Here is a 53,325-nt window from a genome sequence, read left to right as displayed (position 1 = left end):
GCCGCAGCGACTTCATCCTCACCACGGTCGGCGAGGAGCTCGGCCTGGCCGGGGTGATGGCCGTGCTGCTCCTCTACGCGCTGCTCGTGCAGCGGGGCCTGCGGATGGCGCTGGCCGCCCGCGACCCGTTCGGCAAGCTGCTGGCGGTGGGGCTGGCCTCGGCGCTGGCCCTGCAGGTCTTCGTGGTCGCGGGGGGCGTCACGGGCCTGATCCCCCTGACGGGCAAGGCGCTGCCGTTCCTGGCGAAGGGCGGCTCGTCCCTGCTGGCCAACTGGATCATGATCGCGCTGCTCCTGCGCATCAGCGACAGCGCGGAGCGCCAGCGCGAGGCGGACACCCTGGGGCCGGCCGAGATCACGATCACCCCGGGGGCGGCGGGGGCGGGCGCCGCGACGGCGGGTGCGCGGGCGGGCTGACGGCGGACGGACCGACAGCGGGCCGGCGCGCGGCGCCGACGCCCCGGGGGCGGCCACGGCACGGCCACGGGCCACGCGGGCACGGTCGCGGCACGGCCACGGGCCACGCGGACACGGCGACGGCTAGAGGTAGTCCTCCAGGCGCCCTATCCGGTAGCCCTGTTCCTGTATCCGCTGGAGCATCCGCGTCGTCATCTGGGTCTCCGTGGCGCCCTTGAGCTCCGACGGGCCCCGGAAGTGCGCCAGGACGATGTCCCCCGGCTTGAGGGCGGAGCCCTCGGCGTACTGGAAGTTGTTGATCTGCATCGAGACCCGCCACAGCACCACGTCGCTGACCCCGCACTCCGCGGCGGCCCGGAGGGTGTCGTCGTTGTAGTTGCCGAAGGGCGGGCGGAAGAGCGTCGGGCGCGTGCCGAAGCGTTTCTCCAGATGCTCCTGCTGGCCGCATATCTCCTTCTTCTGCGCCGCGAAGGGCAGGGTCCGCAGGTTCGGGTGCGTCAGCGTGTGGTTGTTGACCGTGCTCGCCGAGCCGTTGTCGCGGAGCTGCTCGAAGTGCCCGTAGTCCGCCGAGGCCACGCTGTGGGTGAGGAACATCGAGATCGGCAGCTTCAGGTCGGCCGCCATCTTCAGGAACTCGGGGTCCTTCTCCGCGCCGTCGTCGAAGGTCAGGAAGACGACCTTGTCGTCCGGCGCGACGGGTATCCGGTCCACCACGGCCGCCCTGCCCGGGGCGGCCTGCGGACGCCCGGGCTTCCGGGCGGGCTTGGGCGCGTAGGCGACGGGGGCCGTCAGGCCCCACTTCCGGTACGCCTCGTCCGAGGGGTTCCCCGGCCCCGAGGGCGACCCCGAGGGGGTCGCCGACGGGGTGCCGGAGGGCCCGGCGGCCGGGGCCTCCTGCGTCGCCTTGCGACCCAGCCGTTCGATCGGGTCCACGCTGTCCCCGCACCCCGTCAGGGACAGCGCGAGCGCGCCGGCCGCCAGCGTTCCGGCTACCAACCGGCGCGCGTGCTTCACAGATAGTCCTCCAGGCGGGCCACGGAGTACCCCTTGTCCGTGACGGTCTTCATGACATGACGGATCATGTCAGGCATGGTTCCCTTCCAGTCCTCCCGCCCCCGGAAGTGCGTGAGGATGATGTCGCCCGGGTGCAGGTCGCGGTCCCACTCCCGGTAGTCCATCCGGTTCGTGAACGCCTCGGCGTTCCACAGCGGGACGGCCTTGATGCCGCAGGACTTCGCCGCGCGCAGCGTGTCCTGGTTGTAGTTCCCGTACGGCGGCCGGAAGAGCGTCGGCCGCTTGCCGAACTGCTTCTGCATCATGTCCTGCTGGCCGCAGATCTCCTGGCGCTGCTTCTCGTACGACAGCGCCGGCATGTAGCGGTGGTTGAGGGTGTGGTTGTTGAGGGTGACGCCCGCGGCCTGCATCTGCTTGAAGTAGGGGTAGTTGTCGTTCACGACGTAGTCGCTGAGGAACGCCGTGTACGGGATCTTCAGCTCCTGCATCATCTTCAGGAACTCGGGATCCTTCTCCGCGCCGTCGTCGATCGTCAGGAAGACGACCTTGTCCTCGGTGGGCACGGTGGTGAAGACCGGCGGGTACTCCTCCTGGTCCTCGACCTCGAAGCCGTCGCGCGTGGTGATCTCGGGCTTCTCCTTCGGCGCAGCCGGCGCCGTGAGCGGCGGCTTGACCAGCCCCCACTTCTTCGCCGCGGCGATGCGCGCCTGCTGGGCCGCCTTCGCCTTCTCCGCGGCGCTGAGGGCGCCGGCCGCGCCCGCCTCCGTGCCCTTGCCCGCCTTGGGCTTCACCGGTGCCTCGGAGCCGGAGGAGCACGCCGTCCCGAGGGCGGCGACCAGCAGGGCGGCCACGGCCACCCCGAACCGGCCGCGCGGACCCGCCGCGTACCGGTGACCGTGTAGCGTCTTATCTTCCTTTTGTCCGACTAGCTGCATAGTTGCGCATCCTGGCACCGGACACGCACCCTCCCGGGAAGACACCGCGAGCGGAATCCCACCTTCCACCGGGTGGCCCACACCGCCCGCGCGTCGGGCGGGCGCCGGTGCGGGAACCCCCGGGCTCCGTCGGATCCCCGCGCGACCGGTCAGGAACGGAGAAGCGAAATCCGCCGCCGCCTCGTAGCGTCGGAGGCATGGACATCAAGCTCGCGCAGTGCTTCATCGCGGTGGACGACCACGACCGCGCGCTCACCTTCTACCGGGACGTCCTCGGCCTGGAGGTGCGGGGCGACGTCGGGTACGCCGGGATGCGGTGGGTGACCGTCGGCTCATCCGCGCAGCCGGGTGTGGAGATCGTCCTCGAACCGCCGCTCGCCGACCCGGGCGCCTCCCCCGACGACCGGCAGGCCATGGCGGAACTGCTGGCCAAGGGCCTGCTGCGGGGCGTGATCTTCTCCACCGAGGACTGCGACGCCACCTTCGAGCGCATCCGGGCCGCCGGCGGCGAGGTGGTGCAGGAGCCGTTCGACCAGCCGTACGGCGTGCGCGACTGCGCGTTCCGCGACCCGGCGGGCAACATGCTCCGCTTCACCCAGGCACGCAAGCCGTAGTGCCCCGCCGGCACCGCCCGCCGGCACCGCAGCCCGCGCGCCCGGCAGTCGGCGCGCGGTCGGCCCCCGCCCCGCAGTGAGGGAGAGACAGGACAGGATGAGCAAGGCCAAGAGGTCGGACCCGCGGTCGCCCGCCCCGCACCCCGCCGACGGACACGACCTGATCCGCGTGCACGGCGCGCGCGTGAACAACCTCAAGGACGTCAGCGTCGAGATCCCCAAGCGCCGTCTGACGGTGTTCACCGGCGTCTCCGGCTCCGGCAAGAGTTCCCTGGTGTTCGGCACGATCGCCGCGGAATCGCAGCGGATGGTCAACGAGACGTACAGCGCCTTCGCGCAGGGCTTCATGCCGACGCCCGCGCGGCCCGAGGTGGACGTGCTCGAAGGCCTGACGACGGCGATCATCGTCGACCAGCAGCGGCTGGGCGCCGACACCCGCTCCACCGTGGGCACCGCCACCGACACCAACGCGATGCTGCGCATCCTCTTCAGCCGGCTCGGCACGCCGCACATCGGCTCGCCCAACACCTTCTCCTTCAACGTCGCCTCGGTCCGGGCCAGCGGCGCGGTCACGGTCGACCGCGGCGCCGCCAGCCGCACCGTGAAGCAGACCTTCACCCGCACCGGCGGCATGTGCACGCGGTGCGAGGGCCGCGGCACGGTCTCCGACATCGACCTCACCCAGCTCTACGACGACTCCAAGTCGATCGCCGAGGGCGCGTTCACCATCCCCGGCTGGAAGTCGGACAGCTGGTGGACCGTGCGGACCTACGCCGAGTCGGGCTTCCTCGACCCGGAGAAGCCGATCCGCAGGTTCACCAAGAGGGAGATGCAGGACTTCCTGTACCGGGAGCCGACCAAGGTCAAGGTCGAGGGCGTGAATCTCACCTACGAGGGGCTGATCCCGAAGATCCAGAAGTCCTTCCTCTCCAAGGACCGGGAGGCGATGCAGCCGCACGTCCGGGCGTTCGTGGACCGCGCGGTCACCTTCACCGCCTGCCCCGACTGCGACGGCACCCGGCTCAGCGAGGCGGCCCGGTCGTCGCGGATCGCCGGGATCAGCATCGCCGACGCCTGCGCGATGCAGATCAGCGACCTCGCCGCGTGGATCCGCGGCGTCGAGGAGCCCTCGGTGGCGCCGCTGCTCGCCACGCTGCGGCAGACCCTCGACTCGTTCGTGGAGATCGGTCTGGGTTACCTTTCCCTCGACCGGCCGTCGGGCACGCTGTCGGGCGGGGAGGCGCAGCGCGTCAAGATGATCCGCCACCTCGGTTCCCCGCTCACCGACACCACGTACGTCTTCGACGAGCCGACCGTCGGCCTGCACCCGCACGACATCCAGCGGATGAACGACCTCCTGCTGCGCCTGCGGGACAAGGGCAACACGGTGCTCGTCGTCGAGCACAAGCCGGAGACGATCGTCATCGCGGACCACGTCGTCGACCTCGGCCCCGGCGCCGGCACGGCCGGTGGCACCGTCTGCTTCGAGGGCGGCGTCGAGGAGCTGCGCGGCAGCGACACCGTCACCGGCCGCCATTTCGCCGACCGGGCCACCCTCAAGAAGACGGTGCGCGAGTCCACCGGCACGCTGGAGATCCGCGGCGCGAGCACCCACAACCTGCGGGACGTCGACGTCGACATCCCGCTCGGGGTCCTCGTGGTCGTCACGGGCGTCGCCGGCTCCGGCAAGAGCTCGCTCGTGCACGGGTCGCTGCCCCGGCGGTCCGGGGATGCGGGCGAGGGCGTGGTGGCGGTCGGCCAGGAACCGATCCGCGGCTCGCGGCGGAGCAACCCGGCGACGTACACCGGGCTGCTCGACCCGATCCGCAAGGCGTTCGCCAGGGCCAACGGGGTGAAGCCCGCGCTGTTCAGCGCCAACTCCGAGGGCGCCTGCCCCGGTTGCAACGGCGCCGGCGTGCTCTACACCGACCTGGGGATGATGGCCGGAGTCGCCACCACCTGCCTGGAGTGCGACGGGAAGCGGTTCGAGGCCTCGGTCCTGGAGTACCGCTTCGGCGGCCGCGACATCAGCGAGGTGCTCGCCATGCCGGTGAGCGAGGCGGAGGAGTTCTTCGGCTCCGGGGAGGCGCGCACCCCCGCCGCGCACGCGATCCTGCGCCGTCTCGCCGACGTCGGGCTGGGCTACCTCAGCCTCGGCCAGCCGCTCACCACCCTGTCCGGCGGCGAGCGCCAGCGCCTCAAGCTGGCCACGCACATGGCGGAGAAGGGCGGCGTGTACGTCCTCGACGAGCCGACCGCCGGGCTGCACCTCGCCGACGTCGAGCAGCTGCTCGGCCTGCTCGACCGGCTCGTCGACTCCGGGAAGTCGGTCATCGTCGTCGAGCACCACCAGGCCGTCATGGCGCACGCCGACTGGATCGTCGACCTCGGTCCCGGCGCCGGCCACGAGGGCGGCCGGATCGTCTTCGAGGGCACCCCCGCCGACCTGGTCGCCGACCGCTCCACCCTCACCGGGCAGCACCTCGCGGCGTACGTGGACGCCTGACCGGCGGCGCGCGGGCCGCCGCGCGGGCCGCCGCGCGCCCCCCGCCCCCGCGAGCCCGCCCCCGCCCGGGGGGCCGGGGGCGGGACGTCGCCGACAATGGACCCGTGACCCCCGAAGACTTCGCCGCCCTCCTCACCCCCGAGGGCACCGCCCTCCTCGCCTCGCTCCGTGACCACGACCCCGCCCAGGAGCTGGCGCTCGCCACCCGGCTGCGCCGCGAGCACCCCGCCGGCCTGGTCTCCGCCGCGCTGGGGCAGGCCCGACTGCGGCAGCGCGCGGTGGCGAAGTTCGGCGAGGAGGACGCCTACCGGATGTTCTTCACCCCCGGCGGCGGCGAGATGGCCACCCGCGCCTCGGTGGCCTCGTACCGCGCCGAGCGGCTCGCCGCACTCGGCGTGCGCGGCGTGGCCGACCTGTGCTGCGGCATCGGCGGGGACGCCCTGGCCCTGGCACGGCTCGGCATCCGGGTGCTGGCGGTGGACCGCGACCCGCTGACCGTGGCCGTGGCGCGGGCCAACGCCGCGGCGCTGGGCCTGGCGGACCTGATCGAGGTCCGGGAGGCGGACGTGACGGACGTGGACGTGTCCGCGTACGACGCCGTGTTCATCGACCCGGCCCGGCGCGGGGGACGCGGCCGCGTCTTCGACCCCGAGTCCTACTCGCCGCCCCTGTCGTGGGCCGTGGAGACGGCCCGTGCGGCGCGGTACGCCGCCGTCAAGATCGCCCCCGGCATCCCGCACGAGGCGGTGCCCGCCGAGGCCGAGGCCGAGTGGGTCTCCGACCACGGGGACGTCAAGGAGGCCGTGCTGTGGTTCGGCACCGCGCCCGGCACGATCCGCGCCACCCTGCTGCCGGGCCCGCGCGCGCTGTGCACCTCCGCCCCGCTCCCCGACCCGGAGGCCGGGCCGGTCGGCCGGTGGCTCTACGAGCCCGACGGCGCCGTCATCCGCGCCCACCTCGTCGCCGAGGTCGCCGAGCAGCTGGACGGCCGGCTGATCGACCCGACCATCGCCTACGTCACCGCCGACGAGCTGCGGGCGACCCCGTACGCGACGGCGTACGAGATCACCGACGTGCTGCCGTTCGGCCTCAAGAAGCTGAAGGCGCTGCTGCGCGAGCGCGGGGTCGGCGTCCTGACCGTGAAGAAGCGCGGTTCCGCCATCGAGCCCGAGGAACTGCGCCGGAAGGTCAAGCCGCAGGGGCCGAACTCCGCGACCGTCTTCCTGACCCGGGTCGCAGGGGCCCCGTCGATGCTGATCGGCTCCCCCGCCCCGGTCCCGGCGGCCCGCCCCGCGCGCTGACCCGCGGCCGGGACGCCCCGCACCGGCTGCTCAGCCCCCGCCGACCTCGACGGACTCGAACCGCCAGCGGTGCACCGCCCGCGTGATCAGGTCGGCCGCGGGCTCCGGCAGTTCGGGCAGCTCCGCCGCGACGCCCTCGTCCGCTTCCCACCAGGTGATCACGAGCACCCGGTCCTGCGGCGCCCGGAACACCTCGCGGCGCACCGGCTCCCGGGCCAGGACCTGCGAACGGGCCCACTCCAGCAGCTCGTTGCCCCGGCCGTCGGCGGCCCGGGCCTCCCACATCAGCGCGACGGTGCTCATGAGTACAGGTTGTCCTTGCTCAGCTCGTGCACGTGATCGTGGGAGTGCGCGTGCCCGTGGCCGTGGTCGTGCCCGTGGTCGTGGCCGTGCCCGTGGCCGGTCCCGTGGTCGTGGCCGGTCCCCGTGCCCGGCACGTGCGGGTCGGTCACGGGCAGCGAGGAGTCCGCCGACAGGTCCCAGTCCGAGGGCGCCCGGTTGCGCTTGACCATCTCCGCGCCCAGGGCCGCGACCATCGCCCCGTTGTCCGTGCACAGCCCTGGCCGCGGCACCCGCAGGACGATCCCCGCCGCGTCGCACCGCTCCTGGGCGAGCGCGCGCAGCCGCGAGTTCGCCGCCACCCCGCCGCCGATCATCAGGTGGTCGACGCCCTCGTCCTTGCAGGCCCGGACGGCCTTGCGGGTCAGCACGTCCACGACGGCCTCCTGGAAGGACGCCGCCACGTCGCGCACCGGCACGTCCTCGCCAGCCTTCCGCTTCGCCTCGATCCAGCGGGCGACGGCCGTCTTGAGCCCCGAGAAGGAGAAGTCGTACGCCGCGTCGCGCGGCCCGGTCAGCCCGCGCGGGAAGGTGATCGCCTCCGGGTCGCCCTCGCGCGCGAGCCGGTCGATGACCGGACCGCCGGGGAAGCCCAGCTGGAGCACGCGCGCGATCTTGTCGAAGGCCTCGCCGGCCGCGTCGTCGATGGTCGCGCCCAGCGGCCGTACGTCGGAGGTGATGTCGGGGGCCAGCAGCAGCGAGGAGTGTCCGCCGGACACCAGGAGCGCCATGGTCGGCTCCGGCAGCGGCCCGTGCTCCAGCTGGTCCACGCAGATGTGCGAGGCGAGGTGGTTGACCCCGTACAGCGGCTTGCCGAGGGCGTACGCGTACGCCTTGGCCGCCGAGACGCCCACCAGCAGCGCCCCCGCGAGTCCGGGGCCCGCCGTGACCGCGATCCCGTCGAGGTCGCGCGCGCTGACCCCGGCCTCCTTCAGGGCGCGCTCGATGGTCGGGACCATGGCCTCCAGGTGGGCGCGGGAGGCGACCTCGGGCACGACGCCGCCGAAGCGGGCGTGCTCGTCGACGCTGGAGGCGATGGCGTCCGCGAGCAGGGTCGTGCCGCGGACGACGCCGACGCCGGTCTCGTCGCAAGAGGTCTCGATTCCGAGGACGAGCGGTTCGTCAGCCATTGCTCTCACTGCTCTCAGTTCGTACGTGTGCGGGGTCGGTCAGTCGCATGACGAGCGCGTCGACGTTGCCGGGCTGGTAGTAGCCGCGGCGGAAGCCGATGGGCTCGAAGCCGAAGCGTTCGTAGAGCTTCTGGGCGCGGGTGTTGTCCACCCGAACCTCCAGCAGCACCTCGGCGCACTCGAACGCGGTGGCGGCGCGCAGCAGTTCGGCCAGCAACCGGGCGCCGAGCCCGGTGCCCCACTGGTCGCGGGCCGCCGCGATGGTCTGTACGTCGGCCAGGTCGCCGGCGGCGGCCAGCCCGGCGTAGCCCACCAGGCGGCCCCGTCCGTCCTCGGCGACGAGGTAGCGGCGCGTGGCCCGCGGTCCGCGCGCGTGGGCCAGCTCGGACCAGAACATGCCGGCCGACCAGGCGTCCTCGGGAAAGAGCTCGTGCTCCAGCTCCAGCACGGGCCCGATGTCCCACCAGCGCATGTCGCGCAGGACGGCGTCGGAGGCGGGGGCGGTGGCCGTCACTGGGGGGTGACCACCTTGTAGTTCTTGGGTACCTGCGCGTCGGGCCGGCGCAGGTAGAGGGGGGTGGGCGGCAGGAACGCCTCCCCGGCGGCCAGGCGCCGCGCGGCCAGGGCCGCGAGGGCGGCGGCCGACTGGTGCTCGGGGGCGCGCGCGTCCGGGAAGACCTCGGGGTACAGCAGCGCGCCCTGGCCGACCGCGGGGCGGCCCGCGACCTGCTCGGCGATGTCCGCGGGGCGGTCCACGGCGGGCTCGCCGACGCGCGTGAGGGGGTCCTCGTACCGGGCCCAGTAGACCTCCTTGCGCCGCGCGTCGGTGGCGACGGTGAAGGGGCCCTCGATCCCGGCGGCGCCGGCGGCGTACGCGAGGCCGTCCAGCGTGCACAGGCCGTGCACCGGCACGCCGAGGACGGCGGCGAAGGTGGAGGCGGTGACCAGCCCGACGCGCAGCCCGGTGTACGGGCCGGGGCCGACGCCGACGACGATGCCGGTGACGGCGTCGAGCGTGCGGCCGGCCTCGGCGAGCACCTTGTCCACGGAGGGCAGCAGCAGCTCCCCGTGGCGGCGGGCGTCGACCTGGTGGGACTCGGCGAGGACGGACTCGCCGTCGTGCAGGGCGACGGTGACGGCGGGCGTGGCGGTATCTACAGCGAGCAAGAGCACGCGAACAGCCTACGACTCCCGGGCCCCGGCCCTTCGCGGCCGGTCGCGGAGCGGCCCGGCTGCTACCTTTCGACCGAGGTACCCAACGGGTCAGGCGCGAGAGGTGGAGCAAGGTGGCACGCAGCAGCTCGGGAATCGTGGCCGGGCTCACCGCCGCGGCGATCGCCGCGGTCGGCTTCCTCGGCTACCAGGCCTCGGCGTCGGCGCCCCCGCGCGTCCCGCAGGCCGCCCCGCAGGTCCCGGCCCCCGCCGCGAGCCAGCCCGCCGCGAAGCAGGACCCCTCGAAGCCGGCCGCCGTGCCCGAGGGCTCCGGCACCGGCGTGCGGGTCGTGTACTCGGTGGGGCAGAAGCGGGTGTGGCTGGTCGGCGACCCGGCGCAGCCCCCGAAGACGTTCACGGTGGTCCCCAGTACGGTGCACCCGGCGGTCGGCACCTACGCGGTCGGTTCCCGCTCGGGCGCCGTCACCGGCTCGGACGGGGTCCCGATCGAGCACGTGGTGCGGTTTGCGACCGCCGAGGGCGTCGCGCTCGGCTTCAGCGCCCGCGTGGACGGCGCGACCCCGGCCCCGGACCCCGCCAAGAAGACCGGCGGCATCCGCATGACCCGCGCCGACGGCGACGCGATGTGGGCCTTCGCGACGATCAACTCCAAGGTGGTCGTCGTCCCCTGACCCGGTCGCGTGACCCGGGCGCGCGACGCGCCCGCCCGCCGATTCACCCCAACGTGCTACTCAGGCCGCTTCGGACTCCGGAGCGGCCTGTTCGCGTACGGCGGCCTCCGGCGCGGACGCGTCGGGCGCGTGCCACCGTGCGGGGGGCGTCGAGACGGCGGCGGCGGCCGCCCCGGCGGCGAGCAGCGCCCGCATGGACACGGCCGACGGGCGGGGGTGGCGCTGTGCTCCTGCTGGTGCCGGCATGGTGCCTCCTGTGGCCCGGGAACGCCGAACTTAGGCATACCTAAGAAACTCTCGGTACCATGTCACCACGAGTGCCGCCACCAGCGCAATATCTTCCCGACGCGTTGTCGGGACGTGTGCCCCGACCGCCTCCCGCCCGTCGGCCCGGCCGTTACTCCGACAGGGCCCCCGCCAGGGCTTCCAGCCCGGCGCCACCGTTCCAGCGGGCACCGATCCCGCGGACCGAGACCTGCCGCACGTCGTCCAGGACCTCCTCGTGGCCGACGGCCCGCTCGATCACCACGTGCAGCCGGTCGTCCGACAGCTCCTCGACCTTGCCGTCGCCCCACTCCACGACCACCACGGACTCGGGCAGCGAGACGTCGAGGTCCAGGTCCTCCATCTCGTCCAGCCCGCCGCCCAAACGGTAGGCGTCCACGTGCACGAGCGCCGGGCCGTCGCCCAGCGGCGGGTGCACCCGGGCGATCACGAAGGTCGGCGAGGTCACGGCCCCGCGCACGCCCAGGCCCTCGCCGAGGCCGCGGGTCAGGGTCGTCTTGCCGGCGCCCAGCTCCCCGGTCAGCAGCACGAGGTCGCCGGGGCGCAGCAGCCCCGCGATCCTGAGGCCCAGCTCGCGCATGGCGTCCGGGGAGTCGACGGTGATCAGGGTTTCGGCGCGGACGCCGGCCTCAGCTGCCGGGGCCGGGCCTCGCGGCGCTTCCAGCGGTACTTCTTCCATGCCCGCCAACGTTAGCCGCTGCCGGGGCCGGGACCGCGCCGGTGCGGGCCAGCAGCTCGGTGAGCAGCCGGGTCACCGTCTCCGGCTGCTCCAGCATCATCAGGTGACCGGCGGACTCCAGGACCACCAGCTCGGCGCCCGGCAGCGCCTCCTTGATGGCCTCGCTGTGCGCGAGCGGGGTGATCATGTCCCGGTCCCCCGCGATGACGGTCACCGGGATGTCCGCGAACCGCTGGAGGGCCACGGTCTTGTCGTGGGTCTGGAAGGCCGGGTAGAACTCCGCGACCACGTCGATCGGGGTGGCCTCGATGAGGCGCTCGGCGAAGCGCGCGACGCCCGGATCGACGTCGCGGGTGCCGAACGAGTACATCTTGATCATGCCCGCGAAGAGGTCGGCGGTGGCCCGCCGGCCCTTCTCCACCAGCTCCACCTGCGAGCCGAGGGCCTTGAGCACGCCCGGCAGGAACCGGCGCACCGCGCCCAGGCCGACCGCGGGGAGCCCGTACGTCACCTCGCCGAGGCGTCCGCTGGACGTGCCGACCAGAGCCACGCCGACGATGCGCTCGCGCACCAGGCCGGGGAACAGCTCGGCCAGTCCCATGATGGTCATGCCGCCCATCGAGTGGCCGACGAGGATCAGCGGGCCCTCGGGGGCGGCGGCGTCGATGACGGCCTTCAGGTCCCGGCCCAGCTGCTCGATGGTCACCGGCTCGCCGTCCGCCTGGGCGAGGCCGCGCGCGCTGCGGCCGTGGCTGCGCTGGTCCCAGTAGACGGCGCGGACCACCCCGCGCAGCGCGGCGCGCTGGAAGTGCCAGGAGTCCTGGCCGAGGCAGTAGCCGTGGCAGAACACGACGGTGGCCGGGGGCGCCGGCTTGCGGCGCAGCCGGCGCTTGACGGGCGCGTCGGCGGGCACCTCGTCGACCTCGTAGTAGAGCGCGGTGCCGTCCTCGGCGCGGCAGGTGCCCTCGGTACCGCGCAGGGAGCCGTAGTCGCCGGCCGCGTCGAGGGCCAGGCGCGCCTTCATGCGCATGCCGCGCCCGACGGTGATCCGCTCGACGGCGACACCGGCCGCCGCGCCCGCCGCCATCACGCCGATGGCGGCTCCGGCCCAGCCGGCCTTGCGCCAGTTCTCGCTCACGCCGCCGCCCTCACTCGGCCTCAGCCGCCCAGGTACACCCGGGGCACGCGCCCCCCGATACGGGTGACGATCTCATACGCGATGGTGTCCGCGGCCTGCGCCCAGTCCTCGGCGGTGGGTTCGCCCCGCTCCGCGTCGCCGAAGATCACGGCCTCGTCGCCGACGCGGGCCGTGTCGCCACCGAGGTCGACCACGAACTGGTCCATGGCGACGCGCCCGGCGACGCGGCGGACGGTGCCGCCGACGAGCACCGGCCCGCGGCCGGAGGCGTGCCGCGGGATGCCGTCGGCGTAGCCCGCCGGGATCAGGGCGAGGGTGGACTCGGCATCCGTGACGTAGTGGTGGCCGTAGCTCACGCCGTGCCCGGCGGGGACCGTCTTGACCAGCGCGAGCGAGGCCCTGAGCGTCATCGCCGGCCGCAGGCCGAGCTGGGCCGCGGTGCCGAGCTCGGGGGCGGGCGACACGCCGTAGACGGCGACCCCGCAGCGCACCAGGTCGAAATGGGACTCGGGGAGGGTGAGCGTGGCCGGCGAGTTGGCGATGTGCCGCACCTCGGGGTCCACGCCCTCCTTCTCGGCGTACGCGAGCATGTCGCGGAAGGCGGTGAGCTGGAGCTGGATGGAGGGGTGGCCCGGCTCGTCGGCGCAGGCGAAGTGCGACCAGACGCCGGTGATCCGGACGGTCCCCTCGGCCTGCGCGGCCACGGCGGCGCCGACCAGTTCCGCCCAGTCCGCGGGCTGGCAGCCGTTGCGGCCGAGGCCGGTGTCGGCCTTGAGCTGGACGCGCGCGGTGCGCCCGGCCGCGCGCGCGGCGGCGCGCACCTCGTCCAGGGCCCACATCCCGCTCACGGACACGTCGACGTCGGCCTCGACGGCCGCGCGCCAGGGCCCCCCGGGGGTCCACAGCCAGCACATGATCCGCCCCTGGATCCCGGCGGCGCGCAACGCGAGCGCCTCCTCGGGGGTGGCGGTCCCGATCCAGGTGGCGCCGGCCTCCCGGGCGGCCCGGGCACACTCCAGGGCTCCGTGACCGTAGGCGTTCGCCTTGACCACGGCCATCAACTCGGCCCGCGGCGCCCGCTCGCGCAGGGCGCGCACGTTCTCCCGTACGGCATCAAGGTCGATCTCGGCGTACACGCGCGTCGGTGTCTCGTTCATCGCCCACAGTCTCTCAGACCCCGGTTACGCGCCGCAGAACCCCGCCGGGCAGGCTCCCCGCACCCGAGACCCGGGCCGGGGCCCCATCCAGCCCCGCCGGCGATTGAGGCGCGGGGTCCGGGGCGGAGCCCCGATGCCCGGCCGCAGGGCACCGGCCCCGCCCCGGCACCGGCACCGCCCCCGCCGGGGCGTCACGGCGTGCGGACGTCCCGCCACGCGCCCGGCAGGGCCGCCGCCACCTCCTGCGCGAGCACCGGCGCCCCGGACGCGGCCCGCCGCCCGGCGAGCCCGTGCAGGTACGCCGCCACCGCCCCCGCGTCCGCCCCGGACAGGCCGCCCGCCAGCAGCGCACCGGCCAGCCCGGACAGCACGTCCCCGCTCCCGGCGGTGGCCAGCCACGCGGTCCCGGTCGGGTTGACCCGTACGGGCACCGCGCCCCCGCCGCAGGCGACCAGCGTCGTGGAGCCCTTCAGCAGCGCCGCCACCCCGTACAACTCCGCCAGCGCCCGTACCGACCCCAGCCGCTCCGCCTCCACCGACTCCCGCGACACCCCCAGCAGGGCCGCCGCCTCCCCCGCGTGCGGGGTCAGCAGGGTCGGGGCCGACCGGGCCCGCAGCACCTCCGCTTCCAGCCCCCGCAGCCCGTCCGCGTCGACCAGTACCGGCACGTCCTCGGCGAGCAGCCCCGCGACCTCGCCCGCGCGCCCCTCCCCCAGCCCCGGCCCGACCACCCAGGCCTGCACCCGGCCGCGCCCGATCAGCGTCTCCGGATACCGCGCGAGCACCGCGGCCGCGGCCGCCTGCGGGCCGACGTACCGCACCGCGCCCGCACCGCCGCGCAGCGCCCCGGCCACGGCCAGCACCGCGGCGCCCGGGTACTGCGCGGACCCGGCGACGATGCCGACCACGCCCCGCCGGTACTTGTCGCTCGACGCCCCCGGCTCCGGCAGCAGCGCCGCGACGTCGGCGTGCTGCAGGGCCTCGGCGTCCGGCTCGTCCAGCGCCAGCCCGATGTCCACCAGGTGCACGGCGCCCGCCCGCGAGGCCCCCGGGTCGATGAGCAGTCCCGGCTTGTACGCCCCGAACGTCACCGTCACGTCGGCGGTCACCGCCGGCCCCGCCACCTCCCCGGTGTCCGCGTCCACCCCGCTCGGCAGGTCCACGGCGACCACCGGCACCCCCGGCGGGACCTGCTCCGCCAGCGCCGCGGCCGCAGGCCGCAGCCCGCCCCGCCCGCCGATCCCGAGCAGCCCGTCCAGGACCAGGTCCACCCGCGCGGGGACGGCGTCCGCCACCCGGCCGCCGGCGGCCCGCAGTGCCGCGAGCCCGCCCGCGTGGATCCGCTGCGGATCCATCGGCACCGCCGTCACCCCGGCTCCGCGCCGGGCCAGGCGGGCGCCGGCGTACAGCGCGTCGCCCCCGTTGTCGCCCGGCCCCACCAGCAGCACGACGCGAGACCCGTAGACCCGCCCCGGCCGCCGCGTAAGCAGCCCCGCGCAGACGGCGGCCAGCCCGGCCGCCGCCCGCTGCATCAGGGCGCCCTCGGGCAGCCGGGCCATCAGCTCCCGCTCGGCGGCCCGTACGGTTTCCACGCTGTAAGCAGTACGCATGGCTCCCAGCCTGCCCGACCGGCGCGCGCACTACCCCTCGGCCGAGCCCCCCGGCTCCTGCCCCTCGGCGATCACCACGGCGGAGGCTACCCCCGCGTCGTGGCTCAGCGAGATGTGCCAGGACGTCACGCCCAGCGCCAGCGCCCGCGCCTCGACCGTCCCGGACACCCGCAGCCGCGGCCGCCCGGACTCCTCCACGTACACCTCGGCGTCGGTCCACAGCATCCCGCCGGGCGCACCGAGCGCCTTGGCGAGCGCCTCCTTGGCCGCGAACCGGGCGGCGAGCGAGGCGGTTCCGCGCCGCTCGCCGCTCGGCAGGGTCAGCTCGGCGTCGACGAAGAGCCGCCGCGCCAGGTTCGGCGTCCGCTCCAGCGCCGCGCCGAACCGGTCGATCTCCGCGACGTCGATCCCCACACCGATGATCACAACGACTACCCCACTGCCCGCTACTCCACCGTCACCGACTTGGCGAGGTTACGCGGCTGGTCCACCTCGTTGCCCCGCGCGGTCGCCAGCTCGCAGGCGAAGACCTGCAGCGGCACCGTCGCCACCAGCGGCTGGAGCAGGGTCGGCGTCGCGGGGATCCGGATCAGGTGGTCGGCGTACGGGACGACCGCCTCGTCGCCCTCCTCAGCGATCACGATGGTCCGCGCCCCGCGGGCCCGGATCTCCTGGATGTTCGACACGATCTTGTCGTGGAGCACCGAGCGGCCCTTCGGCGACGGCACGACCACGACCACCGGCAGGTCCTCCTCGATCAGCGCGATCGGCCCGTGCTTCAGCTCGCCCGCCGCGAAGCCCTCGGCGTGCATGTACGCCAGCTCCTTGAGCTTGAGCGCGCCCTCCAGCGCCACCGGATAGCCGACGTGCCGGCCCAGGAACAGCACCGTGTTCTTGTCCGCCAGGGAGCGCGCGAGCTCCCGTACGGGCTCCATCGTCTCCAGCACGGTGTCCACGGCGGCGGCGATGTCCGACAGCTCCCGGACGACCGTCTCGATCTCGTCGCCCCACTTCGTACCGCGCACCTGCCCGAGGTACAGCGCGACGAGGTAGCAGGCGACCAGCTGGGTCAGGAACGCCTTGGTGGAGGCGACGGCCACCTCCGGACCGGCGTGCGTGTACAGCACGGCGTCCGACTCGCGCGGGATCGTGGAACCGTTCGTGTTGCAGACGGCCAGCACCTTGGCTCCCTGCTCGCGCGCGTGCCGCAGCGCCATCAGGGTGTCCATGGTCTCGCCGGACTGCGAGATCGCGATGACCAGCGTCCGCTGGTCCAGGATCGGATCGCGGTAGCGGAACTCGCTCGCCAGCTCCGTCTCGCACGGGATGCGGGTCCAGTGCTCGATGGCCAGCTTCGCGATCATGCCCGCGTGGTAGGCCGTGCCGCACGCCACGATCACGACCTTGTCGACCTCCCGGAGCACCGAGACGGGGATGCGCACCTCGTCCAGGGTCAGCGAGCCGTTCGCGTCGATCCGGCCCAGCAGGGTGTCGGCGACGGCCTTCGGCTGCTCGGCGATCTCCTTGAGCATGAAGTAGTCGTAGCCACCCTTCTCGGCCGCCGAGGCGTCCCAGTCCACGTGGTACGCCCGCACCGACGCAGCCGAGCCGTCGAAGTTGGTCACCGTGACGCCGTCGCGGCGGAGCTCGACGACCTGGTCCTGCCCCAGCTCGATCGCGGCCCGGGTGTGGGCGATGAACGCGGCGACGTCCGAGGCGAGGAAGTTCTCCCCCTCTCCGACACCCACCACCAGGGGCGAGTTGCGGCGCGCGCCGACCACCACGTCCGGCTCGTCGGCGTGCACCGCGACGAGCGTGAAGGCGCCCTCCAGGCGCCGGCACACCCGCCGCATCGCCTCGGGGAGGTCCCCGGCGGCCGCGAAGTGCTCGGCGAGCAGGTGCGCCACCACCTCGGTATCCGTCTCGGAGTCCAGACGGTGCCCGCGCTCGGCCAGCTCGGCGCGGAGCGCGGCGAAGTTCTCGATGATGCCGTTGTGCACGACGGCCACGCGCCCCGTGTTGTCGAGGTGCGGGTGGGCGTTGACGTCGGTGGGCCCGCCGTGGGTCGCCCACCGGGTGTGCCCCAGTCCCGTGGATCCGGCCGGCAGCGGGTGCCCGACCAGCTCCTTCTCCAGGTTGACCAGCTTTCCGGCCTTCTTGACGGAGGCCAGTCCACCGTCGGCGAGGACGGCGATCCCCGCCGAGTCGTAGCCGCGGTACTCCAGCCGCTTGAGTCCGGCGATGACCACATCGAGCGCCGACTGCGCTCCCACGTAACCCACAATTCCGCACATAGGCGGCAGGGTACGCCCTGGCCGGCCCTCTGCCCGGTACCTGAACCAGACGAAACCGGCCCCGGCGCGCGCACCGGGGCCGGTCGGCCCCGCCCCCGCGGGGGCGGGGCTCCACCGGCCTCGCACCGGTACCGGAGCCCCTGCCGTCCCGGCCCGCCCGGGCCACCGGTACCGCTACGTGACCGACCGCATAACCCACAACTGCCCCCCACCCCCGACAATGGCGGTGTGATCACTTCGCCGCCACGAAGCAGCACGCCGGAGAACGCAATGGAGCGCACCGGCCAGGACGGGTCCCACCCGCGCCCGGCCCACCGCCGCGGCCCGGACACCTCGCCGTACGTCGACCTGACCCGGGCCGAGTGGAGCGCCCTGCGCGAGCGGACCCCGCTCCCGCTCACCGCCGACGAGGTCGAGCGGCTGCGCGGACTCGGCGACGTCATCGACCTCGACGAGGTGCGCGACGTCTACCTCCCGCTCTCCCGCCTGCTCAACCTGTACGTCGGCGCCACCAGCAATCTCCGCGGCACCCTGAACACCTTCCTCGGCGACGCGGGCAACGGGCACGGCGCCCAGCAGGGCACCCCGTTCGTCATAGGGGTCGCCGGGTCCGTCGCCGTCGGCAAGTCCACCGTGGCCCGCCTGCTCCAGGCCCTCCTCGCCCGCTGGCCCGAGCACCCGCGCGTGGAGCTGGTCACCACGGACGGGTTCCTGTACCCGATGAAGGAGCTCCAGCGCCGCGGCCTCACCTCCCGCAAGGGCTTCCCGGAGTCCTACGACCGCCGCGCGCTCACCCGCTTCGTCGCCGACATCAAGGCCGGCAAGGACGAGGTCCGGGCCCCCGTCTACTCGCACCTGATCTACGACATCGTCCCGGGCGAGGAGCTCGTCGTACGCCGCCCGGACATCCTCATCGTCGAGGGCCTGAACGTCCTCCAGCCGGCCCTCCCCGGCAAGGACGGCCGCACCCGCGTCGGCCTCGCCGACTACTTCGACTTCAGCGTGTACGTCGACGCGCGGCCCGAGGACATCGAGCGCTGGTACCTGAACCGCTTCCGGAAGCTGCGCGCGACCGCCTTCCAGAACCCGTTCTCCTACTTCCGCAAGTACACCCAGGTCTCCGAGGAGGAGGCCGTGGAGTACGCGCAGACGATGTGGCGGACCATCAACAAGCCCAACCTGCTGGAGAACGTGGCCCCCACCCGCGGCCGCGCCACCCTGGTCGTCCGCAAGGGCCCCGACCACAAGGTGCAGAAGCTGAGCCTGCGCAAACTCTGAGCACTAGGGTGCGGGAATGCTGCATCTCCGCCTGATCGTGCCGCCCGACCGTACCGAGGCGGTGGTCGCGGTCATCGAGAAGACGGTCGGCACCACCCACCTCGTCGTCCTGCGCGGGGCCGCCCGGGTGCCGCACGGCGACCTCGTCCTGTGCGACGTGGCGCGCGAGGCCGCGGACGAACTGCTGGAGGAGCTGCGGGCCCTCGGGATCGCCGAGGACGGCTCGATCGCCGTCGAGAACATCGACCTCTCGCTGTCCAGGCGGGCCGACGCGGCCGAGGAGGAGGCGCCGGGCGAGCCAGCGGATGCCGTCCTGTGGGAACACTTGAGCGAATCCACGCACGAGGAGTCCACCCTCAGCATCACCTACGTCGCGTTCATGATCATCGCGACGATGATCGCCGCCTGTGGCGTGGTCCTCGACAACGCCGTGCTGATCGTGGGCGCCATGGCCGTCGGCCCCGAGTTCGGCCCGCTCGCCGGCGTGTGCACCGCCCTGGTGCAGCGCGCGCCCCGGCTGGCGGCGCGCTCCCTCCTCGCCCTGTTGATCGGCTTCGCGGCCGCGATCGCCGTCACCACCCTGTTCAGCCTGGCGATGGACGCGCTGGGCCAGTTCGACAGGGGCATGCTGGAGGACCCGCGGCCGAACACCAGCTTCATCTGGCAACCGGACCCGTTCTCGTTCATCGTGGCGCTGCTCGCCGGGGTCGCCGGAATGCTGTCGCTGACCTCGTCCAAGTCCGGGGCCCTCGTCGGCGTGGCGATCTCCGTGACGACCGTCCCGGCGGCCGCCAACGCCGCCGTGGCCCTGAGCTACGGCGACGTCGGCCAGATGTGGGGATCGGCGGAACAGCTGCTGCTGAACCTGGGCGGCATCATCGTGGCGGGCGTCCTGACCCTGCTGACGCAGAAGGCCCTGTGGCGCACCCAGCGGGGCCGCTGGATACGCGGCGCGAAGACCTGAGGACCCCTTCGTACGCCTGCGGCCCCGCACCCGATCCGGGTGCGGGGCCGCAGGCGTACGAAGGTCGGCGGGGTCAGCCCAGCGCCGACTTCACGACGTCGGCGAGCCGGCCGGCGACCGCGCGGGCCTGCTCGATGTCGGCGGCCTCGACCATCACCCGTACGAGCGGCTCCGTCCCGGACGGACGCAGCAGCACCCGGCCGGTCGAGCCCAGCTCGCGCTCGGCGTCGACGACGGCCGCGGCCAGCTCGGCGGAGGTCGTCACCCGGGACCGGTCCACGTCGGGAACGTTGATCAGCACCTGCGGCAGCCGGGTCATGACACCCGCCAGCTCGGCGAGGGACCTGCCCGTGTCCGCGATCCGCGCCGCCAGCAGCAGGCCGGTCAGCGTGCCGTCGCCCGTCGTCGCGTGGTCGAGGACGATCACGTGGCCGGACTGCTCGCCGCCCAGCGCGTAGCCGTGCTGCTTCATCGACTCCAGCACGTACCGGTCGCCGACCCCGGTCTGCACGACCTGGATGCCCTCGGCCTCCATGGCCAGCTTGAAGCCGAGGTTCGACATCACGGTGCCGACGACGGTGTTCTCGCGCAGCTGGCCGGACTCCCGCATGGCCAGGGCCAGGACCGCGAGGATCTGGTCGCCGTCGACCTCCGCACCGGTGCCGTCGACGGCCAGGCAGCGGTCCGCGTCGCCGTCGTGCGCGATGCCGAGGTCGGCGCCGTGCTCGACCACGGCGGCCTTGAGCAGCCCGAGGTGCGTGGAGCCGCAGCCGTCGTTGATGTTCAGGCCGTCGGGCTCGGCGCCGATCGTGACGATCTCCGCCCCCGCCCGGGTGAAGGCCTCGGGCGAGACGTAGGCGGCGGCGCCGTGCGCCTCGTCCAGGACGACCTTGAGGCCGTCGAGACGGTTCGGGAGGACTCCGATGAGGTGGGCGACGTACTTGTCGAAGCCCTCCGTGGAGTCGGAGACCCGTCCCACGCCGGAGCCGGTGGGCCGGTCCCAGGGCGCGCCGGTGCGGTGCTCCTCGTAGACGGACTCGATCCGGTCCTCCAGCTCGTCGGCGAGCTTGTGGCCGCCGCGCGCGAAGAACTTGATCCCGTTGTCGGGCATGGCGTTGTGGCTGGCGGAGAGCATCACGCCGAGGTCGGCACCCAGCGCACCGGTGAGATACGCCACCGCCGGGGTGGGCAGCACACCGACGCGCAGGACGTCCACGCCCGCGCTCGCGAGGCCGGCGACGACCGCGGCCTCCAGGAACTCGCCGGAGGCCCGGGGGTCACGGCCGACCACGGCGGTAGCCCGGTGGCCTTCGAAGGTGCCCGCCTCGGCCAGTACATGGGCAGCCGCCACGGAGAGGCCGAGCGCTAGCTCAGCCGTCAGATCCGCGTTGGCGACGCCGCGTACACCGTCCGTCCCGAAGAGTCGTCCCACTGTTGTCCTCCCGAGTTTCTGCTTCGCTTGTGACCGCATGTGACAGATATTTGCCGCTTGTGGCGGTAAACGAACCGCCCCGGCAGCACAGAGAGTGCTGCCGGGGCGGTTTCGCTGCAGAACAGCTGGCGCAGATTAACGCTTGCTGTACTGCGGGGCCTTACGGGCCTTCTTGAGACCGGCCTTCTTGCGCTCGACCGCACGGTCGTCGCGGGAGAGGAAGCCGGCCTTCTTCAGCGCGGCGCGGTTGTTGTCCACGTCCGCCTCGTTCAGCGCACGGGCCACACCCAGGCGCAGGGCGCCGGCCTGGCCGGAGACGCCGCCACCCGAGATGCGGGCGATGACGTCGTAGCGGTTGTCCAGCTCGAGCAGCTTGAACGGCTCGTTGACTTCCTGCTGGTGCACCTTGTTGGGGAAGTAGTCCTCAAGGGTACGACCGTTGATCTTCCACTTGCCGGTGCCCGGAACGATCCGGACGCGGGCGATGGCGTTCTTGCGACGGCCCAGGCCGGCGGCCGGCTGGGGGTCGCCGAAGCGGCCGGCAAGGGACTCGGAGGTGTAGTCGCCCTCGGCGACGACCTCAGACTCGCTGGTGTACTCCTCGACGTTGCCCTCGAACTCGTCGACGGGGGTCGTCTCGGCGGTGGTCTCGGCCACGATGCTCCTCAGAATTTTCTACGTCTTAGGGGGTGGCCGGAACTACTGCGCGACCTGGGTGATCTCGAACGGCACCGGCTGCTGGGCAGCGTGGGGGTGCTGGTCGCCCGAGTAGACCTTCAGCTTCGACAGCATCTGACGGCCCAGGGTGTTCTTGGGGAGCATGCCCTTGATGGCCTTCTCGACGGCCTTCTCCGGGTTGTTCGCCAGAAGGTCGTCGTAGCGCACCGAGCGGAGACCGCCCGGGTAGCCGGAGTGGCGGTACGCCATCTTCTGGGTCGCCTTGTTGCCGGACAGGTGAACCTTGTCGGCGTTGACGACGATGACGAAGTCGCCCATGTCCATGTGGGGGGCGTAGGTCGGCTTGTGCTTACCCCGCAGGAGGGCAGCGACCTGGGTCGCCAGACGGCCGAGGACAACGTCCTGGGCGTCGATGACGAGCCACTGGCGCGAGATGTCGCCGGGCTTGGGGCTGAACGTACGCACGCGTATGCCTTCGCTTCTTCAGTGGTGGTATCCCAGGGGCGCGAAGCCCCAACGGGAAGGTCCTGACAGGGTCACCACGGACGATCACGACAGCCCTCGTTCACATCGGGGACGCAACCCGTGTGAACCGCTGGTCATCGGTCCGGTGGACCGCGCGCAAGGCCCTTTCACGTGAGAATGAGCAAGCCAATACGCATAACAAACCAGCAGGATACCCAAGCAGACCCGTACGGGTCAAAACGCGGTCCGCGATGCCGGTTCTGCTGACGTCGCGGCGCACTCCGGTTCGGTCCTGGGTGGGGACCCCGCAGTTGTTACCGGGTCTAGAGTAACCCGCCCGGAGCGCAGCCCACGACGCGCCAGCAGGATCGCGAGTCCGCACAGGGTGGCGCAGTCCTTGAACGCGCGCCGTTTGGCGTCCAGCTCCGACGGCCACGGGATGCCCGCCGTCTGGGGAGCCAGGGCCACCCAGAACCAGGGCGAGCGCGGCATCGAGCCGGGCCGCACCGCCGACGCCAGCAGCAGCGGGAGCACCACCAGCAGGTAGTGGTCGAAGGACGGCCGCGAGACCAGGAACGCGGCGAGCATCACCATGCAGGCCGTCTCCGCCAGCCGCAGCTCACCGCCGTCCGCGTCGTCGTCCACCCGGCGCCAGCGCACCCGGGCCGCCCACAGCCCCGCAGCGGCCCCCGCGAAGGCGACCAGCACCGCCACCGGCTCCGGCACGCCCAGGCGCGGCAGCACCGCGATCGGCGAGGCGTCCCAGGGCAGGGCGTACGCGTCCTGCCCCTTGAGCAGGAACGGCAGGGTCTTGGTGAAGAACAGCGACGGACTCGGCATCAGCAGCGCACCCGCCAGCGAGAGCCCCAGCGGCACCAGTACGGCCGCGGCCAGTCCCCGCCATTGCCGGGCCAGCAGGAACAGCAGGCCGATCGGCACCAGCATCGGCTTGCAGGCGATCGCCAGCCCGACGACCAGCCCGGCCGCGCCCCAGTGCCGCCGGTGCGCGAGCAGCAGCGCCGCCGGCAGGGCGGCCGCCGAGATCGCGGTCCAGTTGCCGATCAGCACCAGGTTCACGTACGGCTTGTAGGCGAGGGCGAGCACCGGGAAGCCGATGACCGCGAAGCGCGAGCGCAGCGGCACCGAGAACAGCCGCAGCGCGGCCAGCCAGCCTGCGCCCAGCAGCCCCGACATCCCCACCGGCAGCAGCCAGCGCAGCGCGGTCTGCGGGAGCATCGCCTCCGGGGCGGCCATGAGCACGGCACTGGGCAGGTACAGGAAGCGCTTGTCCTCGTACGGGGACCCGCCCTCCAGCAGCGTCTGCGCCGCCTTGACGACGAAGGCGTTGTCCGAGCCCCAGTTCGCCCGCAGGCTCGTGGAGAAGGCGATCCCCAGGAGCACGGCGAGCGAGAGGAACTGCCACGGCCGCGAGGCCGGCCGCAGCAGCCAGTCCATCAGCCGGTTCCCCGAGGCCCGGTTCTCCCACTTGATCAGCCAGTTGCCAGGGCGCAGCCCCACAACGCACTCCCCCTCACTGTTCCGAGGGGGTGGTCCGCCCCCTAGCGCTTCCGCTCGACTCTACGTTCGTCCCATACGGGCTCCTGAGTCTCCCGCACAACACCGTCCGAACCGAAGACCAGGTAACGGTCAAATGTGCGCGCGAACCACCGGTCGTGTGTGACACACAGCACAGTTCCGTCGTACGCCTCCAGTCCGTCCTGCAGCGCCTCGGCCGATTCCAGGTCCAGGTTGTCCGTCGGCTCGTCCAGCAGCAGCGCCGTGGTGCCCGCCAGCTCCAGCAGCAGGATCTGGAAACGCGCCTGCTGGCCGCCCGACAGCTTCTCGAACGGCTGGTCCGCCTGGCGCTCCAGCTCGTACCGGCGCAGCGCGCCCATCGCCGCGCCGAGCGGCTTCGCGGCCTCCGTCCACAGGATGTCGACGAGGGTGCGGCCGAACAGCTCGGGGTGGGCGTGGGTCTGCGCGAAGTGGCCGGGGACCACGCGCGCGCCCAGCTTCCACGTGCCGGTGTGCTTGACGTCCTCACCGGCCATCAGCCGCAGGAAGTGCGACTTGCCGGAGCCGTTCGAGCCCAGCACCGCGACCCGCTCGCCGTAGAAGACCTCCAGCGAGAAGGGCTTCATCAGGCCGGTGAGCTCCAGGTTCTCCACGGTCAGCGCGCGCACGCCGGTCCGGCCGCCCTTGAGCCGCATCCGGATGTCCTGCTCGCGCGGCGGCTCCGGCGGCGGGCCGGCCTCCTCGAACTTCTGGAAACGGGTCTGCATCGCCCGGTAGCGCGAGGCCATGTCGGGACTGGAGGCCGCCTGGTTGCGCAGCCGCAGCACCAGCGCCCTGAGCCGGGCGTGCTCCTCGTCCCAGCGCCGCTTGAGCTCCTCGAAGCGCGCGAAGCGCTCCTTGCGTGCCTCGTGGTAGGTGCCGAAGCCGGCGCCGTGCACCCAGACGTCGCTGCCCGTCGGGCTCGCCTCCAGGCTGATGATCTTCTCGGCGGCCTGGGTGAGCAGCTCCCGGTCGTGGCTGACGAACAGCACCGTCTTGCGGGTCGCCTTCAGCTGCTCCTCCAGCCACCGCTTGCCCGGGACGTCGAGGTAGTTGTCCGGCTCGTCCAGCAGCAGCACCTCGTCCGGCCCGCGCAGCAGCGCCTCCAGCACGAGCCGCTTCTGCTCACCGCCCGAGAGCGTGCGCACCTCGCGGAACTGGGCGCTGTCGTACGGGATGTCCAGCGCGGCCGTGGTGCAGACGTCCCAGAGGGTCTCCGCCTCGTAGCCCTGCACGTCGGCCCAGTCGCTCAGCGCCTGCGCGTACGCCATCTGCGCGGCCTCGTCGTCGACGGTGAGGATCAGCTGCTCGGCCCGGTCCACGGCCTTCGCCGCCTCCCGGATCCGCGGCTGGGAGACCGAGACCAGCAGGTCCCGTACGGTCGTCTCGTCCCGCACCGAGCCCACGAACTGCGACATCACGCCGAGCCCGCCGCTGATGGCGACCCCGCCGCCGTGGGGCTGGAGCTCGCCGGAGATCAGCTTGAGCAGGGTGGTCTTGCCGGCGCCGTTCGCCCCCACCAGGGCCACCACCGACCCCTCCCCCACGCGGAAGGAGACGTCGGGGAGCAGGACCCGCCCGTCGGGAAGGTAGTACTCCAGGTGGTTGGCTTCGAGATGTCCCATGCCGGGCATTGTCCCGGTCCGCCGGCGATCCGCCCAAACGGGTGGACGCCCGCTCAGCAGCAGCCGGCTCCGGGCAGGGTGCGCACGTTGCGCGCCTCCTTGCTGCGGGCGGCCAGCAGCTCGTCGGCCGGGTAGCCGACCTCCTCCAGCGTCAGCCCGTGCGGCTTGACCACGTGCACCGAGGAGTCCCGTACGGCGGCGGCCAGCACCTTCCCCGGCCAGTCGACCGGCCGGTGGCCGTCCCCGACGTGCAGCAGGGCGCCGACCAGCGAGCGGACCATGTTGTGGCAGAAGGCGTCGGCCCGGACGGTCGCGGTGACGATGCCGTCCTCGGCACGCTCCCAGCTGAGCTGCTGGAGGGTGCGGATCGTCGTCGCGCCCTCGCGCTTCTTGCAGTACGCGGCGAAGTCGTGCTCGCCGAGCAGCGGGGCGGCGGCCTCGTTCATGGCGTCCACGTCCAGGGGCCACTGGTGCCACAGGACGTGCCCGCGGCGCAGCGGGTCCACGCCCGCCTGGTGGTCGCCGACGCGGTACGCGTAGCGGCGCCAGACCGCCGAGAAGCGCGCGTTGAAGCCCGCGGGGGCCTCGGCGGCCCGCCACACCCGTACGTCGTGCGGCAGGCGTCCCGCGAGGCGGCGCAGCAGCTTGTCGTGGTGCTCGGCCCACACCTCCTCGGCCAGGTCGAACTGCGCGACCTGGCCGCGGGCGTGCACGCCCGCGTCCGTCCGCCCGGCCACGGTCAGCTCGACCGGCTCGGACAGCCGCATCACGGTCCGCAGCGCCGACTCCAGCTCGCCCTGGACGGTCCGCAGCACGCGCTGCTTCGCCCAGCCGGAGAAGTCCTTGCCGTCGTAGCTCAGGTCCAGCCGTACCCGGACGTGCCCGGGCTCCACCTCGTCACTCACGTGACCGATCCTCTCAGAAAGCCAAAACCGCCCGACAACGCAGAACAACGCAGAACGGGCCCGCCCCGGGAAGGGGCGGGCCCGTTCAGAGCCGCTCAAGCAGACACGATTCCCGGGAGGGGAATCAGGCCTCCTTGGTCTCCTCGGCCGGAGCCTCGGTCTCGGCGGGAGCCTCGGCCTTGGCCTCGGACTCCTTGACGGCGCGCTTGGTGGCGGCCTCGGCCTCACCGGTGGCCTGCTGGGCGACCGTAAGGGCCTCGACCAGCTCGATCACGGCCATCGGGGCGTTGTCGCCACGACGGTTGCCGATCTTGGTGATGCGCGTGTAACCACCGGGGCGGTTCTCGTAGCGCGGGGCGATCTCGGTGAAGAGCGTGTGCACGATGCTCTTGTCCGTGATCGTCTGCAGCACCAGGCGACGGTTGTGGATGTCGCCCTTCTTGGCCTTGGTGACCAGACGCTCGGCGTAGGGACGCAGGCGACGGGCCTTGGCCTCGGTGGTGGTGATGCGGCCGTGCTCGAAGAGCGCCTTCGCGAGGTTCGCGAGGAGGTGCTTCTCGTGCGCGGCGCTGCCGCCCAGACGGGCACCCTTTGCGGGACGCGGCATGGTGATACTCCTTCATATCTGCACCGGCCGTGTCAGGTACCGGTGTCAGTTCCCCCGGGGCGGCTGCCCCGGGAAAGTCGTGCGCCCCCGTCCGGCGGTCGAGGTCGCGCCTCGGCCGCCGGGGATGGGGAAGATCAGTACTGCTCGGTCTCGACGAAACCGGCGTCCGCGTCGTCGTCGGCGCCGAAGGCGTCGGCGGCGGCGGTCGGGTCGAATCCGGGCGGGCTGTCCTTGAGGGCCAGGCCCATGCCGGCCAGCTTCGCCTTGACCTCGTCGATCGACTTCGCACCGAAGTTGCGGATGTCGAGCAGGTCGGCCTCGGAGCGGGCGACGAGCTCACCCACGGAGTGGATGCCCTCGCGCTTGAGGCAGTTGTACGAGCGGACCGTGAGCTCGAGCTCCTCGATCGGCAGCGCCAGATCGGCGGCGAGCGCGGCGTCCGTCGGGGACGGGCCCATGTCGATGCCCTCGGCGTCGATGTTGAGCTCGCGCGCCAGGCCGAACAGCTCGACCAGGGTCTTGCCTGCGGACGCCATGGCGTCGCGCGGGCGCATGGCCTGCTTGGTCTCGACGTCGACGATCAGCTTGTCGAAGTCGGTGCGCTGCTCGACTCGGGTCGCCTCGACCTTGTAGGTGACCTTGAGGACCGGGCTGTAGATGGAGTCGATCGGGATGCGACCGATCTCCTGGCCCAGCTGCTTGTTCTGGACGGCGGAGACGTAGCCGCGACCGCGCTCGACGGTCAGCTCCATCTCCAGCTTGCCCTTGCCGTTGAGCGTGGCGAGGACCAGGTCCGGGTTGTGCACCTCGACACCGGCCGGGGGCGCGATGTCGGCAGCGGTGACCAGGCCGGGACCCTGCTTGCGCAGGTACATCACGACCGGCTCGTCGTGCTCCGAGGAGACGACCAGCTGCTTGATGTTGAGGATGATGTCGGTGACGTCTTCCTTGACACCCGGCACGGTGGTGAACTCGTGCAGGACGCCGTCCACGCGGATGCTGGTGACAGCGGCACCCGGGATCGAGGACAGGAGCGTGCGGCGCAGCGAGTTGCCGAGGGTGTAACCGAAGCCCGGCTCGAGCGGCTCGATCACGAACCGCGAGCGGTACTCGTCTACGACCTCTTCGGTCAGCGAGGGACGCTGAGCGATAAGCATGTGTATTCCTTCAGTCGTGGACGCCCACTATTTGACGTCCGACGGGCACTGCATACAGCAAGGGTACGGGCGGCACGTCCCCCGCGAGGGGTTCGTACCGCCCGGACACTCAAAGACGCACAGAGGCGACCGCTGCGTCAGACGCGGCGGCGCTTCGGCGGGCGGCAGCCGTTGTGCGGGGTGGGGGTGACGTCCTGGATCGAGCCGACCTCGAGGCCGGTGGCCTGGAGGGAGCGGATCGCGGTCTCACGGCCGGAGCCGGGACCCTTGACGAAGACGTCGACCTTGCGCATGCCGTGCTCCTGCGCGCGACGGGCGGCCGACTCGGCGGCCATCTGCGCGGCGAAGGGGGTGGACTTGCGCGAGCCCTTGAAGCCGACGTGGCCGGCGGAGGCCCAGGAGATCACGTTGCCCGCGGGGTCCGTGATCGAGACGATGGTGTTGTTGAACGTGCTCTTGATGTGGGCGTGCCCATGAGCGACGTTCTTCTTTTCCTTGCGGCGCACCTTCTTGGCAGCGCCCTGACGACCCTTGGGGGGCATCTAAATCTCCTACGGGAGGTGGTCGGTCCTACAGCGCAAGACCGCTGAACAGGACTACTTCTTGCCCGGCTTCTTCTTACCGGCGATCGCGCGACGCGGACCCTTGCGGGTACGGGCGTTCGTGCTGGTGCGCTGACCGTGCACCGGCAGGCCACGACGGTGGCGGATGCCCTGGTAGCACTGGATCTCCACCTTGCGGCGGATGTCGGCCTGGATCTCGCGGCGGAGGTCACCCTCGGTGCGGAGGTTGGCGTCCACGTACTCGCGGATCTTGACCAGGTCCTCTTCGGCCAGGTCACGAACGCGGGTGTTCGGGTTCACGCCCGTGGCCTCAAGGATTTCCTTGGACCGGGTGCGCCCGACACCGAAGACGTAGGTGAGTGCGATCTCCACGCGCTTTTCGCGCGGGATGTCGACACCGGAAACGCGTGCCATTCAATGGCTCCTGTGTGTTCGGGGGTCTTCAGCAGAACCATCCCCGACCGCCGACCACGCCTGATGGGTGGTGGTACGTCCGGGTCCCCGGCCCCCGCCGGAGGTACCGCCGGCCCCGTACGGGGCTGGGCGGGTTCTGCGTATGTACGTTTACTTACGTCGCGCGAAGAACTGCGAAAGGCAGGTCGGTCGGCGTGCGTCAGCCCTGGCGCTGCTTGTGGCGCAGGTTGTCGCAGATGACCATGACCCGACCGTGACGGCGGATCACCTTGCACTTGTCGCAGATCTTCTTGACGCTCGGCTTGACCTTCATGTTGGTGAGGTTCTCCGGGTCAGTGCCACCACCCGCGCCGGGACGAGATGCCCAGACGGAGTGACAACAAGATCTACTTGTATCGGTAGACGATCCGGCCACGCGTCAGGTCGTACGGAGAGAGCTCCACGACAACCCGGTCATCGGGCAGGATGCGGATGTAGTGCATGCGCATCTTGCCACTGATGTGCGCGAGGACCTTGTGACCGTTCTGGAGTTCCACCTTGAACATCGCGTTCGGGAGGGACTCGATCACGGTGCCCTCGATTTCGATGGCACCTTGCTTCTTGGCCACGCTTCGCCTTTCGAATCGGCTACCTTGATCGGCCCTGTGCGCCATGCAGGCATGGGAGTGCACGGGAGCCGACGAGTCAGTCTACGACAGGGCATCCGGAAAGACGAATCCGGAAAGTTTGCCCCAGAGTCTAGATCATTAACCGAGGGGGTCCGGCGCGGTCAGCCCAGCGGGTCCGGCGCCGTCGTGACGCCGGCCCCTCCTTCTCCTGCCGCGCTCGCGGGCTCGGCGCCGGGGCGCCTCACATGCTTCGCACGGCTGCGCCGGATGCCGTCCGGCGCAGCCCGGCCGTACTACGGCGGGGTGCCCCCCGGTACGCGGGACCGCACGGCGGTCCGACGGTCCGTCCCGTGGTCAGCCCAGCGGGTCCGGCGCCGTCGTGACGCCGTACTCCGCCAGCTTCGCCTTGCCGCAGTCCGGGCTGGTCAGCACGATGGGGCCGGCCTCGGTGAGCGCGATGGAGTGCTCCCAGTGCGAGGACCAGGTGCCGTCCGTGGTGATGACCGTCCAGTCGTCCGCCAGGACCTCCGTCTGGGCGGTGCCCAGGGAGACCATCGGCTCGATCGCCAGGCAGAGGCCCGGGACGAGCTTGATCCCCTTGCCCCGCTTGCGCGAGACGTAGTTCAGCAGGTGGGGGTCCATGTGCATCTCGGACCCGATGCCGTGGCCGCCGTAGTCCTCGATGATCCCGAACTTGCCGAGGCTGTGCTCACCGGTGGTGGGACGCGGCTGGCGCCTGATGTACGTCTCGATCGCCTTGGAGATGTCCACGAGGCGGTTGCCGAGCCGCATGGCGGCGATCCCCGCCCACATGGACTCCTCGGTCACCCGGGAGAGCTCCAGGAGCTCAGGGGCGTGCCCAGTGCCCACGAAGGCGGTGTACGCGGCGTCGCCGTGCCAGCCGTCGACGATCGCTCCCGCGTCGATCGAGATGATGTCGCCGTCCTTGAGGACGGTCTTGTCGTCCGGGATGCCGTGGACGACGACCTCGTTCACCGAGGTGCAGATCGTCGCGGGGAAACCGCCGTAGCCGAGGAAGTTCGACTTCGCGCCGGCGTCGTCGATGACCTTGCGTGCCACCATGTCCAGATCCCGCGTCGTGGCGCCGGGCACGGCGGCCTCGCGGGTCGCCGCGTGGATGGCCGCGACGACCAGCCCCGCCTCGCGCATCTTCGCGATCTGCTCGGGGGTCTTGATCTGCACCATGAACGTGCCTTCCCTGTGTAGCGGCGGGATCGCCGCCGCTCTCGCGGAGGCGGTCGGCCCCCGCTTCGGTTCCTCAATTATTGGCTGATGCCGCGCGAACCCGCGTCACGCAGACGGCCGCGGCGCCCGATGGGCACCGCGGCCGGACCTGCGCAGCGAGGGGTACTACTTCTTCAGGGCTTCCATGGCGCGCTTGGTGATCTCGTGCACCTCGCCGAGGGCGGGGATGGTCACCAGCAGGCCCTGGGCCTTGTAGAAGTCGATGATCGGCTCGGTCTGCGTGTGGTAGACGTCCAGCCGGTTGCGGACCGTGGCCTCGGAGTCGTCGTCACGCAGGTAGAGCTCGCCGCCGCAGATGTCGCAGACGCCTTCCGCCTTCGGCGGGGCGTACGTGACGTGGAAGACGTGCTTGCCGTCGTTGCGGCAGGTGCGGCGACCCGCGATCCGCTTGACGACCTCGTCCTCCTCGACCTCCAGGTCCAGGACGGCGTCCAGCTTCATGCCGGCCTCCTGGAGCATCGTGTCGAGGGCTCCCGCCTGCGACACGTTGCGCGGGAAGCCGTCGAGCAGGAAGCCGTTCGCCGCGTCCGGCTGCTCCATGCGGTCCTTGGCCATGCCGATGGTGATCTCGTCGGGGACGAGGTCGCCGGCGTCCATGAACGCCTTCGCACGCCGGCCGAGCTCGGTGCCCTGGCTGATGTTGGCCCGGAACAGGTCACCCGTGGAGATGTGCGGGATCGACAGGTTCTTGGCGAGGAACGCGGCCTGCGTTCCCTTGCCCGCACCGGGCGGTCCGACGAGGACGATTCGCATCAGCGGAGGAACCCTTCGTAATTACGCTGCTGGAGCTGGCTCTCGATCTGCTTCACGGTTTCCAGACCCACACCCACGATGATCAGGATGCTCGTCCCGCCGAACGGGAAGTTCTGGTTCGCTCCGAAGCCGGCCAACGCCATCGTCGGCACGAGAGCGATCAGACCCAGGTACAGCGACCCCGGCCAGGTGATGCGGTTGAGTACGTAGCTCAGGTACTCAGCGGTGGGCCGACCGGCGCGGATACCCGGGATGAACCCACCATACTTCTTCATGTTGTCTGCAACTTCCTCGGGGTTGAACGAGATCGCCACGTAGAAGAACGCGAAGAAGACGATCAGGAGGAAGTAGACCGCGATGTAGTACGGGTGGTCGCCCTTGACGAAGTGCTTCTGGATCCAGGTGGCCCAGCCCGCGGTGGAACCGCTGAACTGGACGATCAGAGCCGGGATGTAGAGCAGCGACGAGGCGAAGATGACGGGGATGATGCCCGCCTGGTTCACCTTGAGCGGGATGTACGTCGAGGTGCCGCCGTAGGCGCGGCGGCCCACCATGCGCTTGGCGTACTGGACGGGGATCCGGCGCTGTGCCTGCTCGACGAAGACCACCAGACCCACCATCGCGAGGCCGACGAGCATCACGACGCCGAACTCGACCCAGCCGTCGGCGATCTTGCCCTGGAGCTTGATCTGCCAGAGGGCTCCGATGAAGCCGGCAGCGATCGAGATGAACATGAGGATCGACATTCCGTTGCCGATACCGCGGTCCGTGATGAGCTCACCGAGCCACATGACGACACAGGTACCGGCGGTCATGGTGATGACCATGACCACGGTGGTGAAGATCGAACGGTCGGGGACGATCTGACTGGCGGCGGAGCAGCCCTGGAAGAGGGCACCCGTGCGGGCGGTGGCCACGAGGCCGGTGCCCTGCAGGATCGCGAGCGCGACCGTCAGATAGCGCGTGTACTGAGTGATCTTCGCCGTGCCGGACTGTCCCTCTTTTTTGAGGGTCTCCAGCTTCGGGATGACCACGGTCAGCAGCTGCAGGATGATGCTCGCCGTGATGTACGGCATGATGCCGAGCGCAAAGATCGTGATCTGCAGCAGCGCGCCGCCGCTGAACATGTTGACGAGACCGAAGAGGCTGTTGCTGCTCCCGGCCTGGTCGACACAGATCTGAACGTTCTTGTAGCTCACGCCGGGGACCGGGATGTGGGACCCGAGCCGGAACAGCACGATGATGGCGAGCGTGAAGAGCAGCTTCTTGCGCAGGTCGGGCGTCTTGAACGCCCGGGCGAACGCGGTGAGCACGGTGCCTCCTGCGACCCCCGCGCAACTGCGTCAGAGGTGACGGTCTGAGGGATCGACGAATACGTACAAGCAAAGGTGCAGGCCACCTTACCGGCGACAGTGCCCCCCGTGGAACGACCAACCGGGGATGCCCCATATGTGAGGCATCCCCGGTCGGGTTTCGAGCTATTTAGCCACTGGATTCGTCTTAGACGAGCTCGGTGACAGTGCCACCGGCAGCGGCGATCTTCTCCTTGGCGGAGCCGGAGACGGCGTCAACCGAAACCTGCAGCGCCACGGAGATCTCGCCCTGGCCCAGGACCTTGACGAGGCTGTTCTTGCGAACCGCGCCCTTGGCGACCAGGTCGGCCACCGTGACTTCTCCACCCTCGGGGTAGAGAGCGCCGAGCTTGTCCAGGTTCACGACCTGGAACTCGGTGCGGAACGGGTTCTTGAAGCCCTTGAGCTTCGGCAGGCGCATGTGGAGGGGCATCTGCCCACCCTCGAAGCGCTGCGGGATCTGGTAACGGGCCTTCTGGCCCTTCGTACCACGACCGGCCGTCTTACCCTTCGACGCCTCACCACGACCGACACGGGTCTTCGCGGTCTTGGCGCCGGGGGCGGGACGGAGGTTGTGGGCCTTCAGCGGGCTGTTCTCAGCCATGTTAGTCAACCTCCTCAACCGTCACGAGGTGGCGGACGGTCTGCACCATTCCGCGGAACTCGGGGCGGTCCTCCTTGACGACCACGTCGTTCAGGCGCTTGAGCCCGAGCGAACGCAGCGTGTCGCGGTGGTTCTGCTTGCTACCGATGTACGACTTCGTCTGCGTGATCTTGAGGCGGGCCATTACGCAGCACCCGCCCCGGCACGCGCACGGAGCAGAGCCGCGGGAGCGACGTCCTCGAGGGGCAGACCACGGCGAGCCGCGATCTCCTCGGGACGCTGCAGACCCTTGAGCGCTGCCACGGTCGCGTGCACGATGTTGATCGCGTTCGACGAGCCGAGCGACTTCGACAGGATGTCGTGAACGCCGGCGCACTCCAGAACGGCGCGCACCGGGCCACCGGCGATAACACCGGTACCGGGGGAAGCCGGCTTCAGGAGCACGACGCCCGCGGCACGCTCACCCGTGATCGGGTGAGGGATCGTGCCCTGGATGCGCGGAACCTTGAAGAAGTTCTTCTTGGCTTCCTCGACACCCTTGGCAATGGCCGCGGGAACTTCCTTGGCCTTGCCGTAACCGACACCTACAGTGCCGTCACCGTCGCCCACCACGACCAGCGCGGTGAAGCTGAAGCGGCGACCACCCTTGACAACCTTGGCGACGCGGTTGATCGCGACGACGCGCTCAACGTAAGCGGTCTTCTCGGCGGCAGGGCCACCGTCGCGACCCTTCCGGTCCCGCCGCTCGCCGCCACCGGCACCGCTTCCGCGGCGCTGGGGTCCAGCCATTGGATTACCTCTCTCTGTTACGTCCGTGAGTCCCGGAACCGGGGCTTAGAACTTCAGCCCGGCTTCGCGGGCGGCGTCAGCCAGAGCGGCAATGCGCCCGGCGTATCGGTTGCCACCGCGGTCGAACACGACGGTCTCCACACCCGCGGCCTTGGCACGCTCGGCGACGAGTGCGCCTACGGCCTGGGCCTGGGCGCTCTTGTCGCCTTCGCCACCGCGGATCGAAGCGTCCAGGGTCGACGCGGACGCCAGGGTGTGACCCTGGAGGTCGTCGATGACCTGAGCAACGATGTTGCGGTTGGAACGCGTCACGACGAGGCGCGGACGCTCCGCCGTACCCGACACGTGCTTGCGGATGCGGATGTGGCGGCGGGCCTTGGCGGCACGCTTGTACGCGTCGCCCTTGGCGATCTTCACACCGTATGCCATGGCTACTTACCAGCCTTTCCGACCTTGCGGCGGATGACTTCGCCGGCGTACTTGACACCCTTGGCCTTGTACGGGTCGGGCTTCCGCAGCTTGCGGATGTTGGCGGCGACCTCGCCGACCTTCTGCTTGTCGATGCCCTCGACCGTGAACTTGGTGGGCGACTCGACCTTGAAGGAGATGCCCTCGGGCGCCTCGATCAGGATCGGGTGGCTGTAGCCAAGCTGGAACTCCAGGTTGGAGCCCTTCGCGGCGACGCGGTAACCGACACCGCTGATCTCGAGAGCCTTGACGTACCCCGTGGTCACGCCGGTGATCATGTTCGCCACCAGCGTGCGGGACAGGCCGTGCAGGGCCTTGTTCTGACGCTCGTCGTTGGGGCGGGTGACGTTCAGAACGCCGTCCTCACCCTTCTCGACTGCGATGGGCGCCTTGACCGTGTGCGAGAGGGAACCCTTGGGGCCCTTCACGGCGACCGTGGTGCCATCGATGGTGACGTCCACACCGGCGGGAACCTGGATGGGGAGCTTGCCGATTCGCGACATTGCTTTTCCTCCGTTCCCGACTACCAGACGTAGGCGAGGACTTCCCCACCTACGCCCTTCTTGCCTGCCTGCTGGCCGGTGAGCAGTCCGTGGGACGTGGAGATGATCGCCACGCCCAGGCCGCCGAGCACCTTGGGCAGGTTGGTGGACTTCGCGTACACGCGCAGACCGGGCTTCGAGATCCGCTTGATGCCCGCGATGGAGCGCTCACGGTTCGGCCCGAACTTCAGCTCGAGGACGAGGTTCTTGCCGACCTCGGCGTCCTCGACCTTCCAGCCGGTGATGAAACCCTCCTGCTGGAGGATCTCCGCGATGTGCGACTTGATCTTGCTGTGCGGCATCACGACGGTGTCGTGGTACGCCGAGTTAGCGTTACGCAGACGCGTGAGCATGTCTGCGATCGGGTCAGTCATGGTCATGAAGTGGCCTTCGGCCTCTCTCGCCGGGGTTTCCTGTATGCGCCATCCCTCTCCCCACTCAGTGGCGGGACGGGTGCGGTGCGGGGACCTACGGCGTAGTAAGTCGTTATGGGCGGCAGACGCCCAACCACACAAGCCTAAGGCATGCGCGGCCGGGCACCTGCCGTCCAGATGCTTACCGAGAGTGCCTGGATGTTCCCAAGTCCTTGCGGACGAGAGGGAATTACCAGGAGCTCTTGGTCACGCCCGGCAGCTCGCCACGGTGAGCCATCTCACGAAGGCACACGCGGCACAGGCCGAACTTGCGGTATACGGAGTGGGGGCGACCGCAGCGCTGGCAGCGGGTGTACGCACGCACACCGAACTTGGGCTTGCGGGCAGCCTTCGCGATGAGAGCCTTCTTCGCCATCTCGCTTACGCCTCCTTGAAGGGGAAGCCGAGGTGACGAAGGAGGGCGCGGCCCTCGTCGTCGTTGGTCGCCGTGGTGACCACGGTGATGTCCATACCCCGGGTACGGTCGATCTTGTCCTGGTCGATCTCGTGGAACATGACCTGCTCCGTGAGACCGAAGGTGTAGTTGCCACGGCCGTCGAACTGCTTCGGCGACAGACCACGGAAGTCACGGATACGCGGCAGCGCGAGCGACAGCGTACGGTCCAGGAACTCCCACATGCGGTCACCACGGAGGGTGACGTGGCAGCCGATCGGCTGACCCTCGCGCAGCTTGAACTGCGCGATGGACTTCCGGGCCTTCGTGACGGCCGGCTTCTGACCGGTGATCGTCGTCAGGTCCTTGATGGCGCCGTCGATCAGCTTGGAGTCGCGGGCGGCGTCGCCCACACCCATGTTGACCACGATCTTCACGAGGCCGGGGATCTGCATGACGTTCTCGTAGGAGAACTCCTCACGCAGCTTGCCCGCGATGTCCTCGCGGTACTTCGTCTTGAGACGCGGAGTGGTAGCCATCAGATGTCCTCACCCGTCCGCTTGGCAACGCGGATCTTGTTGCCCTCGTCGTCGAAGCGGAAACCGACGCGGGTAACGACCTTCTGGCCGTCCTTCTCCACAACCAGCTGAACGTTGCTGACGTGGATCGGCGCCTCGGTGATCACGATGCCACCGGTCTGGGACCCACCAGCGGTCTGACCGGCCTTGGTGTGCTTCTTGACCCGGTTGACACCCTCGACCAGGACGCGGTTGGCAGTGGGCATGGCCGCGATGACCTTGCCCTGCTTGCCCTTGTCCTTACCGGTGATGACCTGAACCAGGTCGCCCTTCTTGATCTTCATGCTTACAGCACCTCCGGCGCGAGCGAGATGATCTTCATGAACTTCTTCTCGCGCAGCTCACGGCCCACCGGGCCGAAGATACGGGTGCCGCGAGGGTCGCCGTCGTTCTTGAGAATGACGGCGGCGTTCTCGTCAAAGCGGATGTACGAGCCGTCCTGGCGGCGACGCTCCTTGACGGTGCGAACGATGACCGCCTTGACGACGTCACCCTTCTTCACGTTGCCACCGGGGATCGCATCCTTGACGGTGGCGACGATGACGTCACCGATGCCCGCGTAGCGGCGACCGGAACCACCGAGAACACGGATGCAAAGGATTTCCTTGGCACCAGTGTTGTCGGCGATACGCAGTCGCGACTCCTGCTGGATCACGTGTATCTCCTGTTTGTCTGCCGGTTCCCGGCGGGGGCTTCACTCCGAGGAGCTACAGCCCCCACCGAGCCTGGCGGAACGAACCTGAGGGGCCCCTGAACTTGTTGTCCAGGGCCTCAGATAATTACTTGGCCTTCTCGAGGATCTCGACGATGCGCCAGCGCTTGCTCGCCGACAGCGGACGCGTCTCCATGATGAGGACGCGGTCGCCGACGCCGGCAGCGTTCTGCTCGTCGTGCGCCTTGAGCTTGTTCGTACGGCGGATGACCTTGCCGTACAGGGCGTGCTTCACGCGGTCCTCGACGGCGACGACGACGGTCTTGTCCATCTTGTCGCTGACGACCAGACCCTCACGGGTCTTGCGGAAGCCGCGGTCGGTCTTCTCAGTCACGTTGTTCTCGCTCATCAGGCGCTCTCCACCGTCTCGATACCGAGCTCACGCTCGTGCATCAGGGTGTAGATGCGAGCGATGTCCTTACGGACGGACCTGAGCCGGCCGTTGTTCTCCAGCTGACCCGTGGCCGCCTGGAAGCGGAGCTTGAACAGCTCCTCCTTGGCCTCGCGCAGCTTGCCAACGAGCTCCTCGTTGCCGAGCTCACGCAGCTCGGACGCCTTGGTTCCCGTCGCCATCACGACTCACCTGCCTCGCGCCGAACAATCCGGCACTTCATCGGAAGCTTGTGAGCAGCGCGGGTGAGCGCCTCACGAGCAATCTTCTCGTTCGGGTAGGACAGCTCGAACATGACCCGGCCCGGGTGCACGTTCGCGATCCACCACTCGGGAGAACCCTTACCGGAACCCATGCGGGTCTCGGCAGGCTTCTTGGTCAGCGGGCGGTCCGGGTAGATGTTGATCCAGACCTTGCCGCCACGCTTGATGTGGCGGGTCATCGCGATACGAGCCGCCTCGATCTGGCGGTTCGTCACGTACGCCGGGGTCAGCGCCTGGATGCCGTACTCGCCGAACGAGACCTCAGTACCGCCCTTGGCCATACCGCGGCGCTTCGGGTGGTGCTGCTTGCGGTGCTTGACCCTACGAGGGATCAGCATGTCGGTCAGGCCTCCGTTCCGGTGCTCTCGGCCGGAGCGGCGGCGGGAGCGTCGGCCTTGGGGGCCTCGGCACCAGCAGCCTGCTGCGGCTTGCGGCCACCACGGCCGCCGCGCTCGCCACCACGGCCACCACGGCCGGCGGGACGGTCGCCAGCGCCCTGCGCGCCACGGGCCGGGCGGTTACCCGCACGGGCCGCAGCGTTCTCGGCGCGAACCTCGGCGATGTTCTTGACGTCGCCCTTGTAGATCCAGACCTTCACACCGATACGGCCGAAGGTGGTCTTGGCCTCGAAGAAGCCGTAGTCCACGTTCGCGCGCAGCGTGTGCAGCGGCACACGACCCTCGCGGTAGAACTCGGAGCGGGACATCTCGGCGCCGCCGAGACGGCCGCCACACTGGATCTTGATGCCCTTGGCGCCGGCCTTCATCGTGCCCTGCATGCTCTTGCGCATGGCACGACGGAAGGAGACGCGGGAGGAAAGCTGCTCGGCAACGGCCTGGGCAACCAGCTGAGCGTCGAGCTCGGGGTTCTTGACCTCGAGGATGTTCAGCTGGACCTGCTTGCCCGTGAGCTTCTCGAGGTCACCGCGGATGCGGTCGGCCTCGGCGCCACGGCGGCCGATGACGATGCCCGGACGAGCGGTGTGGATGTCCACACGCACGCGGTCACGGGTGCGCTCGATCTCAACCTTCGAGATGCCGGCGCGCTCCATGCCGGACGTCATCATCCGACGGATGGCGACGTCTTCCTTGACGTAGTCCTTGTACAGCTTGTCGGCGTACCAACGCGACTTGAAGTCGGTGGTGATGCCGAGCCGGAACCCGTGCGGGTTTACCTTCTGGCCCATTACCGGGAACCTTCCTTGCTGCTGACGACCACGGTGATGTGGCTGGTCCGCTTGCGGATCCGGTAGGCACGGCCCTGCGCACGCGGACGGAACCGCTTCAGGGTCGGGCCCTCGTCCACGAACGCCTCGCTGATGACCAGCGAAGAAGCGTCCGGGTGGTTGTAGTTGTGTGCGGCGTTGGCAATGGCGCTGTCCAGCACCTTGCCAACCGGCACGCTCGCGGCCTGCGGGGCGAAACGCAGGACCGCCTGAGCCTCCGTGGCATCCATGCCACGGATAAGGTCCACCACTCGGCGGGCCTTCATGGGCGTGACGCGGATGTACCGCGCCTGGGCCCTGGCTTCCATGGTTGTCCCTTCGGTGTAAGTCATAGTCGTAACCACCCCGCCTTTAGCGGCGCTTCGACTTCCGGTCGTCCTTGACGTGGCCGCGGAAGGTGCGAGTCGGCGAGAACTCGCCGAGCTTGTGGCCGACCATCGACTCGGTGACGAACACCGGGACGTGGGTCTTGCCGTTGTGCACCGCGATGGTGTGACCCAGCATGCTGGGGATGATCATCGAGCGACGGGACCAGGTCTTGATGACGTTCTTGGTGCCGGCTTCGTTCTGGACGTCCACCTTCTTTACGAGGTGGTCGTCGACGAAGGGCCCCTTCTTGAGACTGCGCGGCATCTAAACCCGCTCCTAGCGCTTCTTGTTCGTCTTGCGGCGGCGGACGATGTACTTGCTCGAAGCCTTCTTCGGCGAGCGAGTACGACCCTCCTTCTGACCCCACGGGGAGACCGGGTGGCGACCACCACTGGTCTTGCCCTCACCACCACCGTGCGGGTGGTCAACCGGGTTCATCGCGACACCGCGGACGGACGGGCGAACGCCCTTCCAGCGCATGCGGCCGGCCTTGCCCCAGTTGATGTTCGACTGCTCGGCGTTGCCGACCTCGCCGACCGTGGCGCGGCAGCGGGCGTCGACGAGACGGATCTCGCCGGACGGCATGCGGAGGTGGGCCATGACGCCCTCCTTCGCGAGCAGCTGCACGGACGCACCGGCGGAGCGGGCGAACTTCGCACCGCCACCGGGACGCAGCTCGATGGCGTGGATGGTCGTACCGACCGGGATGTTGCGCAGCGCCAGGTTGTTGCCCGGCTTGATGTCGGCCGTGGGGCCGTTCTCAATCCGGTCACCCTGCTGCAGGCCGCGCGGCGCGATGATGTAGCGCTTCTCGCCGTCGGCGTAGTGCAGCAGCGCGATGCGCGCAGTGCGGTTGGGGTCGTACTCGATGTGCGCGACCTTGGCCGGCACGCCGTCCTTGTCGTGACGACGGAAGTCGATCACGCGGTAGGCGCGCTTGTGTCCACCACCCTGGTGGCGAACAGTGATCCGACCGGTGTTGTTACGGCCGCCCTTGCTGTGCAGCGGGCGAACCAGCGACTTCTCCGGCGTGGACCGCGTGATCTCGACAAAGTCGGCGACGCTGGAGCCACGACGGCCCGGGGTCGTCGGCTTGTACTTGCGGATACCCATTTCTCAGTCCTCGTCCGATTCCGGACGACTCAGGACTCCGTTAGGAGCCCTGGCCGCCGAAGATGTCGATTCGGTCGCCCTCAGCGAGGGTCACGATGGCGCGCTTGGTGTTCGCACGCTTGCCGAAACCGGTCTTGGTGCGCTTGCGCTTACCCTGACGGTTGATCGTGTTGACCCCGGTGACCTTGACCGAGAAGACCGCCTCGACGGCCTGCTTGATCTGGGTCTTGTTGGCGCCGGGCGCGACGATGAACGTGTACTTGTTCTCGTCGAGCAGCGCGTAGCTCTTCTCCGAGACAACCGGCTTGATCAGCAGGTCGCGCGGGTCAGTGAAGGTCTTGCTGGTAACGGTCGCCTCAGACATCAGGCGTCGCTCCCTTCGGTCTCATCGGCCTTGGGGCCAGACACGAAGGACTCGAAAGCGGCCTGAGTGAAGACCACGTCGTCAGAGACGATCACGTCGTACGTGTTCAGCTGGCCCGGCTCCAGGATGTGGACCTGGGGCAGGTTGCGGGCGGACAGCCACGCGGCCTCGTCGGCGCGCTCGACGACCAGGAGCAGGTTCTTGCGCTCCGAGATCTTGCCGAACAGCGTCTTGGCGGCCTTCGTGGAGGCGGAACCCTCGACCACGCCGGTGACGACGTGGATGCGGGAGTGACGCGCACGGTCCGAGAGGGCACCGCGGAGGGCGGCGGCCTTCATCTTCTTCGGGGTCCGCTGGGAGTAGTCACGCGGCTGCGGGCCGTGGACGACGCCACCGCCGACGAACTGCGGGGCTCGGGTCGAACCCTGACGCGCGCGGCCGGTGCCCTTCTGGCGGTACGGCTTGCGGCCACCACCACGGACTTCGCCACGACGCTTGGTCTTGTGCGTGCCCTGACGGGCAGCTGCCAGCTGGGCGACAACGACCTGGTGGATCAGCGGAACGCTGGTCTTCGCGTCGAAGATCTCCGAGGGGAGCTCGACGGTACCGGCCTTGTCGCCTGCCGGCGAAAGGATGTCAATGGTGCTCATTACCTCAAGCCCCCTTGGCCGCGGTACGGACCAGGACGAGGCCGCCGTTCGGACCGGGGACCGCGCCCTTGATGAGGAGCAGACCCTTCTCCGCGTCAACCGCGTGGATGGTCAGGTTCTGGGTGGTGACGCGCTCGTTGCCCATACGACCGGCCATGCGCATGCCCTTGAAGACACGCCCAGGGGTGGCGCAGCCACCGATCGAACCGGGGGAGCGGTGCTTGCGCTGGACACCGTGACCGGCGCCGAGGCCCTTGAAGTTGTGACGCTTCATGACACCGGCGAAGCCCTTGCCCTTGCTGTTGCCCGTGACGTCAACCTTGACGCCCGACTCGAACACAGCGGCAGTGATCTCCTGGCCGAGCGTGTACTCGCTGGCGTCGGAGGTGCGGAGCTCCACCAGGTGGCGGCGGGGGGTCACGTCGGCCTTGGCGAAGTGGCCCTTGAGGGGCTTATTCACCTTGCGCGGGTCGATCTCGCCGAAGGCGATCTGGACCGACTCGTAGCCGTCGATGTCGTTCTTACGGACCTGGGTAACGACGCAGGGTCCGGCCTTGACCACGGTCACCGGGACGACACGGTTGTTCTCGTCCCAGACCTGGGTCATGCCGAGCTTCTCGCCCAGGACGCCCTTGATCTGCTTTGCCATCTTCTCGACGCCTCTCAGAGCTTGATCTCGATGTCAACGCCGGCCGGAAGGTCCAGGCGCATCAGCGAGTCAACGGTCTTGGGGGTCGGGTCGAGGATGTCGATGAGGCGCTTGTGCGTGCGCATCTCGAAGTGCTCGCGCGAGTCCTTGTACTTGTGCGGCGACTTGATGACGCAGTACACGTTCTTCTCAGTGGGCAGCGGCACCGGGCCCGCGACCGACGCACCAGTGCGCGTCACCGTCTCGACGATCTTCTTCGCCGAGGAATCGATGACCTCGTGGTCGTAGGCCTTGAGCCGGATGCGGATCTTCTGTCCCGCCATGGCTACTCCGTAGTCCTGTCTCTATGTGGAAACGCTCTGGCACCCGATCGGCTGCGGGATGGTTCCCGCGGTCTTTCCTCCGACCCACGCGGTCGGGCGTGTCGCACACCCTCTACAGAAAATTCCCATACGGAAATTCCCTCTCCAAGGGGGTGCGGTCCCTGAGACCGCGTTGCGGGGGAGAAACACCCACCGAGCGCCTGGTGCGCGCCGTGCTGACACTTCCCAGAAGATTCCCGTACGTCCGTCCTCATTGCTGCCCCGAGAGGCAGATTAAGGACGACGAGTACTGTGGGACTCGCTTCCGGTCCTCCCGGCGGGAGGCGCGCAGCATCGGCACTCAGCCGAGCAACTTGAGTAGTCTGCCATACGAGGCACGTACTGCGCCAATCGGGCCGAAGAGAATACCCCGCCACGCTCCGTGGTCAAACGGTCGACCGCCGGCGCCCGGCCGTCGTGGGCGGCCCGGCCGAGTTCGACCGCGCTCCCCCACGGGGGTGCCGCGGCCGTAGACGGTGCCCGGGCCGGTCGCGGCGGACTCCGGGGGGCCGGGAAGCGGTCCTGGGCAGGACGTAGGCGGTGGAGACGTGCAGCGGGCGCTCACCGGCCGCGGCGCAGGTCCCGGCGAGGACGCGTACGCCGGTGCGTCCCGGCCGGGCATGCCGCCGGTGACGAGCCGACGGGTGCCGGGCCGGTTCGCGATCACTTTCGCGGCGCCGCCTTCGCCCTCAGCGGCTCCCACCAGGCGCGGTTCTCGCGGTACCAGTCGATGGTGGCCTTGATGCCGTCCTCGAAGGTGACCTGCGGGGCATAACCGAGCTCTTCGCCGATCTTGCCCGTGTCGATCGAATAGCGCAGGTCGTGGCCCTTGCGGTCCTCGACCGGCTCCACCATGTCCCAGCCGAGGCCGGCGGCCTCCAGCAGGACGCCGGTGAGCTCCTTGTTGGTGAGCTCGGTGCCGCCGCCGATGTGGTAGACCTCGCCGGCGCGGCCCCGCCGCATCGCCAGATCGATGCCGCGGCAGTGGTCGGAGACGTGCAGCCACTCGCGGACGTTGCCGCCGTCGCCGTACAGCGGGACCTTGCGGCCGTCCATCAGGTTCGAGACGAACAGCGGGATGACCTTCTCCGGGAACTGGTGGGGCCCGTAGTTGTTGGAGCAGCGGGTGACGACCACGTCCATGCCGTGGGTGCGGTGGTACGCCAGCGCCAGCAGGTCGGCGGCGGCCTTCGAGGCGGCGTACGGGGAGTTCGGTGCCAGCGGCCACTCCTCGGTCCAGGAGCCCTCGCTGATCGAGCCGTAGACCTCGTCGGTGGAGATGTGGACGAAGCGGCCGACGCCGTGCGTGCGGGCCGCGTCCAACAGCACCTGCGTGCCGAGGACGTTGGTCGTCACGAAGGGACCCGCGCCCGCGATCGAGCGGTCCACGTGGGACTCGGCGGCGAAGTGCACGACGACATCGTGACCGGGCATCACCCGGTCGACGGCCTCGGCGTCGCAGATGTCCCCGCGGACGAACGCGTACCCCGAATGGCCCGCGACGGACGTCAGGTTGGCCTCGACCCCGGAGTAGGTGAGCTTGTCGAAGACCGTGATCCGCGCGGTCGCATCCGCGCCGAGCCGCTGCCGGACGAACTCCGAACCGATGAACCCGGCGCCGCCGGTCACAAGGATGCGCATCGTCCGAAGACTAGCCGCCCGTCGAACGCCCCTCGCACGGGTACCCAGCATGCGGGGAATCCTCTTGGCCGGTGGCACCGGACCCGGCTCCGGCCCCTCACCCGGGCAGTCTCCAGGCAGTTGCTGCCCGTCTTCGACACGCCGATGATCCACTACCCGCTCTCCACCCTGGTGATGGCGGGCATCAGCAGATCCTGATCATCCCCACCGCGGAGGACCGCACCCAGACGAAGAGCGGCTACGGCGACGCCCGCAGCTGCACGGCGCTCTCATCGCGCCGACGGCACGACGCGCGCCCGGCAACGCCGAAGGGCCCCGTCCCACCGCCGAAGCGGTGGGACGGGGCCCTTCAGTGCGACTCGGTGCCCGGTGAACGGGCTACCAGGTCAGAGCACGGACTAGGCCGTGATCTTGGTGACCTGGCCGGCGCCCACGGTACGACCACCCTCACGGATGGCGAACTTCAGGCCCTCCTCCATGGCGACCGGCTGGATCAGCGCGACCGTCATCTCGGTGTTGTCGCCCGGCATGACCATCTCCGTGCCGGCCGGCAGGGTGACGACACCCGTGACGTCCGTGGTACGGAAGTAGAACTGCGGACGGTAGTTGTTGAAGAAGGGGGTGTGACGGCCACCCTCGTCCTTCGACAGGATGTAGGCCTGAGCCTCGAACTCCTTGTGCGGGGTGACCGAGCCCGGCTTGATGATGACCTGGCCGCGCTCGACGTCCTCGCGCTTGATGCCACGGAGGAGCAGACCGACGTTCTCGCCCGCCTGGCCCTCGTCGAGCAGCTTGCGGAACATCTCGATGCCGGTGACCGTGGTGGTGGTCTTCTCTTCCTTGATGCCGATGATGTCGACGGTCTCGTTGACCTTCAGGACACCACGCTCGATGCGGCCGGTGACGACCGTACCGCGACCGGTGATCGTGAAGACGTCCTCGACGGGCATGAGGAACGGCTTCTCGGTGTCACGCGGCGGGGTCGGGATGGCCTCGTCGACGGCAGCCATGAGGCCGAGAAGCTTCTCGCCCCACTCCTTGTCGCCCTCGAGCGCCTTCAGCGCGGAGACGCGGACGACCGGCAGGTCGTCGCCCGGGAAGTCGTACTCGGAGAGCAGCTCGCGGACCTCGAGCTCGACGAGCTCCAGGATCTCCTCGTCGTCCACCATGTCGGCCTTGTTCAGGGCGACGACGATGTAGGGGACGCCGACCTGGCGGGCCAGGAGCACGTGCTCCTTGGTCTGCGGCATCGGGCCGTCGGTGGCGGCGACCACGAGGATGGCACCGTCCATCTGCGCGGCACCGGTGATCATGTTCTTGATGTAGTCAGCGTGACCCGGGCAGTCGACGTGGGCGTAGTGACGCGCCTCGGTCTGGTACTCGACGTGCGCGATCGAGATGGTGATACCGCGCTGGCGCTCCTCGGGAGCCTTGTCGATCTGGTCGAAGGCCGAGGCCTCGTTCAGGTCCGGGTACGCGTCGTGCAGCACCTTGGTAATGGCGGCCGTAAGGGTCGTCTTACCGTGGTCAATGTGACCGATGGTGCCGATGTTGACGTGCGGCTTAGTCCGCTCGAACTTCGCCTTCGCCACGGGGTCCTCCTGGAGAGTGGTTCTGTACGCCTTGCTCATCGGCGCCAGGTGATCTTTGCTGGATAGCCGGTTCCCCCGGGGCAACGGGAGGTGACTCCTGCTGCCCCAGAGGCTCCGGTGACAAGCCTAAAGCGTGTACTCGGAAGAGTTACTCGCCCTTGGCCTTCGCGATGATCTCCTCAGCGACGTTCCTGGGAACCTCGGCGTAGGAGTCGAACTGCATCGAGTAGCTGGCGCGACCCGAGGTCTTGCTGCGGAGGTCTCCGACATAGCCGAACATCTCCGAAAGCGGCACGAGGCCCTTCACGAGACGCGCGCCGTGACGCTCCTCCATGGCCTGGATCTGGCCACGGCGGGAGTTGATGTCACCGATGACATCGCCCATGGACTCTTCGGGCGTGGTGACCTCAACGGACATCATCGGCTCGAGGAGCACGGGGGACGCCTTGCGCGCGGCCTCCTTGAAGGCCTGCGAACCGGCGATCTTGAAGGCGAGCTCCGAGGAGTCGACCTCGTGGTAGCCACCGTCGAGAAGAATGACGCGGACGCCCGTCATCTCGTAGCCCGCGAGGATGCCGAACTGCATGGCTTCCTGCGCACCCGCGTCGACCGAGGGGATGTACTCCCTCGGGATGCGGCCACCGGTGACCTTGTTCACGAACTCGTACGCCGGACCGTCGGCCTCGAGGATCGGCTCGATCGCGATCTGCACCTTGGCGAACTGACCGGTACCACCGGTCTGCTTCTTGTGGGTGTAGTCGTGACGCTCGACGGTCTTGCGGATCGTCTCACGGTACGCGACCTGCGGCTTGCCGACGTTGGCCTCGACCTTGAACTCGCGCTTCATACGGTCGACCAGCACCTCGAGGTGCAGCTCGCCCATACCGCCGAGGATGGTCTGGCCGGTCTCCTCGTCCGAGTGAACGTGGAAGGAGGGGTCCTCCTCCGCGAGACTCTGGATGGCGACACCCAGCTTCTCCTGGTCACCCTTGGACTTGGGCTCGATGGCGACCTGGATGACCGGAGCCGGGAAGTCCATGGACTCCAGGATCACGGGTGCCTTGTCGTCACACAGCGTCTCACCGGTGGTGGTCTGCTTCAGGCCCATGACGGCGACGATGTCGCCGGCGCCCACCGCCGCGATCTCCTCACGCTTGTTCGCGTGCATGCGGTAGATCTTGCCGATGCGCTCCTTCTTGCCCTTGACGGAGTTCAGCACCGCAGTGCCGGCCTCCAGGCGGCCCGAGTAAACCCGGACGAAGGTGAGCTTGCCGAGGTGCGGGTCGCGCATGATCTTGAACGCGAGCGCCGCGAGGGGCTCCTCGTCAGACGGCTTGCGCTTCACGACGACCTCGGCGTCGCGGACGTCGTGGCCCTCGATGGCCTCGATGTCCAGCGGCGACGGGAGGTAACGGATGACGGCGTCGAGCAGGGGCTGAACGCCCTTGTTCTTGAACGCCGTGCCACAGAACACCGCGGTGATCGTGGCGCCGTTGCCCTTGCCGGAACCGATGATGATCCGACGGACGGCGGCGTGCAGCTGCTCGACGGTGGGCTCGGTGCCCTCCAGGAACAGCTCCATGACCTCGTCGTCGTTCTCGGCGACCTGCTCCACGAGCTTGGCGCGCCATTCCTCGGCGGCCTCCGTGTGCGTGGCCGGGATGTCGACGATGTCGTACATCTCGCCCTTGGTCGCCTCGGCGGACCAGACGAACGCCTTCATGGTGACCAGGTCGACAACGCCCTGGAAGTCAGCCTCGGCGCCGATGGGGAGCTGCATGACGATCGGGACCGCGCCGAGGCGCGACTCGATCATCTCGACGCAGCGGTGGAACTCGGCACCGGTGCGGTCCAGCTTGTTGACGAAGCAGATACGCGGCACGCCGTAGCGGTCTGCCTGACGCCAGACCGTCTCGGACTGCGGCTCCACACCGGCGACACCGTCGAACACGGTGACGGCGCCGTCGAGGACGCGGAGCGAACGCTCCACCTCGACGGTGAAGTCGACGTGACCCGGGGTGTCGATGATGTTGATGGTGTGGTCGACCTCGTCAAGAGGCCAGTGGCAGGTCGTCGCGGCGGACGTGATGGTGATACCACGCTCCTGCTCCTGCTCCATCCAGTCCATCGTGGCGGCGCCGTCGTGGACTTCACCGATCTTGTACGACACACCGGTGTAGAACAGGATGCGCTCGGTGGTGGTCGTCTTGCCCGCGTCGATGTGGGCCATGATCCCGATGTTGCGGACCTTGGCCAGGTCAAGCGAAGTGGTAGCCATAAGGCTTCGGTCTTCTCTCGGTCTCGATGTGGGGTGGGACTACCAGCGGTAGTGCGCGAAGGCCTTGTTGGACTCGGCCATCTTGTGCGTGTCCTCACGCTTCTTGACGGCCGCACCGAGGCCGTTCGAGGCGTCGAGGAGCTCGTTCATGAGGCGCTCGGTCATGGTCTTCTCGCGACGGGCGCGGGAGTAGCCCACGATCCAGCGCAGCGAGAGGGTCGCCGCGCGACCGGGCTTGACCTCGATCGGCACCTGGTAGGTGGCGCCACCGACACGGCGGGACTTGACCTCGAGGGACGGCTTGACGTTCTCGAGCGCGCGCTTCAGCGTGATGACCGGGTCAGCACCGGTCTTCTCGCGGAGGCCTTCCATGGCGCCGTAGACGATGCGCTCGGCGGTGGAGCGCTTGCCGTTCAGGAGGATCTTGTTGATGAGCGACGTCACCAGAGGAGATGCGTAGACCGGGTCGATGATGACCGGGCGCTTCGGGGCGGGGCCCTTACGAGGCATTCTTACTTCTCCTTCTTGGCGCCGTAGCGGCTGCGGGCCTGCTTGCGGTTCTTGACAGCCTGGGTGTCAAGCGCACCGCGGATGATCTTGTAACGAACACCCGGCAGGTCCTTCACACGGCCACCACGCACGAGCACGATCGAGTGCTCCTGCAGGTTGTGTCCCTCACCCGGAATGTAGGCCGTGACCTCGATGCCGGAGGTCAGACGCACACGCGCGACCTTACGGAGCGCCGAGTTCGGCTTCTTCGGGGTGGTCGTGAACACTCGCGTGCAGACGCCGCGACGCTGGGGCGAAGCCTCAAGCGCGGGGGTCTTTGTCTTCTCGACCTTGTCCTGCCGGCCCTTCCGGACCAGCTGCTGGATCGTAGGCACTACTTCTCCGGTTTCTGTGTGCCGTGTAGTGAAGCTAACCTGGAACATTTGCCGACCCACGCGGTCGGGTGTGTCGGATCCGGCGGACCTCCGTGCGGACACGGAAACGCTTGGATCGCGGCGGCCGATGAGGCTCACATGCGGTTGATGGACACGCACGGGAGCCCAGGCACACCCCAGGCACAAGGTCAGAGCGTACCTACCTCACAGAGGTAGGTCAAAACAAATGCCCCGCACGAAAACACACCGGGCGCAAGCGGGAGCGCCCCGGCCCGCCCGGGGCGGGGCGGTGGCCGGTCGGGCGGATCACCGCCGCACGGGCCCGGTGGCGGCCGGGCGCCGGCGGCCGGACCGGATCAGTCCCGCGCCCGGCGGCGGCCCTCCGCGGCGACCGGCGCGTCGGCGGCCACCGCGGCGGAGGCGTCGCTCCCGGCGGCCGGGGCGTCCGGCTCCAGGAACTGGCTGACCACCTTGCCGAAGACCTCGCGGCGGCTCTCGGGTACCCCCAGCCAGCGGGCGAAGTCCTCGATGGTCGTGGGCCTGCCGCCGGGCGGCAGACCCTGGGAGGCGAGCGGCAGCTCCTCGGGGCTCACCCGGCCGGACCTGACCAGCATGTCGCGCACCGAGACGCCGAGCAGCGGGGCGATCCGGCGCATGGTCTCCAGGTCGGGCATGCTCTGCCGCTGGAGCAGCCGCGTGACGGCCGCCCGGTGGACCCCGGCCTCGTCGGCGATCCTCGACTTGCCACCGCCCCTGGGCGCGTCGATGTCGTATCCACGCTCCCGCATCAGGCCTTCGATCCAGGCCGCGAACGCGTCCAATTCGTGAGTGCTCATGTGCCGCTCCTCAAGTCCGCAGTCCGCTCCATGAGATCACAGCTTAGCGTGCTTGCGCGCACAGAATTATACCTTCGCTCAATTCGGCACACCTTGCGGTCGCCCGGTGTTGATTGCGCGCTCGCACGCAACGTGTCAGAGTGGGCGCGCCGTGAGCCACGGCAGTCCCACCGTCGCGGAGTCGCCATGTCCCTCGCCCTGTCCCCAGCCCGGCCCTGCCCTCAGGCACCGCCGGCGCCGTCCGCGCAGCCCGGTCGTACACCGGGTCGCACCGTCCACCCCACCGCCGCCCCGACCGCGTCCGCACCCGGATGCGGGTCCGGTGCGACCGTGCCCGGCGTGCCCGGGCCCGGCGTGCCGGTGCCCCGGGTGTCCGTGTCCGCCGCGTCGTACGCCGCGTCGAGAGCGGCTGCGGCGACCGCACCGCTCCCGCCGACCGGTGAGCCGTGCCAGCCCGCCGGCCCGGCGGCCGTACGCCGTGCCGGGCCCCGGCACTGGCGGGCCTCCGCCGCGTGCAGGGACCTGTCGCCGGCCGTCGTCTTCGCCCGGCGGATCAAGGACGCCGCCCCCGCGCTGCGGGCCTGCGCCGCCTGCCCGGTTCGGCGCGAGTGCGTGCAGGCCGTGGCCCCGGCCGAGAGCCTGTTCGACGGAGTCTGCGGCGGCCGGCTGTGGCGCAACGGCCGCCCCGCAGCCGTCCCCTCATCCTCCGGGAGCCGCCGTGACTGACCGGACCACGACCGACAGCGCCCTCTGGATCGCCTCGCTGATCCGGCACTTCCCCGAGCTGTGCGAGGAGCTGGCCCCCGGCCGCGCCGCGCCGTTCACCACCGCGGTCCCCGCCCGGCGCGGCCCGCGCGACGACGCGCTCGTACGGGAGGAGCGGCGCGAGGCCCTGCTCCTCCAGCAGAGCCACGGCCTGGCCGTCCCCGGACGCAGTGCCGCGCCGCTGCGGCTGCACGTCTCAGACGCCATCCGTGACATCACCGACGGCGTGGTCGAGCTGGAGGAGGCCGTCTGCGCCCGGCTCGGTGTTCCGCGCCCCCGGCGTGCGCTGGTGCCGGAACGGTTGCGCCGGCTCGCCGCCCTGCTCGACGAGGTCGCGGCCCACTCCGTCCTGTCCCGGCACGTACGGGACGAGACGCGTCGCATGGCCCGCCGCTGCGCCCGCGCGCTCGGGGACACCGAACAGGTGGTGCGGGTGTTCGGACGGTGCCCGTGGTGCGACTCGGTCTCGCTGCGCGCCTTCCCGGACCGCCGGGCCGTGCTGTGCGTCAACCCGGCCTGCCGTTGCACCGACGAGGAGTGCGGCTGCCGCGACGACCCGGCCTACCGCCACCTGTGGCCCGAGGACGAGTGGGCCGGGCTGGTCGCCGCGGCGGGATGCCGCGCCGAGGAAATCGACTCCGCGATGGAAGGCATTCCGCAGTGACCCCTCCCGCTCCCCTCTCCCCTCCGCTGCCCGCCCTGGTCCCGGGACCGCTGGCCGCGCACGAGGCGGGTGTGGCCCCGGCCACCATCCGCAAGTGGGTCCAGCTCGGACGGCTGACGGCGGCCGGCAAGGCCGGCCGGGCCCAGCTGTTCCGGCTGGAGGACGTCTTCGCCGCGGAGCGCGACGCCAGCCGCCGGGCGCAGCGGCCGCCGGCGCGGGCCGAGCCCGCACCCGTCCGGGGAGCGGAGCGGCCCGGGCGCGACGCGGAGCCCGTGCCCACGCCCCGGCCGCGCGGGGCCTGATCCCCCCGGCCGCGACCGCCCGGGCCACCCGCGCCTTCTCTCTCCCCCCGCTCCCCGCCCGTCCCCGTCGTGCCGGATGCCCGGCCTCCCTCCCGGAGGCCGGGCATCCGGCGTTTTCGAGGCCCGCACCACGGCCGGCAGGCCCGCGCCCTCCCCTCCCGGGCCGTTCCGTACAGCCCCTGCGGCGCTCCGCGTCGGCCCGCGCCGCTCCCCGGTGTTCCGTACCCGTCCGCCCCACCCACTCGGACTAGTTGCGCGCTCGCACGCAACGTGTCACAGTTGGTGCAGCGGCGGAGCTGCGCCCGCAGGACGGGCGGCGGCCCCGCCGCTTCCGTGCCGGGCGGCGCCCCTCCCCCCTCGGGCGCCGCCCGGCCTCCCGCCACCCACCACTCGAGGTGACCGTCGTGACCACTCCTCCTCCGAGTTCCTTCCCCGACGTCGAGGCCCTGGTCGTCGACGTCCTCGAAGCGGACTCCGCGCTGTCCACGGCCGTCGTCGCCGTGGACCCGCCCGCCGGGTTCAACGGCACGCAGCGCGCCGTCTTCGTCAACCGGCGCGGCGGCGCCTGGACCGGCGACCTGCACGTCGACATGCCGCTGATCGAGCTGGAGGTGTACGGCCCCGACAAGGCGGCCGCCCACACCCTGGCCAACGCGGCACGGCGCGCGCTGCTCGGCGCGATCGGCCGAACGTACGGACGCAACACCTTCACGGACGTCGTCGAGCAGGACGGCCCGCGCTGGCTGCCCGACTACCTCTACACAGCGGCCCACCGCTACGTGTGCGTCATCCAGGTGTCGCTGACCGTCTTCTGACGACCCGTCGCCCCCGCCCGGCGTGCCACCCGGCGCGCCGGCCCCAGACCGAGGCCCTGCCGTCCGGCGGGGCCTTTGCCGTACCCGGTCCCGGAAGTCTCCGGGGCCGGGGGCGGCGCACCTCTATATAGGGAGAAGCACCATGGCAGGAAACTCGTCCGAGATCCGCGTGGCCGGCAGCGGCCGCATCTTCGTGGCGGCCGCCGGCACGGCGCTGCCGACCGCCTTCACCGGCAAGCCGGACACCGACTGGGGTGCCAACTGGAAGGACCTCGGCTTCACCACCAGCGACGGCGTCACCTTCGCCAAGAAGGACAAGCTGGAGCCGGTCGACTCGTGGCAGGCCGTCAGCCCGGTCCACTTCACCTACTCGGACCGGGACCTGAGCCTGAAGTTCTCGCTCCTGCAGTTCAACGAGCTCACCCTGCCGTTCTTCATGGGCGGCGGCGCGGTGGCCGACGAGGCCACCCCGTCCAACGGCATCTACCGCTACGACATCGCGGACTCCCCGAAGTCCGATGCCCGCGCCCTCGGCCTGGAGTTCACGGACACCAAGGCCAGTGACGGCTCGGTCGTGACCTACCGCTTCTACATCCCGCGCGGCCAGGTCACCGCCTCCGACGACATCAAGCTGGCCCGCAAGGCGGCGTCCACGCTGGGCATCACCTTCACCGCCCTGACGGCGGGCGACGACAAGCCGCTGGCGAGCTTCGTCATGAAGGACAGCGCGTACGCCGCCGTCTGATCCACCCCCTCGGGGCGGGGCGGCCCTGCGCCGC

At 70.2% G+C, this 53,325-nt stretch carries 66 protein-coding genes and 2 pseudogenes (1 of these 68 only partly in view); 13 read left to right on the top strand and 55 right to left on the bottom strand.

Features of this window, described 5'->3' with window-relative positions; genetic code table 11:
• On the top strand, nt 1-416 hold the 3' portion of the coding sequence (locus ACFWW8_RS20925; protein WP_386530433.1) for an FtsW/RodA/SpoVE family cell cycle protein. 1,012 nt of this gene lie to the left of the window's left edge; only the last 416 of its 1,428 coding nucleotides appear in the window; the start codon falls outside the window, past its left edge; the stop codon is at nt 414-416.
• A 123-nt stretch (nt 417-539) separates the two neighbouring features.
• Here ACFWW8_RS20925 and ACFWW8_RS20920 read toward each other — a convergent pair whose 3' ends face one another.
• Nucleotides 540-1,430, bottom strand: coding sequence for a polysaccharide deacetylase family protein (locus ACFWW8_RS20920; protein WP_386530432.1), 891 nt, complete (start codon nt 1,428-1,430; stop codon nt 540-542).
• Complete coding sequence (locus tag ACFWW8_RS20915) at nt 1,427-2,287, bottom strand: polysaccharide deacetylase family protein (RefSeq protein WP_386530467.1); 861 nt, start codon at nt 2,285-2,287, stop codon at nt 1,427-1,429. The genes ACFWW8_RS20920 and ACFWW8_RS20915 overlap by 4 nt, the downstream gene beginning before the upstream one ends.
• Before the next feature lie 275 nt (nt 2,288-2,562).
• Here ACFWW8_RS20915 and ACFWW8_RS20910 point away from each other — a divergent pair, with 275 nt between their 5' ends.
• The 3 genes from ACFWW8_RS20910 (at nt 2,563) to ACFWW8_RS20900 (ending at nt 6,786) form a co-directional block, all read left to right on the top strand.
• On the top strand, nt 2,563-2,979 hold the full coding sequence (locus ACFWW8_RS20910) for a VOC family protein (protein ID WP_386530431.1): 417 nt from the start codon (nt 2,563-2,565) through the stop codon (nt 2,977-2,979).
• Between the two features lie 97 nt (nt 2,980-3,076).
• Nucleotides 3,077-5,485, top strand: a complete 2,409-nt coding sequence (locus tag ACFWW8_RS20905; protein WP_386530430.1) for an ATP-binding cassette domain-containing protein — start codon at nt 3,077-3,079, stop codon at nt 5,483-5,485.
• A gap of 104 nt (nt 5,486-5,589) precedes the next feature.
• Nucleotides 5,590-6,786, top strand: a complete 1,197-nt coding sequence (locus tag ACFWW8_RS20900; protein WP_386530429.1) for a methyltransferase domain-containing protein — start codon at nt 5,590-5,592, stop codon at nt 6,784-6,786.
• 30 nt (nt 6,787-6,816) lie between these two features.
• On the opposite strand, the gene ACFWW8_RS20895 is transcribed toward ACFWW8_RS20900, so the two are convergent.
• From ACFWW8_RS20895 to tsaB, 4 genes are read right to left on the bottom strand one after another with little or no spacing between them, the layout of a single operon-like run.
• Entirely contained in the window at nt 6,817-7,089 is a 273-nt protein-coding gene (locus tag ACFWW8_RS20895; protein ID WP_386530428.1) for a hypothetical protein, read from the bottom strand.
• Nucleotides 7,086-8,255 (bottom strand): tRNA (adenosine(37)-N6)-threonylcarbamoyltransferase complex transferase subunit TsaD, encoded by a 1,170-nt coding sequence (gene tsaD, locus ACFWW8_RS20890; RefSeq protein WP_386530427.1) that lies wholly within the window; start codon nt 8,253-8,255, stop codon nt 7,086-7,088. The genes ACFWW8_RS20895 and tsaD overlap by 4 nt, the downstream gene beginning before the upstream one ends.
• Nucleotides 8,248-8,727 (bottom strand): ribosomal protein S18-alanine N-acetyltransferase, encoded by a 480-nt coding sequence (gene rimI, locus ACFWW8_RS20885; protein WP_386530466.1) that lies wholly within the window; start codon nt 8,725-8,727, stop codon nt 8,248-8,250. Before rimI ends, tsaD begins: the two co-directional genes overlap by 8 nt.
• A 38-nt stretch (nt 8,728-8,765) precedes the next feature.
• Entirely contained in the window at nt 8,766-9,428 is a 663-nt protein-coding gene (gene tsaB, locus ACFWW8_RS20880) for a tRNA (adenosine(37)-N6)-threonylcarbamoyltransferase complex dimerization subunit type 1 TsaB (protein WP_383917654.1), read from the bottom strand.
• A gap of 113 nt (nt 9,429-9,541) precedes the next feature.
• Here tsaB and ACFWW8_RS20875 point away from each other — a divergent pair, with 113 nt between their 5' ends.
• Complete coding sequence (locus ACFWW8_RS20875; RefSeq protein ID WP_386530426.1) at nt 9,542-10,099, top strand: hypothetical protein; 558 nt, start codon at nt 9,542-9,544, stop codon at nt 10,097-10,099.
• 60 nt (nt 10,100-10,159) lie between these two features.
• Here the strand turns inward: ACFWW8_RS20875 and ACFWW8_RS20870 are convergent, their stop codons facing one another.
• From ACFWW8_RS20870 to glmS, 7 genes are all read right to left on the bottom strand, one after another.
• Complete coding sequence (locus tag ACFWW8_RS20870) at nt 10,160-10,345, bottom strand: hypothetical protein (protein WP_386530425.1); 186 nt, start codon at nt 10,343-10,345, stop codon at nt 10,160-10,162.
• Nucleotides 10,346-10,496: 151 nt separating this feature from the next.
• Nucleotides 10,497-11,063, bottom strand: a complete 567-nt coding sequence (gene tsaE / locus ACFWW8_RS20865; RefSeq protein WP_386530424.1) for a tRNA (adenosine(37)-N6)-threonylcarbamoyltransferase complex ATPase subunit type 1 TsaE — start codon at nt 11,061-11,063, stop codon at nt 10,497-10,499.
• On the bottom strand, nt 11,014-12,150 hold the full coding sequence (locus ACFWW8_RS20860) for an alpha/beta fold hydrolase (protein ID WP_386530465.1): 1,137 nt from the start codon (nt 12,148-12,150) through the stop codon (nt 11,014-11,016). The genes tsaE and ACFWW8_RS20860 overlap by 50 nt, the downstream gene beginning before the upstream one ends.
• Nucleotides 12,151-12,221: 71 nt before the next feature.
• Nucleotides 12,222-13,358 (bottom strand): alanine racemase, encoded by a 1,137-nt coding sequence (gene alr / locus ACFWW8_RS20855; protein WP_386530423.1) that lies wholly within the window; start codon nt 13,356-13,358, stop codon nt 12,222-12,224.
• Nucleotides 13,359-13,549: 191 nt separating this feature from the next.
• Complete coding sequence (locus ACFWW8_RS20850) at nt 13,550-14,968, bottom strand: NAD(P)H-hydrate epimerase (RefSeq protein WP_386530422.1); 1,419 nt, start codon at nt 14,966-14,968, stop codon at nt 13,550-13,552.
• Between the two features lie 30 nt (nt 14,969-14,998).
• Nucleotides 14,999-15,394 carry a holo-ACP synthase gene (locus tag ACFWW8_RS20845; RefSeq protein ID WP_386530421.1) on the bottom strand — a complete coding sequence of 132 codons (396 nt, stop codon included), beginning with the start codon at nt 15,392-15,394 and terminating at the stop codon, nt 14,999-15,001.
• A 20-nt stretch (nt 15,395-15,414) separates the two neighbouring features.
• Complete coding sequence (glmS, locus tag ACFWW8_RS20840) at nt 15,415-17,262, bottom strand: glutamine--fructose-6-phosphate transaminase (isomerizing) (RefSeq protein WP_386530420.1); 1,848 nt, start codon at nt 17,260-17,262, stop codon at nt 15,415-15,417.
• 228 nt (nt 17,263-17,490) lie between these two features.
• Between glmS and coaA the strand changes: the two genes are divergently transcribed.
• Both coaA and ACFWW8_RS20830 read left to right on the top strand, forming a co-directional pair.
• On the top strand, nt 17,491-18,540 hold the full coding sequence (gene coaA / locus ACFWW8_RS20835) for a type I pantothenate kinase (protein WP_386530419.1): 1,050 nt from the start codon (nt 17,491-17,493) through the stop codon (nt 18,538-18,540).
• A 16-nt stretch (nt 18,541-18,556) separates the two neighbouring features.
• On the top strand, nt 18,557-19,504 hold the full coding sequence (locus ACFWW8_RS20830; RefSeq protein WP_386530418.1) for a DUF389 domain-containing protein: 948 nt from the start codon (nt 18,557-18,559) through the stop codon (nt 19,502-19,504).
• Between the two features lie 73 nt (nt 19,505-19,577).
• Here the strand turns inward: ACFWW8_RS20830 and glmM are convergent, their stop codons facing one another.
• The 37 genes from glmM to rfbB all read right to left on the bottom strand — a co-directional run bounded on the left by glmM (nt 19,578) and on the right by rfbB (nt 44,410).
• Nucleotides 19,578-20,936, bottom strand: coding sequence for a phosphoglucosamine mutase (gene glmM, locus ACFWW8_RS20825; RefSeq protein ID WP_386530417.1), 1,359 nt, complete (start codon nt 20,934-20,936; stop codon nt 19,578-19,580).
• 135 nt (nt 20,937-21,071) lie between these two features.
• On the bottom strand, nt 21,072-21,593 hold the full coding sequence (rpsI, locus tag ACFWW8_RS20820) for a 30S ribosomal protein S9 (protein ID WP_267725064.1): 522 nt from the start codon (nt 21,591-21,593) through the stop codon (nt 21,072-21,074).
• Nucleotides 21,594-21,635: 42 nt separating this feature from the next.
• Entirely contained in the window at nt 21,636-22,079 is a 444-nt protein-coding gene (gene rplM, locus ACFWW8_RS20815) for a 50S ribosomal protein L13 (RefSeq protein WP_383802500.1), read from the bottom strand.
• Nucleotides 22,080-22,313: 234 nt separating this feature from the next.
• On the bottom strand, nt 22,314-23,597 hold the full coding sequence (locus ACFWW8_RS20810; RefSeq protein ID WP_386530416.1) for a glycosyltransferase family 87 protein: 1,284 nt from the start codon (nt 23,595-23,597) through the stop codon (nt 22,314-22,316).
• A gap of 41 nt (nt 23,598-23,638) precedes the next feature.
• The gene (locus ACFWW8_RS20805; RefSeq protein ID WP_386530415.1) at nt 23,639-25,258 is read right to left on the bottom strand and encodes an ABC-F family ATP-binding cassette domain-containing protein; all 1,620 of its coding nucleotides are present in this window, start codon (nt 25,256-25,258) and stop codon (nt 23,639-23,641) included.
• 53 nt (nt 25,259-25,311) lie between these two features.
• Nucleotides 25,312-26,163, bottom strand: a complete 852-nt coding sequence (gene truA / locus ACFWW8_RS20800) for a tRNA pseudouridine(38-40) synthase TruA (RefSeq protein ID WP_386530414.1) — start codon at nt 26,161-26,163, stop codon at nt 25,312-25,314.
• 124 nt (nt 26,164-26,287) lie between these two features.
• The gene (gene rplQ / locus ACFWW8_RS20795; RefSeq protein ID WP_267725053.1) at nt 26,288-26,770 is read right to left on the bottom strand and encodes a 50S ribosomal protein L17; all 483 of its coding nucleotides are present in this window, start codon (nt 26,768-26,770) and stop codon (nt 26,288-26,290) included.
• A gap of 134 nt (nt 26,771-26,904) precedes the next feature.
• On the bottom strand, nt 26,905-27,927 hold the full coding sequence (locus tag ACFWW8_RS20790) for a DNA-directed RNA polymerase subunit alpha (RefSeq protein WP_008739666.1): 1,023 nt from the start codon (nt 27,925-27,927) through the stop codon (nt 26,905-26,907).
• Between the two features lie 137 nt (nt 27,928-28,064).
• Nucleotides 28,065-28,469: a 30S ribosomal protein S11 gene (gene rpsK / locus ACFWW8_RS20785; RefSeq protein WP_006376016.1), complete on the bottom strand. Its 405-nt coding sequence runs from the start codon at nt 28,467-28,469 to the stop codon at nt 28,065-28,067.
• A 54-nt stretch (nt 28,470-28,523) separates the two neighbouring features.
• Nucleotides 28,524-28,904 carry a 30S ribosomal protein S13 gene (rpsM, locus tag ACFWW8_RS20780; RefSeq protein ID WP_214936437.1) on the bottom strand — a complete coding sequence of 127 codons (381 nt, stop codon included), beginning with the start codon at nt 28,902-28,904 and terminating at the stop codon, nt 28,524-28,526.
• Nucleotides 28,905-29,103: 199 nt separating this feature from the next.
• On the bottom strand, nt 29,104-29,217 hold the full coding sequence (rpmJ, locus tag ACFWW8_RS20775; RefSeq protein ID WP_003956441.1) for a 50S ribosomal protein L36: 114 nt from the start codon (nt 29,215-29,217) through the stop codon (nt 29,104-29,106).
• A 73-nt stretch (nt 29,218-29,290) separates the two neighbouring features.
• The gene (gene infA, locus ACFWW8_RS20770; protein WP_003956442.1) at nt 29,291-29,512 is read right to left on the bottom strand and encodes a translation initiation factor IF-1; all 222 of its coding nucleotides are present in this window, start codon (nt 29,510-29,512) and stop codon (nt 29,291-29,293) included.
• Between the two features lie 354 nt (nt 29,513-29,866).
• Nucleotides 29,867-30,718 (bottom strand): type I methionyl aminopeptidase, encoded by an 852-nt coding sequence (gene map / locus ACFWW8_RS20765; RefSeq protein WP_386530413.1) that lies wholly within the window; start codon nt 30,716-30,718, stop codon nt 29,867-29,869.
• A gap of 165 nt (nt 30,719-30,883) precedes the next feature.
• Nucleotides 30,884-31,531, bottom strand: coding sequence for an adenylate kinase (locus ACFWW8_RS20760; protein WP_386530412.1), 648 nt, complete (start codon nt 31,529-31,531; stop codon nt 30,884-30,886).
• On the bottom strand, nt 31,531-32,844 hold the full coding sequence (secY, locus tag ACFWW8_RS20755) for a preprotein translocase subunit SecY (protein ID WP_383905242.1): 1,314 nt from the start codon (nt 32,842-32,844) through the stop codon (nt 31,531-31,533). The genes ACFWW8_RS20760 and secY overlap by 1 nt, the downstream gene beginning before the upstream one ends.
• Before the next feature lie 187 nt (nt 32,845-33,031).
• A complete protein-coding gene (gene rplO / locus ACFWW8_RS20750) occupies nt 33,032-33,487 on the bottom strand; it encodes a 50S ribosomal protein L15 (RefSeq protein ID WP_053682613.1) in 456 nt (151 codons plus the stop codon).
• 1 nt (nt 33,488) lies between these two features.
• The gene (rpmD, locus tag ACFWW8_RS20745; RefSeq protein WP_053682614.1) at nt 33,489-33,671 is read right to left on the bottom strand and encodes a 50S ribosomal protein L30; all 183 of its coding nucleotides are present in this window, start codon (nt 33,669-33,671) and stop codon (nt 33,489-33,491) included.
• Nucleotides 33,671-34,276 (bottom strand): 30S ribosomal protein S5, encoded by a 606-nt coding sequence (gene rpsE / locus ACFWW8_RS20740; RefSeq protein WP_030298218.1) that lies wholly within the window; start codon nt 34,274-34,276, stop codon nt 33,671-33,673. The genes rpmD and rpsE overlap by 1 nt, the downstream gene beginning before the upstream one ends.
• 45 nt (nt 34,277-34,321) lie before the next feature.
• The gene (gene rplR / locus ACFWW8_RS20735) at nt 34,322-34,705 is read right to left on the bottom strand and encodes a 50S ribosomal protein L18 (protein ID WP_267724873.1); all 384 of its coding nucleotides are present in this window, start codon (nt 34,703-34,705) and stop codon (nt 34,322-34,324) included.
• Nucleotides 34,706-34,707: 2 nt separating this feature from the next.
• Nucleotides 34,708-35,247 (bottom strand): 50S ribosomal protein L6, encoded by a 540-nt coding sequence (gene rplF, locus ACFWW8_RS20730; RefSeq protein WP_386530411.1) that lies wholly within the window; start codon nt 35,245-35,247, stop codon nt 34,708-34,710.
• Between the two features lie 20 nt (nt 35,248-35,267).
• Entirely contained in the window at nt 35,268-35,666 is a 399-nt protein-coding gene (gene rpsH / locus ACFWW8_RS20725; RefSeq protein ID WP_067163170.1) for a 30S ribosomal protein S8, read from the bottom strand.
• 223 nt (nt 35,667-35,889) lie between these two features.
• Nucleotides 35,890-36,075 (bottom strand): type Z 30S ribosomal protein S14, encoded by a 186-nt coding sequence (locus tag ACFWW8_RS20720; RefSeq protein WP_003956452.1) that lies wholly within the window; start codon nt 36,073-36,075, stop codon nt 35,890-35,892.
• Nucleotides 36,076-36,080: 5 nt separating this feature from the next.
• Nucleotides 36,081-36,632: a 50S ribosomal protein L5 gene (gene rplE / locus ACFWW8_RS20715; RefSeq protein WP_030388859.1), complete on the bottom strand. Its 552-nt coding sequence runs from the start codon at nt 36,630-36,632 to the stop codon at nt 36,081-36,083.
• The gene (gene rplX, locus ACFWW8_RS20710; protein WP_267724807.1) at nt 36,632-36,955 is read right to left on the bottom strand and encodes a 50S ribosomal protein L24; all 324 of its coding nucleotides are present in this window, start codon (nt 36,953-36,955) and stop codon (nt 36,632-36,634) included. The genes rplE and rplX overlap by 1 nt, the downstream gene beginning before the upstream one ends.
• Before the next feature lie 2 nt (nt 36,956-36,957).
• Nucleotides 36,958-37,326, bottom strand: a complete 369-nt coding sequence (gene rplN / locus ACFWW8_RS20705; RefSeq protein ID WP_008739701.1) for a 50S ribosomal protein L14 — start codon at nt 37,324-37,326, stop codon at nt 36,958-36,960.
• A 124-nt stretch (nt 37,327-37,450) separates the two neighbouring features.
• Entirely contained in the window at nt 37,451-37,732 is a 282-nt protein-coding gene (gene rpsQ / locus ACFWW8_RS20700; protein WP_136229680.1) for a 30S ribosomal protein S17, read from the bottom strand.
• Nucleotides 37,732-37,956, bottom strand: a complete 225-nt coding sequence (gene rpmC / locus ACFWW8_RS20695) for a 50S ribosomal protein L29 (protein WP_073912892.1) — start codon at nt 37,954-37,956, stop codon at nt 37,732-37,734. Before rpmC ends, rpsQ begins: the two co-directional genes overlap by 1 nt.
• Nucleotides 37,956-38,375: a 50S ribosomal protein L16 gene (gene rplP, locus ACFWW8_RS20690; protein WP_030026326.1), complete on the bottom strand. Its 420-nt coding sequence runs from the start codon at nt 38,373-38,375 to the stop codon at nt 37,956-37,958. The genes rpmC and rplP overlap by 1 nt, the downstream gene beginning before the upstream one ends.
• A gap of 5 nt (nt 38,376-38,380) precedes the next feature.
• Nucleotides 38,381-39,223, bottom strand: a complete 843-nt coding sequence (gene rpsC / locus ACFWW8_RS20685; protein WP_008739710.1) for a 30S ribosomal protein S3 — start codon at nt 39,221-39,223, stop codon at nt 38,381-38,383.
• Nucleotides 39,223-39,570 carry a 50S ribosomal protein L22 gene (gene rplV / locus ACFWW8_RS20680; RefSeq protein ID WP_267725087.1) on the bottom strand — a complete coding sequence of 116 codons (348 nt, stop codon included), beginning with the start codon at nt 39,568-39,570 and terminating at the stop codon, nt 39,223-39,225. Before rplV ends, rpsC begins: the two co-directional genes overlap by 1 nt.
• Before the next feature lie 43 nt (nt 39,571-39,613).
• A complete protein-coding gene (gene rpsS / locus ACFWW8_RS20675; protein WP_008739713.1) occupies nt 39,614-39,895 on the bottom strand; it encodes a 30S ribosomal protein S19 in 282 nt (93 codons plus the stop codon).
• Between the two features lie 12 nt (nt 39,896-39,907).
• Entirely contained in the window at nt 39,908-40,744 is an 837-nt protein-coding gene (gene rplB, locus ACFWW8_RS20670; protein WP_030388860.1) for a 50S ribosomal protein L2, read from the bottom strand.
• A 40-nt stretch (nt 40,745-40,784) separates the two neighbouring features.
• Entirely contained in the window at nt 40,785-41,108 is a 324-nt protein-coding gene (gene rplW, locus ACFWW8_RS20665) for a 50S ribosomal protein L23 (protein ID WP_073912895.1), read from the bottom strand.
• Complete coding sequence (rplD, locus tag ACFWW8_RS20660; protein WP_267724792.1) at nt 41,108-41,758, bottom strand: 50S ribosomal protein L4; 651 nt, start codon at nt 41,756-41,758, stop codon at nt 41,108-41,110. Before rplD ends, rplW begins: the two co-directional genes overlap by 1 nt.
• Nucleotides 41,759-41,762: 4 nt before the next feature.
• Nucleotides 41,763-42,407, bottom strand: coding sequence for a 50S ribosomal protein L3 (rplC, locus tag ACFWW8_RS20655; protein ID WP_215015311.1), 645 nt, complete (start codon nt 42,405-42,407; stop codon nt 41,763-41,765).
• A gap of 14 nt (nt 42,408-42,421) precedes the next feature.
• Nucleotides 42,422-42,730, bottom strand: coding sequence for a 30S ribosomal protein S10 (rpsJ, locus tag ACFWW8_RS20650; protein ID WP_003948644.1), 309 nt, complete (start codon nt 42,728-42,730; stop codon nt 42,422-42,424).
• A 702-nt stretch (nt 42,731-43,432) separates the two neighbouring features.
• Complete coding sequence (rfbB, locus tag ACFWW8_RS20645; RefSeq protein WP_386530410.1) at nt 43,433-44,410, bottom strand: dTDP-glucose 4,6-dehydratase; 978 nt, start codon at nt 44,408-44,410, stop codon at nt 43,433-43,435.
• A 49-nt stretch (nt 44,411-44,459) separates the two neighbouring features.
• Here rfbB and ACFWW8_RS20640 point away from each other — a divergent pair.
• Nucleotides 44,460-44,628 (top strand): annotated as a pseudogene (locus ACFWW8_RS20640) (sugar phosphate nucleotidyltransferase); the annotation flags it as partial.
• 180 nt (nt 44,629-44,808) lie between these two features.
• Here the strand turns inward: ACFWW8_RS20640 and tuf are convergent.
• From tuf to ACFWW8_RS20615, 5 genes are all read right to left on the bottom strand, one after another.
• Complete coding sequence (gene tuf / locus ACFWW8_RS20635; protein WP_257554813.1) at nt 44,809-46,002, bottom strand: elongation factor Tu; 1,194 nt, start codon at nt 46,000-46,002, stop codon at nt 44,809-44,811.
• 148 nt (nt 46,003-46,150) lie between these two features.
• A complete protein-coding gene (fusA, locus tag ACFWW8_RS20630) occupies nt 46,151-48,280 on the bottom strand; it encodes an elongation factor G (protein WP_386530409.1) in 2,130 nt (709 codons plus the stop codon).
• 39 nt (nt 48,281-48,319) lie between these two features.
• The gene (rpsG, locus tag ACFWW8_RS20625; protein ID WP_330298073.1) at nt 48,320-48,790 is read right to left on the bottom strand and encodes a 30S ribosomal protein S7; all 471 of its coding nucleotides are present in this window, start codon (nt 48,788-48,790) and stop codon (nt 48,320-48,322) included.
• 2 nt (nt 48,791-48,792) lie between these two features.
• Complete coding sequence (rpsL, locus tag ACFWW8_RS20620) at nt 48,793-49,164, bottom strand: 30S ribosomal protein S12 (protein ID WP_007265893.1); 372 nt, start codon at nt 49,162-49,164, stop codon at nt 48,793-48,795.
• A 356-nt stretch (nt 49,165-49,520) separates the two neighbouring features.
• Nucleotides 49,521-50,000: a helix-turn-helix domain-containing protein gene (locus ACFWW8_RS20615; protein WP_386530408.1), complete on the bottom strand. Its 480-nt coding sequence runs from the start codon at nt 49,998-50,000 to the stop codon at nt 49,521-49,523.
• A 339-nt stretch (nt 50,001-50,339) separates the two neighbouring features.
• Here ACFWW8_RS20615 and ACFWW8_RS20610 point away from each other — a divergent pair, with 339 nt between their 5' ends.
• The 5 genes and pseudogenes from ACFWW8_RS20610 (at nt 50,340) to ACFWW8_RS20590 (ending at nt 53,291) form a co-directional block, all read left to right on the top strand.
• Nucleotides 50,340-50,726 carry a WhiB family transcriptional regulator gene (locus tag ACFWW8_RS20610; protein WP_386530407.1) on the top strand — a complete coding sequence of 129 codons (387 nt, stop codon included), beginning with the start codon at nt 50,340-50,342 and terminating at the stop codon, nt 50,724-50,726.
• Nucleotides 50,719-51,429 carry a hypothetical protein gene (locus tag ACFWW8_RS20605; protein WP_386530406.1) on the top strand — a complete coding sequence of 237 codons (711 nt, stop codon included), beginning with the start codon at nt 50,719-50,721 and terminating at the stop codon, nt 51,427-51,429. The genes ACFWW8_RS20610 and ACFWW8_RS20605 overlap by 8 nt, the downstream gene beginning before the upstream one ends.
• Nucleotides 51,381-51,647: pseudogene (locus ACFWW8_RS20600) on the top strand (hypothetical protein); the annotation flags it as partial. The gene ACFWW8_RS20605 and the pseudogene ACFWW8_RS20600, both read left to right, overlap by 49 nt.
• A gap of 488 nt (nt 51,648-52,135) precedes the next feature.
• Nucleotides 52,136-52,546 carry a hypothetical protein gene (locus ACFWW8_RS20595; protein ID WP_386530405.1) on the top strand — a complete coding sequence of 137 codons (411 nt, stop codon included), beginning with the start codon at nt 52,136-52,138 and terminating at the stop codon, nt 52,544-52,546.
• A 142-nt stretch (nt 52,547-52,688) separates the two neighbouring features.
• Nucleotides 52,689-53,291, top strand: a complete 603-nt coding sequence (locus ACFWW8_RS20590; RefSeq protein WP_386530404.1) for a phage tail protein — start codon at nt 52,689-52,691, stop codon at nt 53,289-53,291.
• The last annotated feature ends 34 nt before the right edge of the window (nt 53,292-53,325 follow it).

Origin of the sequence: Streptomyces sp. NPDC058701, from assembly GCF_042715295.1 — a bacterium.
GTDB lineage: Bacteria > Actinomycetota > Actinomycetes > Streptomycetales > Streptomycetaceae > Streptomyces.
This window is presented reverse-complemented; position numbering and strand designations above follow the sequence as displayed.

Bases quoted from the DNA above. Each gene is read 5' to 3' on its own strand.
- ACFWW8_RS20910 (WP_386530431.1), top strand. From the start codon at position 2,563: ATGGACATCAAGCTCGCGCAGTGCTTCATCGCGGTGGACGACCACGAC.
- ACFWW8_RS20905 (WP_386530430.1), top strand. From the start codon at position 3,077: ATGAGCAAGGCCAAGAGGTCGGACCCGCGGTCGCCCGCCCCGCACCCC.
- ACFWW8_RS20895 (WP_386530428.1), bottom strand. From the start codon at position 7,089: ATGAGCACCGTCGCGCTGATGTGGGAGGCCCGGGCCGCCGACGGCCGG.
- tsaD (WP_386530427.1), bottom strand. From the start codon at position 8,255: ATGGCTGACGAACCGCTCGTCCTCGGAATCGAGACCTCTTGCGACGAG.
- rimI (WP_386530466.1), bottom strand. From the start codon at position 8,727: ATGCGCTGGTGGGACATCGGGCCCGTGCTGGAGCTGGAGCACGAGCTC.
- ACFWW8_RS20870 (WP_386530425.1), bottom strand. From the start codon at position 10,345: ATGCCGGCACCAGCAGGAGCACAGCGCCACCCCCGCCCGTCGGCCGTG.
- tsaE (WP_386530424.1), bottom strand. From the start codon at position 11,063: ATGGAAGAAGTACCGCTGGAAGCGCCGCGAGGCCCGGCCCCGGCAGCT.
- ACFWW8_RS20860 (WP_386530465.1), bottom strand. From the start codon at position 12,150: ATGGCGGCGGGCGCGGCGGCCGGTGTCGCCGTCGAGCGGATCACCGTC.
- alr (WP_386530423.1), bottom strand. From the start codon at position 13,358: ATGAACGAGACACCGACGCGCGTGTACGCCGAGATCGACCTTGATGCC.
- ACFWW8_RS20850 (WP_386530422.1), bottom strand. From the start codon at position 14,968: ATGCGTACTGCTTACAGCGTGGAAACCGTACGGGCCGCCGAGCGGGAG.
- glmS (WP_386530420.1), bottom strand. From the start codon at position 17,262: ATGTGCGGAATTGTGGGTTACGTGGGAGCGCAGTCGGCGCTCGATGTG.
- ACFWW8_RS20830 (WP_386530418.1), top strand. From the start codon at position 18,557: ATGCTGCATCTCCGCCTGATCGTGCCGCCCGACCGTACCGAGGCGGTG.
- ACFWW8_RS20805 (WP_386530415.1), bottom strand. From the start codon at position 25,258: ATGGGACATCTCGAAGCCAACCACCTGGAGTACTACCTTCCCGACGGG.
- rplQ (WP_267725053.1), bottom strand. From the start codon at position 26,770: ATGCCGCGTCCCGCAAAGGGTGCCCGTCTGGGCGGCAGCGCCGCGCAC.
- ACFWW8_RS20790 (WP_008739666.1), bottom strand. From the start codon at position 27,927: ATGCTTATCGCTCAGCGTCCCTCGCTGACCGAAGAGGTCGTAGACGAG.
- rpsK (WP_006376016.1), bottom strand. From the start codon at position 28,469: ATGCCCCCCAAGGGTCGTCAGGGCGCTGCCAAGAAGGTGCGCCGCAAG.
- rpsM (WP_214936437.1), bottom strand. From the start codon at position 28,904: ATGGCACGCGTTTCCGGTGTCGACATCCCGCGCGAAAAGCGCGTGGAG.
- rpmJ (WP_003956441.1), bottom strand. From the start codon at position 29,217: ATGAAGGTCAAGCCGAGCGTCAAGAAGATCTGCGACAAGTGCAAGGTG.
- map (WP_386530413.1), bottom strand. From the start codon at position 30,718: ATGGTGCAGATCAAGACCCCCGAGCAGATCGCGAAGATGCGCGAGGCG.
- ACFWW8_RS20760 (WP_386530412.1), bottom strand. From the start codon at position 31,531: ATGCGAATCGTCCTCGTCGGACCGCCCGGTGCGGGCAAGGGAACGCAG.
- rplO (WP_053682613.1), bottom strand. From the start codon at position 33,487: ATGGCTGAGAACAGCCCGCTGAAGGCCCACAACCTCCGTCCCGCCCCC.
- rpmD (WP_053682614.1), bottom strand. From the start codon at position 33,671: ATGGCCCGCCTCAAGATCACGCAGACGAAGTCGTACATCGGTAGCAAG.
- rpsE (WP_030298218.1), bottom strand. From the start codon at position 34,276: ATGGCTGGACCCCAGCGCCGCGGAAGCGGTGCCGGTGGCGGCGAGCGG.
- rplR (WP_267724873.1), bottom strand. From the start codon at position 34,705: ATGGCATACGGTGTGAAGATCGCCAAGGGCGACGCGTACAAGCGTGCC.
- rplF (WP_386530411.1), bottom strand. From the start codon at position 35,247: ATGTCGCGAATCGGCAAGCTCCCCATCCAGGTTCCCGCCGGTGTGGAC.
- rpsH (WP_067163170.1), bottom strand. From the start codon at position 35,666: ATGACCATGACTGACCCGATCGCAGACATGCTCACGCGTCTGCGTAAC.
- ACFWW8_RS20720 (WP_003956452.1), bottom strand. From the start codon at position 36,075: ATGGCGAAGAAGGCTCTCATCGCGAAGGCTGCCCGCAAGCCCAAGTTC.
- rplE (WP_030388859.1), bottom strand. From the start codon at position 36,632: ATGGCTACCACTCCGCGTCTCAAGACGAAGTACCGCGAGGACATCGCG.
- rplX (WP_267724807.1), bottom strand. From the start codon at position 36,955: ATGAAGATCAAGAAGGGCGACCTGGTTCAGGTCATCACCGGTAAGGAC.
- rpsQ (WP_136229680.1), bottom strand. From the start codon at position 37,732: ATGAGCGAGAACAACGTGACTGAGAAGACCGACCGCGGCTTCCGCAAG.
- rpmC (WP_073912892.1), bottom strand. From the start codon at position 37,956: ATGGCGACGGGAACCAAGGCGTCCGAGCTGCGTGAGCTCGGCAACGAG.
- rplP (WP_030026326.1), bottom strand. From the start codon at position 38,375: ATGCTGATCCCTCGTAGGGTCAAGCACCGCAAGCAGCACCACCCGAAG.
- rpsC (WP_008739710.1), bottom strand. From the start codon at position 39,223: ATGGGCCAGAAGGTAAACCCGCACGGGTTCCGGCTCGGCATCACCACC.
- rplV (WP_267725087.1), bottom strand. From the start codon at position 39,570: ATGGAAGCCAGGGCCCAGGCGCGGTACATCCGCGTCACGCCCATGAAG.
- rpsS (WP_008739713.1), bottom strand. From the start codon at position 39,895: ATGCCGCGCAGTCTCAAGAAGGGGCCCTTCGTCGACGACCACCTCGTA.
- rplB (WP_030388860.1), bottom strand. From the start codon at position 40,744: ATGGGTATCCGCAAGTACAAGCCGACGACCCCGGGCCGTCGTGGCTCC.
- rplW (WP_073912895.1), bottom strand. From the start codon at position 41,108: ATGTCTGAGGCGACCGTTACCAGCAAGACCTTCACTGACCCGCGCGAC.
- rplD (WP_267724792.1), bottom strand. From the start codon at position 41,758: ATGAGCACCATTGACATCCTTTCGCCGGCAGGCGACAAGGCCGGTACC.
- rplC (WP_215015311.1), bottom strand. From the start codon at position 42,407: ATGGCAAAGCAGATCAAGGGCGTCCTGGGCGAGAAGCTCGGCATGACC.
- rpsJ (WP_003948644.1), bottom strand. From the start codon at position 42,730: ATGGCGGGACAGAAGATCCGCATCCGGCTCAAGGCCTACGACCACGAG.
- rfbB (WP_386530410.1), bottom strand. From the start codon at position 44,410: ATGCGCATCCTTGTGACCGGCGGCGCCGGGTTCATCGGTTCGGAGTTC.
- fusA (WP_386530409.1), bottom strand. From the start codon at position 48,280: ATGGCTACCACTTCGCTTGACCTGGCCAAGGTCCGCAACATCGGGATC.
- rpsG (WP_330298073.1), bottom strand. From the start codon at position 48,790: ATGCCTCGTAAGGGCCCCGCCCCGAAGCGCCCGGTCATCATCGACCCG.
- ACFWW8_RS20615 (WP_386530408.1), bottom strand. From the start codon at position 50,000: ATGAGCACTCACGAATTGGACGCGTTCGCGGCCTGGATCGAAGGCCTG.
- ACFWW8_RS20590 (WP_386530404.1), top strand. From the start codon at position 52,689: ATGGCAGGAAACTCGTCCGAGATCCGCGTGGCCGGCAGCGGCCGCATC.